General features: G+C 35.7%; 39 protein-coding genes, 1 rRNA gene and 1 pseudogene. 25 read left to right on the top strand and 16 right to left on the bottom strand.

Translation table 11 applies throughout. From position 1 onward, the window contains the following. Positions 1-259: 259 nt before the first annotated feature. The 5 genes from ACNF4Z_RS06295 to ACNF4Z_RS06315 all read left to right on the top strand — a co-directional run bounded on the left by ACNF4Z_RS06295 (position 260) and on the right by ACNF4Z_RS06315 (position 3807). On the top strand, positions 260-928 hold the full coding sequence (locus ACNF4Z_RS06295; RefSeq protein WP_458328392.1) for a hypothetical protein: 669 nt from the start codon (positions 260-262) through the stop codon (positions 926-928). A 294-nt stretch (positions 929-1222) separates the two neighbouring features. After that, positions 1223-1555 carry a hypothetical protein gene (locus ACNF4Z_RS06300; protein WP_458328393.1) on the top strand — a complete coding sequence of 111 codons (333 nt, stop codon included), beginning with the start codon at positions 1223-1225 and terminating at the stop codon, positions 1553-1555. Positions 1556-1592: 37 nt separating this feature from the next. Beyond that, positions 1593-2141, top strand: coding sequence for a class I SAM-dependent methyltransferase (locus ACNF4Z_RS06305; protein ID WP_458328394.1), 549 nt, complete (start codon positions 1593-1595; stop codon positions 2139-2141). A 57-nt stretch (positions 2142-2198) separates the two neighbouring features. Then, positions 2199-3059 carry a ribose-phosphate diphosphokinase gene (locus tag ACNF4Z_RS06310; protein WP_458328395.1) on the top strand — a complete coding sequence of 287 codons (861 nt, stop codon included), beginning with the start codon at positions 2199-2201 and terminating at the stop codon, positions 3057-3059. Continuing rightward, a complete protein-coding gene (locus ACNF4Z_RS06315) occupies positions 3052-3807 on the top strand; it encodes an RNA 2'-phosphotransferase (protein ID WP_458328396.1) in 756 nt (251 codons plus the stop codon). The genes ACNF4Z_RS06310 and ACNF4Z_RS06315 overlap by 8 nt, the downstream gene beginning before the upstream one ends. Here ACNF4Z_RS06315 and ACNF4Z_RS06320 read toward each other — a convergent pair. Then, positions 3797-5434 (bottom strand): oxidoreductase, encoded by a 1638-nt coding sequence (locus tag ACNF4Z_RS06320; protein WP_458328397.1) that lies wholly within the window; start codon positions 5432-5434, stop codon positions 3797-3799. The genes ACNF4Z_RS06315 and ACNF4Z_RS06320 overlap by 11 nt on opposite strands. Before the next feature lie 90 nt (positions 5435-5524). On the opposite strand from ACNF4Z_RS06320, the gene ACNF4Z_RS06325 reads away from it, so the two are divergent. From ACNF4Z_RS06325 to ACNF4Z_RS06350, 6 genes are all read left to right on the top strand, one after another. Further along, positions 5525-6760 carry an Nre family DNA repair protein gene (locus ACNF4Z_RS06325; RefSeq protein WP_458328398.1) on the top strand — a complete coding sequence of 412 codons (1236 nt, stop codon included), beginning with the start codon at positions 5525-5527 and terminating at the stop codon, positions 6758-6760. Then, the gene (locus ACNF4Z_RS06330) at positions 6757-7602 is read left to right on the top strand and encodes a radical SAM protein (RefSeq protein ID WP_458328399.1); all 846 of its coding nucleotides are present in this window, start codon (positions 6757-6759) and stop codon (positions 7600-7602) included. Before ACNF4Z_RS06325 ends, ACNF4Z_RS06330 begins: the two co-directional genes overlap by 4 nt. A gap of 2 nt (positions 7603-7604) precedes the next feature. Further along, complete coding sequence (locus ACNF4Z_RS06335) at positions 7605-8141, top strand: hypothetical protein (RefSeq protein ID WP_458328400.1); 537 nt, start codon at positions 7605-7607, stop codon at positions 8139-8141. Positions 8142-8217: 76 nt separating this feature from the next. Then, positions 8218-9273 (top strand): hydroxymethylglutaryl-CoA synthase, encoded by a 1056-nt coding sequence (locus ACNF4Z_RS06340; RefSeq protein WP_458328401.1) that lies wholly within the window; start codon positions 8218-8220, stop codon positions 9271-9273. Beyond that, positions 9260-10426 carry a thiolase domain-containing protein gene (locus ACNF4Z_RS06345; RefSeq protein ID WP_458328402.1) on the top strand — a complete coding sequence of 389 codons (1167 nt, stop codon included), beginning with the start codon at positions 9260-9262 and terminating at the stop codon, positions 10424-10426. Before ACNF4Z_RS06340 ends, ACNF4Z_RS06345 begins: the two co-directional genes overlap by 14 nt. Before the next feature lie 2 nt (positions 10427-10428). Further along, positions 10429-10833 carry a Zn-ribbon domain-containing OB-fold protein gene (locus ACNF4Z_RS06350; protein ID WP_458328403.1) on the top strand — a complete coding sequence of 135 codons (405 nt, stop codon included), beginning with the start codon at positions 10429-10431 and terminating at the stop codon, positions 10831-10833. On the opposite strand, the gene ACNF4Z_RS06355 is transcribed toward ACNF4Z_RS06350, so the two are convergent. The 7 genes from ACNF4Z_RS06355 to ACNF4Z_RS06385 all read right to left on the bottom strand — a co-directional run bounded on the left by ACNF4Z_RS06355 (position 10830) and on the right by ACNF4Z_RS06385 (position 18039). After that, positions 10830-11294, bottom strand: coding sequence for a peroxiredoxin (locus tag ACNF4Z_RS06355; protein WP_458328404.1), 465 nt, complete (start codon positions 11292-11294; stop codon positions 10830-10832). The two genes, ACNF4Z_RS06350 and ACNF4Z_RS06355, sit on opposite strands and share 4 nt — an antisense overlap. Positions 11295-11344: 50 nt before the next feature. Then, a complete protein-coding gene (locus ACNF4Z_RS06360) occupies positions 11345-11794 on the bottom strand; it encodes a DUF1947 domain-containing protein (protein ID WP_458328405.1) in 450 nt (149 codons plus the stop codon). 6 nt (positions 11795-11800) lie between these two features. Continuing rightward, entirely contained in the window at positions 11801-13192 is a 1392-nt protein-coding gene (locus tag ACNF4Z_RS06365; RefSeq protein WP_458328406.1) for a hypothetical protein, read from the bottom strand. A gap of 1 nt (position 13193) precedes the next feature. Further along, positions 13194-14069, bottom strand: coding sequence for a transcription elongation factor Spt5 (locus tag ACNF4Z_RS06370; RefSeq protein WP_458328407.1), 876 nt, complete (start codon positions 14067-14069; stop codon positions 13194-13196). Positions 14070-14079: 10 nt separating this feature from the next. Further along, positions 14080-14295: a protein translocase SEC61 complex subunit gamma gene (locus ACNF4Z_RS06375; protein WP_458328408.1), complete on the bottom strand. Its 216-nt coding sequence runs from the start codon at positions 14293-14295 to the stop codon at positions 14080-14082. A gap of 90 nt (positions 14296-14385) precedes the next feature. Continuing rightward, a 16S ribosomal RNA gene (locus tag ACNF4Z_RS06380) occupies positions 14386-15854 on the bottom strand. A gap of 232 nt (positions 15855-16086) precedes the next feature. Further along, a complete protein-coding gene (locus ACNF4Z_RS06385; RefSeq protein WP_458328409.1) occupies positions 16087-18039 on the bottom strand; it encodes an APC family permease in 1953 nt (650 codons plus the stop codon). Positions 18040-18459: 420 nt separating this feature from the next. On the opposite strand from ACNF4Z_RS06385, the gene ACNF4Z_RS06390 reads away from it, so the two are divergent. From ACNF4Z_RS06390 to ACNF4Z_RS06425, 8 genes are read left to right on the top strand one after another with little or no spacing between them, the layout of a single operon-like run. Next, on the top strand, positions 18460-19986 hold the full coding sequence (locus ACNF4Z_RS06390; protein WP_458328410.1) for a DUF5591 domain-containing protein: 1527 nt from the start codon (positions 18460-18462) through the stop codon (positions 19984-19986). Between the two features lie 51 nt (positions 19987-20037). Continuing rightward, a complete protein-coding gene (locus ACNF4Z_RS06395; protein WP_458328411.1) occupies positions 20038-23004 on the top strand; it encodes a carboxypeptidase-like regulatory domain-containing protein in 2967 nt (988 codons plus the stop codon). 2 nt (positions 23005-23006) lie between these two features. Beyond that, a complete protein-coding gene (locus ACNF4Z_RS06400; protein WP_458328412.1) occupies positions 23007-23591 on the top strand; it encodes a hypothetical protein in 585 nt (194 codons plus the stop codon). After that, entirely contained in the window at positions 23591-24100 is a 510-nt protein-coding gene (locus ACNF4Z_RS06405) for a hypothetical protein (protein WP_458328413.1), read from the top strand. The genes ACNF4Z_RS06400 and ACNF4Z_RS06405 overlap by 1 nt, the downstream gene beginning before the upstream one ends. Before the next feature lie 6 nt (positions 24101-24106). Next, positions 24107-25066: an AAA family ATPase gene (locus tag ACNF4Z_RS06410; RefSeq protein ID WP_458328414.1), complete on the top strand. Its 960-nt coding sequence runs from the start codon at positions 24107-24109 to the stop codon at positions 25064-25066. Continuing rightward, entirely contained in the window at positions 25063-26391 is a 1329-nt protein-coding gene (locus ACNF4Z_RS06415; protein WP_458328415.1) for a DUF58 domain-containing protein, read from the top strand. Before ACNF4Z_RS06410 ends, ACNF4Z_RS06415 begins: the two co-directional genes overlap by 4 nt. Beyond that, positions 26388-27236: a hypothetical protein gene (locus ACNF4Z_RS06420; RefSeq protein WP_458328416.1), complete on the top strand. Its 849-nt coding sequence runs from the start codon at positions 26388-26390 to the stop codon at positions 27234-27236. Before ACNF4Z_RS06415 ends, ACNF4Z_RS06420 begins: the two co-directional genes overlap by 4 nt. Continuing rightward, positions 27229-28500 (top strand): amidohydrolase family protein, encoded by a 1272-nt coding sequence (locus ACNF4Z_RS06425; protein ID WP_458328417.1) that lies wholly within the window; start codon positions 27229-27231, stop codon positions 28498-28500. The genes ACNF4Z_RS06420 and ACNF4Z_RS06425 overlap by 8 nt, the downstream gene beginning before the upstream one ends. On the opposite strand, the gene pheS is transcribed toward ACNF4Z_RS06425, so the two are convergent. Beyond that, the gene (gene pheS / locus ACNF4Z_RS06430; RefSeq protein WP_458328418.1) at positions 28490-29953 is read right to left on the bottom strand and encodes a phenylalanine--tRNA ligase subunit alpha; all 1464 of its coding nucleotides are present in this window, start codon (positions 29951-29953) and stop codon (positions 28490-28492) included. The genes ACNF4Z_RS06425 and pheS overlap by 11 nt on opposite strands. A gap of 83 nt (positions 29954-30036) precedes the next feature. On the opposite strand from pheS, the gene ACNF4Z_RS06435 reads away from it, so the two are divergent. Beyond that, the gene (locus ACNF4Z_RS06435) at positions 30037-30813 is read left to right on the top strand and encodes a metallophosphoesterase (RefSeq protein ID WP_458328419.1); all 777 of its coding nucleotides are present in this window, start codon (positions 30037-30039) and stop codon (positions 30811-30813) included. Between the two features lie 10 nt (positions 30814-30823). Here the strand turns inward: ACNF4Z_RS06435 and hemA are convergent. From hemA to ACNF4Z_RS06460, 5 genes and pseudogenes are all read right to left on the bottom strand, one after another. Then, positions 30824-31996, bottom strand: a pseudogene (gene hemA / locus ACNF4Z_RS06440) (glutamyl-tRNA reductase); the annotation flags it as partial. A 61-nt stretch (positions 31997-32057) separates the two neighbouring features. Beyond that, positions 32058-33503, bottom strand: a complete 1446-nt coding sequence (locus tag ACNF4Z_RS06445) for an FAD-dependent thymidylate synthase (protein WP_458328420.1) — start codon at positions 33501-33503, stop codon at positions 32058-32060. 9 nt (positions 33504-33512) lie between these two features. Continuing rightward, a complete protein-coding gene (locus ACNF4Z_RS06450) occupies positions 33513-33998 on the bottom strand; it encodes a Zn-ribbon domain-containing OB-fold protein (protein WP_458328421.1) in 486 nt (161 codons plus the stop codon). Then, positions 33995-35260 carry a thiolase domain-containing protein gene (locus tag ACNF4Z_RS06455; RefSeq protein WP_458328422.1) on the bottom strand — a complete coding sequence of 422 codons (1266 nt, stop codon included), beginning with the start codon at positions 35258-35260 and terminating at the stop codon, positions 33995-33997. The genes ACNF4Z_RS06450 and ACNF4Z_RS06455 overlap by 4 nt, the downstream gene beginning before the upstream one ends. A gap of 51 nt (positions 35261-35311) precedes the next feature. Beyond that, a complete protein-coding gene (locus ACNF4Z_RS06460; RefSeq protein WP_458328423.1) occupies positions 35312-36496 on the bottom strand; it encodes an MFS transporter in 1185 nt (394 codons plus the stop codon). 161 nt (positions 36497-36657) lie between these two features. Between ACNF4Z_RS06460 and ACNF4Z_RS06465 the strand changes: the two genes are divergently transcribed. The 4 genes from ACNF4Z_RS06465 (at position 36658) to ACNF4Z_RS06480 (ending at position 40270) form a co-directional block, all read left to right on the top strand. Then, complete coding sequence (locus ACNF4Z_RS06465; protein WP_458328424.1) at positions 36658-37635, top strand: sodium:calcium antiporter; 978 nt, start codon at positions 36658-36660, stop codon at positions 37633-37635. A 123-nt stretch (positions 37636-37758) separates the two neighbouring features. After that, positions 37759-38565, top strand: coding sequence for a hypothetical protein (locus tag ACNF4Z_RS06470; RefSeq protein ID WP_458328425.1), 807 nt, complete (start codon positions 37759-37761; stop codon positions 38563-38565). Then, positions 38565-39398, top strand: coding sequence for an ABC transporter permease (locus tag ACNF4Z_RS06475; protein WP_458328426.1), 834 nt, complete (start codon positions 38565-38567; stop codon positions 39396-39398). The genes ACNF4Z_RS06470 and ACNF4Z_RS06475 overlap by 1 nt, the downstream gene beginning before the upstream one ends. Continuing rightward, positions 39395-40270, top strand: a complete 876-nt coding sequence (locus ACNF4Z_RS06480) for an ATP-binding cassette domain-containing protein (RefSeq protein WP_458328427.1) — start codon at positions 39395-39397, stop codon at positions 40268-40270. The genes ACNF4Z_RS06475 and ACNF4Z_RS06480 overlap by 4 nt, the downstream gene beginning before the upstream one ends. On the opposite strand, the gene ACNF4Z_RS06485 is transcribed toward ACNF4Z_RS06480, so the two are convergent. After that, a complete protein-coding gene (locus tag ACNF4Z_RS06485) occupies positions 40267-41502 on the bottom strand; it encodes a hypothetical protein (RefSeq protein ID WP_458328428.1) in 1236 nt (411 codons plus the stop codon). The genes ACNF4Z_RS06480 and ACNF4Z_RS06485 overlap by 4 nt on opposite strands. A 228-nt stretch (positions 41503-41730) precedes the next feature. Next, positions 41731-41994: a hypothetical protein gene (locus ACNF4Z_RS06490; RefSeq protein WP_458328429.1), complete on the bottom strand. Its 264-nt coding sequence runs from the start codon at positions 41992-41994 to the stop codon at positions 41731-41733. Positions 41995-42780: 786 nt separating this feature from the next. On the opposite strand from ACNF4Z_RS06490, the gene ACNF4Z_RS06495 reads away from it, so the two are divergent. Continuing rightward, the gene (locus ACNF4Z_RS06495) at positions 42781-42984 is read left to right on the top strand and encodes a hypothetical protein (RefSeq protein WP_458328430.1); all 204 of its coding nucleotides are present in this window, start codon (positions 42781-42783) and stop codon (positions 42982-42984) included. Positions 42985-43987: the final 1003 nt, after the last annotated feature.

The raw sequence follows: 43987 nt of genomic DNA on the forward strand, positions 1-43987 counted from the left end.
ATATCTTTTTATCAAACTCTTCCATTATTCATTGCCTCCTTGGGTTGTTCTTAGGAGGCATCCTTTTATGTTTCATGAAATTTATCCATTGTTGATGGAGTTATTTCATTTGTTCTTACACAAAATTCGGGATACTATCATATAAAATTCAAATTACTTTAAAGAGTAGATAGTTACATTTATTTAAGTAATAATTATAAAGTAATAGTGAGTAATTTTGAGTAAAACTATTAAAAATAAATGGTCTAGAACATATGATATGGATACTTGGGAGTGTGGTTACAGTAATGCAGAGGAGATTGCTAAAGAAAGCAATCCAGATTACCATTGTAATATGGGTCTTGAATTATCAAAATTACATAAATATAGAGAAGCCATAATTCAGTATGAAATTGCCATTTGGTTGAATCCATTAGAGCCAAAATATCATTTTCTCAAGGGACTCACATTAAAAATATTAAAACGTTATGAAGAGGCCAATGAGGAATTTAATATTGCAATCATTTTAGATCATTCAAATCCAGAATTTCATAAAGCAAAGGCAGAAGCATTATTAAAGTTACGTCATCACAAAGAAACCACAAATGAGTACAAAGCTGCAATGGAAAAATTGCTGAAGGAAATTTTATTGGTAATAAACCCATATTTATCATTAAGGGATCCTAATCGCATGCTCAATTATGCAAAGATTATGTTAAGCTTTGACGAAGAATTTGTAGGGAGAGAAAGAATCAATGAAGCTCTAACTAAGAGTGGCATTAATAAAGAAGAACTTTTAAAATTAGTGGATTCAGAAATTACTAATGTAATTTCAGAAAAAGAAAAAAATTTATTATTACAGATAAAAGAACTAATTGAATTTGAAATTGAATTTGAAACTGATCCTTTTTCTTTTCGTTTAAAATTATTTAAAAATTTAGATAAATAAAAATCACTTTTACAACATCTAATCCAAGAACAAAACCATTTCAAAAATTTTTATTTATCTGGTAAAAACAGTAATTTTAAATTAGAATTTTCAACATTATAATATTATATTTTGAAGATGTGAATTCATTAATATAATTTTAAAGTAATTTTTATATTTCATTCAATTTTTCATTATATTATTAGAGAAATTTTTTGTTTGGGATTATTTATTAATTGTCAGCATAGAATCAAGAAAATTTAACATTTATCCTCCTTCACAAAAATTTTAAACACAATAATAATTAAGAGTACAATGTCCTCCAGAGTTCCAGAGCGAGTACTAACTTTTTATGGTCCAAACGGAATGCAGGAAACTTTTTTTACATACCCACAGATTATAGGGAGGGATTTCTTCAGAAAATTTTATTCAAACGTTCCGGAATTAAATTTCATATCCAGGGAACAGATAATTATAAGCTACGAGGATGGAAAATATTTCGTGGAAGAGGTTCCAAATGCTAAGAATGGTAGCTGGATCATAACAGGTAAGAAGGTGTTGAAGTTGGAACCTGGAAAAAAAACGGAAATTCCCTCAGAATGTGACATCAATGTAGCAAGATATTTTGTGTTGAAGCTGAAATACTGACAGATTAGCATATTAATATTAATTTGATTCTCTTTTAATGGTAAATGATAGATACATACCAAATTTTGTTTTGAGCTCACCACTTCGAGGAATTTCAAAATTTCCCCTAAATATTATCAATGAATACATTATCAAAGGAGCCAAAATCGCTGATATTGGTTCTGGGCCTGGGTATTATTCAATAAGGCTGGCAGCTAAACATCCGGAATCAACAATTTATGCAATAGATCCAAATAAAAAGGCCATTGACTTTCTGAATGAAGCAATTACAAAAAAAGGCATAAAGAACATAATAACATTATGTGAACCTGGAAATAAAATTGCATCAATAGAGTCGGGCACTATTGATTTTGTACTATCTCATCTTATGATATGTTGTATGACGGATCATGAGGGTGCAATGAAAGAGGTTATAAGAATATTAAAGCCCTCTGGGTTCGCATTCATAAGTGTGAATAAATCATCATCACAAAATGATATGAGAAGTGTTACCAGGGATGAGTGGGAGGAAATGAAGAAAAAATATGGATTTATAAAGGAAGGTCAAACATTCATTTCCAGATGGTTCATTATGAAAAAGGATTGAATCAATCTCATTGGTTGATAAGATTACATATTTATAAATATTTAACATAATCTTCATATGTATTTGGTTTCCACAAAGGGAACGGAGGATTTTGCATCATCTTTATCTGAAAAAAGTGGGAATAAATTAATAAGAACTGAAGTGAAGAGATTCCCAGACGGGGAGATGTATGTAAGGGTTGAAGAAGATCTCACTGATAAAGACGTTATGGTCGTGGCCAATTTACGGGGAGACTCTCAAATAATAGAGGCATTTTTTCTTCTGGATGCATGCAGGGAGATGAAATGCAGAAAATTATACTCATTAATACCTTATTTTGGTTATTCCCGCCAGCACATGGCATATAAGAGAGGGGAGGCCGTATCCGCAAGGGTCATGATGAAAAACATCTCGGAAAAATCGGATCATATTTTCACTGTTGACATACACGATAAATCATCATTTTCATACAGTTCAAAAATCGTAGACGATTTCAGTGCATCTGGACCAATATCAAGGCACTTCAGTGGGAATGACATTGATATTGTGATTTCCCCCGATGATGGTGCATTTGAGAGAGCAAAAAAGGTATCGGAAAATCTTAAATGCAGAGCAGATTACATGGAAAAGAAGAGGATCAGCTCCAGTGAGGTTGAGCATAAAGTGAAAAGTCTTGATGTTCAGGGTAAAAACGTTCTTCTTGTAGATGACATAATATCAACAGGAAACACAATAATTGATGCTGCTAAAATAATCCGGAATCAGGGGGCAAATAAAATTTTTGTATCTGCTACACATGGGCTATTTCTCAACAACTCCTCTGAAAGAATAATCAAGGAGGTTAATGGTCTTGCAGTAACAAATACCCTAAAAGGGGAGTACAGCAGAATTGATATCACTGGGGATCTTTCAAGGTTTATGGGTGATAAAATTGAATGATGACAACGCTTTATTACAGTGCAGAGAACATGGTTATTTCAGGGCCTTGAAGTGCCCTGTATGTTCAAGGGATGGTAAGATACTGATGTATCCTGATGAGGTCGTATCATTCGGTAGGATTCTTACAGGCATACTCAGACATTTTCCCGAAAGGTATGGTATAAGGCTCAACAGACATGGCTATGTGAAAATTTACGTCCTTGTTCCAGCAATAAAGGGTCAGCATAGAAAATATTCCTGGCTAACCCCTGTTCATATTGAAGCTTTTGCAAGGACAGATCCAAGAGGGAGATATGAGGTGGAAGGAAACGAAATCAGGGCAACCTACGATCACACAATACCTGTTGATCTTTCCGATCTTCCAAAGGACAACATTCCTGAGATACTTTTTTTCCTCACAAGCGAAGAGGAAAAGGATATGATAAAGGAATCAGGAATTCTTCCATCTGACAGAACTTACATCCACCTTTCAGGTACATACAGAAAGGCAAAAGTTTCAGGACTTTTTCACAGTCCAACCCCATATATAATTGGCATAAAGTCAGATGAGGTATTATCATCAGGTCATAACATTTACAGGGCAAGTAATGATGTCTTCCTGACAGATTACATACCTTCAAAGGCCATTGTGGATATTGAACAGGAACCAGTTGAGCTTACGGAAGAGGAAAAAGAGGAGATCTCAAATTTCAACGAAAGAAAAAAGAGATTTGAAAAGAGTGAGAAAAAGGAAAATATCAATGATTGAACTGGGCAAATTTCATTGCTTCAGATATACCTTTTTTTGCAGCCTGGAAAATGTCGTATTGGCCGTTAACAATAAAACTTTCAGAGAATCTATGATCTCTCTCCTTTACAAAAACAATACCTTTTTTCTCCCCTATCTTTCTGTATGAACTAGCCCTGTCTCTGTCCAGTGAACTTAGGCTTCTTTCTGTCATGAACACCTTGGAATTTTCTGCCAGGGCAAGTGCCTGATCCTGATGTTTATATATATTTGAATCCACAAAGATCTCATCGCCCTTTTTCAGATCAGGATAGGGATCATTGCCCGTAAGCATTATGTCGCACTCATCAACAGATAATCTGCTGTTTCCAATGAATCTAATACCCCTTCTTTTAATCTCAGAAGAGAAGTATTCCAGCAATCTATGAAATTCCTGCCTCTTGTATACATCAATGATGCTGTTCAGCACCCCTCCTATTTTATCATTGATATCATGTATCTCAACTTTAAATCCCAAATCTGAGAGAAATATGGAAGCATAGAGTCCTGAAATGCCAGCTCCCGCTATTACAACCTTACCACTTCCACCTCTTATATTCATATATTTTTCAAATCCCGTAAAAGGATTTACTGTACACCTCACTTCACCATATGACAGATCCCTGCATGCCTGGTTACACCTTATGCATGGTATATAAGGCATTTTTCTTCTCCACTTCTCTGGGATGTATGGATCTGCAAGGGCAGCTCTTCCCAGTGCCACCACATCACATATTTCCAGTGCTTCCTCTGCTGTTTGCATATCATTTATGGACCCTACAAGAATGGTTGGAATCTGAAACCGGTCTTTGATTTTTCTACCTATATGCATTTTTGGCCAGTAAAATGAAGCACTTGAACCAGGAGGGGCATTTCTTCCTGCGGAAACATGAACGAAGCTGAATCCCTTCAATCTATTTACAATCTCTTTTCCATAATTCTCATCATAACCGTCTGGGTCATCCTCATACAGAGAAATTCTGATACCTACTGGAAATCTAAATTCTTCCCTTATCCTCTTTAATATTTCATGAGCAAGTTTGGTTCCACTTTCATTTTTAATCCCATAATCATCCTCTCTTTTGTTCAGGGAAGGTGAATAAAACTCCTGTACAAGATAGCCATGTGCCCCGTGAATCTCAACACCATCAAAATTTGAAAGGTATGCAGTACCAGCAGCAAATGCAAAATCTTCAATTATCCCATTGATATCGGCTTCAGACAATTCTCTTGGTATCCTTCCCATATAATCAACTGCAGATGGGGCAACTCTGCCATCTGACATGGCCTTTCCTCCAGCATGAACTAACTGTGCAAATATCTTTGCTCCGTGCATGTGTACCCTTTCAGTTAGTCTCCTTAGTTTTGGAATATAATCTCTGTTATGGAATCCCATCTGATTTCTTGATCCTCTTGCGTTGACTCCATTCACAAAAGAATACTCAGTAAAAAGAAGACCAAAACACCCCTTACTTCTCTCTTCCAGATATGATATCTGTGCTTCTGATGGGCTGCCATCCGGATTGGCAAGATTTGAGATCATAGGAGCCATGGCAATCCTGTTTTTCAATTCTACACCCTCTATTTCAAATGGTTCAAACAGTTTCATCCTATGGCTAATCTCTGCATTCTAAAATAATTATATGGTATTTTTAAGAATTGTAAAGCCTCATATATATCCAAAATATGCTATAAGGTAATGAAGACAAAGCTCTCAATACCTGCATCACTGTGCGTAAGATGCAGAGGAGGCAGGTTCCTTTGTGGACTTTCATTCTGTCCAATACAGGTTAAATTAAACATAAAATCAAAAATCAGCATAGTGAATGGTTCAAGATTTAGTGGATCATCTCCCCCTGGTATTTTTGTTGGACATTATGGATATCCAAAGCTTGGTGTTTACCCTGTATCATCCATAGAGCATGGTGATACTTCATTTTATGAAGATCCCAAAAGATGGTTATCTATGAAGTATGGTCAATTTATAGAAGAGAGGTCATCTATGATAAGAGGTAAGATCATAAAAGATGCTTCAGTTGCTTCAGACCCTGATTATTTATTTCAGGAAATACAGATAATGTCTCTATCCGACAGATCTATAGAGGTGGAGATGGATTTTGATGGAAATATAAGGGAGGATTTTGAACTGGATGAACATTCCCCTCCAATGGGACCTGCTGCACCATTAAGAAAATTCAGTGCTGAAAATTCAAGTGTGGGGAAAAGGGCAGAAAAAGTATATTATGATACGGATCTCAAGGCGGAATCCAGCATAATTCAGTTATATAATGATGGTGTGGACGTGTGGAATATATCAAAGATTATGAGCATTGGTGCAATGGGTGTTAAACGAAGAAGAAAACTGGTACCAACAAGGTGGGCAATAACATCCGTTGACAGCACACTTTCAGATTATTTTGTTGAGAAAATCAAGGATTTTGAAACCATTGATAATTATGAGGTATATATCAGGAAGGTAGATGGAAACCTCTTCATTTCCATCTTGCTTCCGGAAAAATGGATCTTTGAATGGGGTGAAGCTTGGTTTCCTGGAAGTTCATGGAACTATTTCGGTCAGACGCCATATGTTGAAATAGATGGGGAAGGATACAATGGAAGGAATGAGTATCCTGAAATAGGTGGATGCTACTATTCATCAAGACTTGCCACTTCTGAATTTCTAATTAAGAGAAAGAGACAGTCCGGTGCCATAACATGGAGAGAAATTTATCCTTCATTTTCATTGCCACTGGGTGTCTGGTTTGTTAGGGAAAATATGAGAAAAATTTATGAAGAAAAGCCAATGTTATTTAATGATCTTAAAGATGCTTTCAATTACATATCTGGTTTCATGTCAACTGATATAAGGCAGTGGAAGGAGAAGTCTCCAGTATTCAACACTTTGAGGAATAACCTGGACAGGTTTTTCAGATGACAATGAAAGTATTTGAAACAAAAGCTTCAACTGCACTTGGAAAATCCTCAATGAAGGAGTTAAAATATGCCTTTAATCCTTACATAGGATGTTTTCACGGTTGTAAATATTGTTATGCAATGGACTACACATCAAAGCAGGATGCCATAGATAGATGGGGTGAGGTAATTTATGCCAGGACTAACATATTAGAAATCCTGAAAATGGAAATCATTAAAAAACCAAGGGGAATCGTGGGCATGTCAACCATCACAGATCCCTACCAGCCTTCCGAAATGAAGTACCATCTTTCTGGAAGGGGGGCGGAGATTCTTTTAAATTCTGGTTTTCACGTATCAATACAAACGAAGTCTCCCCTAATATTGAAGGATATTGGAATTTATGAAAGGTTTCCATCTGATGTGGATATTGGAATAACTCTAAATTCATTAAGACTGAGTACTTCAAGGGTCATAGAACCTAATGCACCCTCTCCAAAATCAAGAATGAATGCTTTGAAAGAAATTTCAGGCAAGGTTAAGGATGTATGGATATATCTTGGGCCCTTAATACATGGTATTAATGATGATAAGGATGGAATTAGGGATGTATTGGATTTTGCCGAAGAGATTGGAGTAAGGATCATATATGATTTCTATTCTTCTTACCGCTATTCCGATAAGATGCTTAGTGATATAATGAAACTAGGTGAAGGCAATTCAAAAGTTCTTATTGATCCAAATTGGATTAATGAAATGGAAGATTTTTTCAGAAAAGTAAGAAGAGAATATAAAATTGATATAATCTCGCAGAAAAGTGAATGGCTCTACGAAAGGATTAAATATTATGGCAATATAATGTAAGAATGATTATATACACAAATTTAACCTCTACAACAGGTCAACCATCTGCACAAAACATATATGTGCTGGTTGTTTTTGTTGCCATATTTTCCCTTTTAATATTAAGAAGATTATCCAGATATGTAAAAGGTACCGTCCTCAGGCCTTCAGGTGTAATAATGAGGACTTTCATCTATGGTCTGATTACAGCAGTTTCATTCTTTCTCCCATCACTTGGTGGGATATACATAGTTATGGAAATTTCACTTCTCATTATTGGAACATTAATTGGATTTTTGCTGGGTGATGCAACTCAGGTTTACATGTCAGATAACAGGATGATGTACAAAAGATCAATTATTATCACAGCATTGTGGTTAATCTCTTATGTCACCAGGCTAATTATAGAGCTGGAATTTCCTTTTAATCTACTTTTCAGCACAGTATTCAATATTGTTCTGGCATTCACATTCGGTCTAATTTTGGGTGAAGCTTTCCAGATATTCAGAAAAAGGAGAGAAATTCTCAATGAAAAATCACAACAAAATATGAGTTTGTGAGTTAAAATAATAAACTTCGACATTTGATGAATACACTCACATCACATTTTAAATATCAAGGCAAATTGAGCATTTTATGGCAGGGATAGTTTCCTGGGGATCCTATATACCTAGATACAGGATTAAACCAGATGAAATAGCAAGAATATGGGGAGAGGATGCCGAGAAGATAAAGAACGGCATATATATTATGAGCAAATCTGTCCCCTCACCAGATGAGGATGTTGCAACAATAGCCGTTGAGGCGGCAAGGAATGCATTAGTAAGAGGCAATATTAAGGGAAGTCTCATAGAATCAATATATGTGGGTTCAGAGAGTCATCCTTATGCGGTCAAGCCAACAGCAACAATAGTTGCAGCCGCAATAGGTTCAAATTTTTCCACGTTCGCAGCTGATTATGAATTTGCTTGTAAGGCGGGAACTGCAGGTATGCAGAACGTTCTTGGTATGGTAAACTCAGGAATGATAAGGTATGGAATGGCCATAGGTTCCGACACCTCTCAGGGAGCTCCCGGAGATGTGTTGGAATACTCAGCATCTGCAGGAGGAACTGCGATGATCATCGGGAAAGAGGGAGTTGCAGCGGAGATAATATCTACACTTTCAGTCACATCAGACACTCCTGATTTCTGGAGAAGGGAGGGACAGCCATATCCAACTCATGGAGAGAGGTTTACGGGGGAACCAGCATATTTCAGGCATGTTGTTTCAGCCTCACAGATGATGATGGAGCGAATGAAAACAAAGCCTGAGGATTATGACTACTGTGTTTTCCATCAGCCAAATGGAAAATTTCCCATGAGAGCTGCCTCCCTTCTTGGTTTTGAGGAAAAACAGTACAAGGATGGTTTGTTAACACCGTTCATCGGCAATACATATTCAGGTTCCATGATGACAGGATTATCTGCCATACTTGATATTGCAAAGCCTGGTCAGAGAATACTTGCCACCTCATTTGGTTCAGGGGCAGGTTCAGATTCTTTCCATATAGAGATAACAGATGAAATATCTGAAAAACAGAAATCAAAGGCAGATACAATAAAGAAAATGATGGAAAATACAATTTTTATAGATTATGGAATGTATGCAAAGTTCAAGAAGAAACTTGTTGTAGGTGATGAAATTGAGTGATGTTTATGTTATAGGCGCTGGCGAATCCAAATATGGAGAACTGTGGGACAGGTCATTAAGGGACATAACTGTTGAGGCAGGATTGAAGGCTGTTGAATCAGCAGGACTAAGGACAAAAGACCTGGACATAATATATGCAGGTAATAGCCTGGGGGGAATAATAAGCAAACAGGAACATTTGGGGGCCCTGATTGCGGATCACGCAGGACTTTCAAGTGAAGATATACCTGCAATAAAGATTGAAGCATCAACCGCTTCCGGGGCCGCTGCCATTCATCAGGCATATATGGCACTTAAGTCCGGAGAGATAGATGTGGCAATGGTTATCGGAGCAGAGAAGATGACTGAACTTTATGGAAATGAGATGATTGACATAACATCATCAATACTGGACAGAGAGTGGGAATCCTTCGTTGGAGGAACTCCTGCTGCAATTGCAGCTCTGTCTGCCAGATTATACATGGAAACATTTAAGGTAGAGAGGGAAGATCTTGCAAAGATATCAATAAATGATCATGAAAATGCTTCAATGAATCCAGTTTCTCATTTCAGAAACAAACTTTCCATGAAAGCAGCGTTAAACAGTGTATGGATATCTGAACCCCTTGGTCTTATGGATTGTGCCCCAATGAGTGACGGTGCATCAGGAATCATAATGGCATCAGAGAATTTTGTTAAAAAAGAGAAGAAAGATGGAATAAAAATTCTCTCATCAGAAATGTCCCAGGGTTCATTTTCAATCCAGTCCAGGGAAGAAATTTATACCATAGATACAGCAAGAAAGGCATCTGAAAAAGCTTTCAAAAAAGCAGGATTAACAAGGAGCAAGATAAATCATCTGGAGCTTCATAATTCTTACAGCATATACGGACTGATGCAGATCGAGGACCTAGGGTTTGCTGAAAAAGGGAAGGCAAAGGAAATCGTTGAAAGTGGAATAGGTATTAATGGCCATTTACCAATCAATTCATCGGGAGGATTGAAGGCAAAAGGTTATCCATTTGGGGCAGTTGGAGTGGGCCAGATGGTGGAATCCTATCTTCAGTTAATGGGAAAAGCAGGACAGAGACAGATAAAAGGTGTAGAGCACTCCCTTGTTTATAGCATGGCAGGTTCAGGTTCCGCTTCTGTTGTTCACATCACGGGGGTATAAAAATGGGTGAGTTATCAAGAATATGGAGAGAGACAGAAAACAGATACAGGCTAACAGGTAGAAAATGCGGTAATTGTGAGAGGATATTCTTTCCCCCAAGGGACGTGTGTCCATTCTGCCATAGGGAATCACTTGGAAGAATGGAACCTGTTGAACTGAGCGGAGAAGGCACAATCGTATCCTTCACAGTTGTACACGAAGTATCACCGGCATTTATAAGGCAGAGACCCTATGTTCTCGCACTAATAAAATCTGTTGAGGGCCCAGTTATTCTTGGCCAAATTGTGGATTGCGATGAGAAGGATCTAAAAATAGGAAGGAAGGTGAAAAAAGTCTTCAGGAAGTTGGGCCAGGATGGTTCCAGTGGAATTATACACTATGGCTATAAATTTATTATAGTGGATTAATCCACCATTTCCAATTCCTTCATCTTTTCATAAACCTGCATGGAATGTCCCTTTGGACTGACCGATTTAAAAACGTATTTTATTTTTCCATCAGGTCCAACTATGAAGGTTGTTCTTTTTGCAGTTTTATCATTCAAAACCCCAAACTTTTTTGAAATTTCCTTTTCTTTGTCTACCAACAACCTGAAGTTGAGTCCATACTTTTCCTGAAATTTTTTATGTGACTCTTTGGAATCTGTACTCACTCCATATACATCCACACCCTTATCCTTAAACATATTCATGTTGTCCCTGAACTCGCAAGCCTCAGTTGTGCACCCAGGGGTGTTATCCTTCGGGTAAAAGTATATAACTGAAGGTTTCCCAACAATGTTTTTGCTATTTATATTATTTCCATCCTGATCCACTGTTTCAAACTCAGGAAGTTCATCTCCCGCATTCAAAATACTTTCTTCGTCCATGTTAATTAGAATAAAATCAATTTAATTAATTTATCTTAAAACTATTTTAATCAATCTTCTTTTTTTATTGTGAGCGTTCTTACGGCGGTTCCACCTCCTCTTTTCATCATTTCTTCTGGATCCATCTCTGCTATTCCTGTTCCAATAAATCTGTTATTCTGATCCTTTATGAAGACCATATCGCCCTTTTTAAAATCACCGGAAACCCAAACCACACCTTTTGAAAACACATTTGACCCGTTTTCAATATGTGGTACTGCCCCGTCATCCACTGAAATCATATGATTCTCTGGTTTAGCTGCATTTACAAGGGATACTGAAGGAATGAAACCGTCTTTTTCCATTCCAATTAAAACTCCGGATACGGAGAAATAATTTGTTTTCTTTACTTCCTCAACTTCAATTTTCCAGTTTTCCATAGTATCTCTCCATAAACCTATGCTTTGAAGCATGGTTTTTAATCTCTTCTTGTCTTTGTTTGAAAGTACGTGACGAGCCATATCTACCTACCTTAGAATATATTTTATCTCATAAAACGGAGTAATATCGGAATAATTGCTTTCTGCAATTTTTTTCAATGAATTCAATACTATTTCTCCCCTTATTTTTGTTTCATCATCATAAGCGTTTGAGCTTTTCAATCCGTAATAATGTTCAAACGCATATTCAACTGCCTCATTTTCCTTTGATTTTCTGCCTTCACTGTGAATGAGGGATGATAACCTATCCATATTCCCAAGATATGCAGTGTATATACAATCTCTGTAAAACCTGGAACTCTCTGACCAGGTTTCCAATTTTATTTTTTCATTAACACCGTTCCAGTCATCCTTCCATTTTAACTTTTCAATTATCTCATAGGGCATTCCTTTTTGATTTTCTATTTCCTTTATTGGGATTTTTGGAAATAATCTCTTAAGTATCTCCAAACCTTTCTCAGGCCATATATATTCAAGAAATTTTCCTTTGCTGGGTGTTTCCAGAATTATTCCTTCATCCTTTTTCCAGATTTCACTTATTATGGCTCTTAAATTTTCTTCAATTCCTATATGTTTCATCAGATCATCAAGTGAATTGTATGGAATTCCATTACAAATGAATCTGCCGTTTTTTGCACCATTTTCAATTCTTATTTTAACAATACTATCAATATAATCTGAGTCGGAAATTTCTCCTCGAAAATACTTTGAAGTGTAATCGATTTCAAGATTGCTATAAAACTCCTCAAGGTAATCCACTCTCAGAGAAACAAACTTTTCAGGATTTTTAACAAATATGTGTTTCAAAAGCATGGAAAGAGAGTTCTTTCTGCTGGAAGTTCCAGTTTCAATTATTTTTCTTCCCATGAGATTTATGCTCAGGCTTATCTTTCCATCACCTGCTTTTATGTAATTATCAATCAGATGATCTCTTTGAAATTCTCTATTTTTTAACTCCTCAGTAAATTCATTCTCTGGAGGATTAAACTTACAGGACGCTTTGAAATAATTACCTGCAGAGTATATTATTGCTCTGTTTCCATTCACAATACGTGAAAAAGAAAGCATTCTGAAAATATCATTTTCCCAGTTTTGTATCCCTGCGAGAACATACTGGTCTGAATCCCCTTTCCTGAAAAAATTTGCAATTCCAAATTGTGTTTTGATCTGACCTGAGTATCTGAGATCCGAATTTACTGCCCTTGAAGTCTCAGCAAGTGCCCTTAAAAATTCATCCCCTGATTTATCAAATATTGAAAGGTCCACATTTTTATATAGTTTTTTTCTGTAATTATTAAAAGGACAAAGGAACCCACCATCTATACATTCGGGAACTGTCAATAATGGATTTTCTAAAATTTTTTTAATTTCTTCTCTGAAAATTTTGGTTTCGTTCTCTGAGGCCCTTTTTGCTCTCATCTTAATTTCCAGATTCGATAAGTCTCAGATCCTCTGCCCTTACCTTCACAGGTATTAGCATTGCAGATTCTATGAACTGTACTGTTACTTCTTCCTTTTCTTTGTCTACATTTAATATTTTTGCCTTTTCTCCTTTAAATGGGCCTTTTACCAGTTCCACAAATGAACCTGGATCCAATCCAGACACAGCTGGCTTTGGTGTAAGCTTATCTGCTATATCATTAATGGATATTATGCCGTTCACAACACCCTTAAAATTTCTTATTTTCCTGGCAATATATGGAATCCTGTCAGGATGCATGGTCTCAAGGTAAAAGTAACCCTTCAATTCAAAAGGGGCCATTATGGCCATTATTTCCCTTTTCGCCTCAGGATTTATTGCTCTCCTTTCCTCAGTATCCTTTTCATCCTCATTTACAATGCTTCTAGCAACCTCAAACTCTTTTCCTACATTGGTCTTTACAGCAACAATTACTGATGTCAGTTTCAATTCAAATTCCTCTGACGAAGAATTTACACCATCTTCAGATCTAACAGAAATTTTACACTTCAGAGTGTCATCCTGAAAACCACCCTTTGGTGTTATTATTGATAAAACTAATTCTTTTTGTAAATTTCCATCAATTTCTAATTTTATTTCCCTCTCATTTTTTTCATTTTCGTTAATAAGTTCAGGCTCTTCATCCCCTGCCTTATATGACCAGGATATACTCGGATCCCTAACATAAAATTGAAAATCAAATTTAATTGTAAATTTCCTTTTTCCCCTTTGTATATTTTTAATTGTTAGAAGAAAGCTCTCAGTTTTACCGCAATATGTTTCCCCTTCAGTGATTCTACTGAAGTCATACCATCTGTATTCCTCAATGGTTCCCATCATTATCACTTCAAAGATGAAAAGGGTTCATCATTATATAAATGAGGAATCCAATTCCTCCTAAAATTATCAATCCAACACCAGTAATCGCAAGAACCTTTACATATTCATTCTGATCTGGTTTCTTTGCCAATCTAATTATCCTTGCGTATTTTCCCTTCCCTAGTGAGCCAATCTTACGTTCAACTTTCTTTTGTACTTCAATTAGGTCCTCTTCAACTGTCATATCATCTACACCATACTCATGAAAAATCAATATAAAAAATTTTCATAAACACAGCCAAAGTCGATGGTTTTCCTGCCAGGTAAATAACTTAGGAGGTGATCCATCCGCAGGTTCCCCTACGGATACCTTGTTATGACTTAACCCTCCTCACTGACATCAGATTCGACTTTACCCTTTCGAACAAAGCCTCATCCAACACCAGCTCGGATGGTTTGACAGGCGGTGTGTGCAAGGAGCAGGGGCATATTCACCGCGGGATGTTGACCCGCGATTACTACGGAATCCAGATTCATGAGGGCGAGTTACAGCCCTCAATCCTGACTACGAATAGGTTTCGAGATTAGCTTCCCCTTTCGAGGTTGCAACTCATTGTCCTATCCTTTGTAGCGCGCGTGTAGCCCGGAAGATTTGGGGCGTACTGACCTGCCGTCGACCTCTCCTTCCTCCAACTCTGCGCTGGCGGTCCCATTAAAGTGCATATATCCTCACGAATATATTGGCAATTAATGGTGGGGGTCTCGCTCGTTATCACACTTAAGTGAACGCCCTACGGTACGAGCTGACGACGGCCATGCACCACCTCTCCTGCTATCGAGCAAGCTCATCAGGTTGGCTCTCATACACAGGTCGCCTCCGGTGAGTTTTCCGGCGTTGAATCCAATTAAACCGCACGCTACTCCCGTTGCGGTGCTCCCCCGCCAATTCCTTTAAGTTTCAGCCTTGCGACCATACTCCCCAAGCGGCCCACTTAACACCTTCGCTCCGGCACTGCACCCCTTTACCAAAGATGCAACACCAAGTGGGCAGAGTTTACAGCTAGGACTACCCGGGTATCTAATCCGGTTTGCTCCCCTAGCCTTCGTTCCTCACCGTCGGATCCGTTCTAGTTGAACGCCTTCGCCACCGGTCGTCCTTCTAGGATTACAGGATTTTACCCCTACCCCAGAAGTACATTCAACCTCACCCGGTCCCTAGATTTGCAGTCTCTCCAGAATTTCTCATGTTGAGCACGAGTATTTTCCTAGAGATTTACAAATCCGGCTACGAACGCTTTAGGCTCAATAAAAGTGACTACCACTCGAGCCGCGGGTGTTACCGCGGCGGCTGGCACCCGTCTTACCCAGCTCTTATTCCTTAAGCTTTTTAGGCTTAAGAAAAGCTCTAACTAAGTTAGAGCACTCAGGCTCCCCGTGTCGCGCTTTCGCGCATTGCACAGGTTTCGCGCCTGCTGCGCCCCGTAGGGCCTGGACTAGTGTCTCAGAGTCCATCTCCGGGCTCCCTCTTTCAAGGCCCGTACCCGTCTTAGGCTATGTGGTCCTTTACACCACATACTACCTGATAGGCCACAGACTCATCCTCAGGCGATAAATCTTTCATCGCTCAAGCATTCCAGCATAGAGCAATTATGGGGAATTAACCTCAGTTTCCCGAGGATATGCCCCACCTGGGGGTAGATTGTCCGCGTGTTACTGAGCAGTACGCCAGTATCTTACGACCTTTGACTCGCATGGCTTAGTCGGAACCTGATAGCAGTAGCCGCCGGCAGGATCAACCGGAGTTAATCCAATACCGAACAAAACTTATTGAATTGACAGGAATTTACCATCAACAATCAGTTATGAAGCCACTCATAACCTCATATTTTGCCAGCATTGGAACAAATAGATCATACGGAACAAAAGTCCATCACTATTTTCGCTTACACTGGCTCTTATTGGCTGTGCGTAATGTCAAGTATAACAATGCAATATATAACGATTTTGAAAAATGAAAAATGGTGTTTTAAAAATTTTAAGATTCTTGTGTTTCAAAACTTCTTAATGGTACTCCTTCCTCTGCCAGTATTGAGTGTATGTCATCTTCGTCATAACCTGATCTTATGGCATAATAGAAGAATCCTAGTGTCACTATTATTACAAGAATTGAATCGTAAGGAAAAGCCAGTAAAGGTGAATATGGGAAGGAAACTGTGCTTCCATAGAGTGGTGAAACATATGGTCCAAATGCACCAAGGTAAGACATGAGTAGCATGAACAGCATGTAAAATACAAGCCATACTCCTGATTTGATCTCCTTCTTGGTCTCATCAGAAGCCCAGCTTAACAATAATGCTGTAACGATAAGAGAAGAAGCAGCAACCATCACATAAAATATTCCGAAGTATGTGAAGATTGACCCCGGGGCCGGGATTCCAAGTGAAATGTTTGTTATTGCAGGTGTGATTATGTAGTAGTATGAAATGTAAAATGCCAAAGCTATAATTATCCAGTAAATCACAGAGATGGTAACCAGGTTAGATCTCTTAATTTTCAATTTCTCAGGTCCGTAAATCAGCATATAAACAGGTATCCCTGCAAATATCAAAAGCAAGAGTATGGTTAGTGTTATATAACCTGACCAGTAAACTATAAGGGATGCTCCAACGAAGGCTGCTGGTGCTATGTATCTGCTGTAGCTCAATCTGAATGGCCTTTCAATATCTGTAACTTTCTTTCTGAATATTCTCAGTCCAACTCCTCCCATTATGTATGTGAAAACAGTTGCTGATGATATGAAACCCACAAGTTCATACCATGAAGGGAATGGTGCTATGAATATTGAACCTATTACCAATGAAAGTATCAATGGAATGAATGGAATTCCATTCTTTTTGTTAACTTCCATGAACTTCTTAGGATAATATCCGTCAGTTGAAAGACCATAGATAACCCTTGTGCTAGTACCAAGGTATATCCATCCAGTTCCTGAGGGTGAAATAACTGCATCGATAAGAAGAATTGTGGCCCAAGCACCGAAGAACGCTATGCTGGTATGAGTAAACACTGTATATATGGGTGATGCAGAGTAATTTGATAAATTGCTTGATAGTGCAGTCCAGGAAAAGGGAACAAGACCAGACACTGACTGTCTAATTGATCCAATATAGGCGACCTGAAGAATTGTGTAAACAAAAACTGCTATAATAATGGATAGTATAAGCGCCCTTGGTATATCTTTCTGAGGATTTTTTGCCTCTCCTCCGAATTCAAGGGCCTGCCTGAACCCAAGATATGAGAAAACTATTCCTGCACTTGGAATTGCTGTGAAAACAAAAGGCAAGCCAACAGGATTGAAACCTCCACCTACTGAGGTGAAGTTAGTTCCTCTAAACAGGAAAAACAGGAATATGAACGTAAGGGTAGGAATTATTAATTTCCAATAGACAAAATATTCATTCCATCTTCCTAGGAATTTAATACCAAAATAGTTGAGAAAGAAAAATCCGATCATTAGAAGAACTGCAATCAGTATACCTGGATCCGTAAGTAATGTTGTAGGCCCAAAAATCGTTGTTTCACCATAGCTCAAAAATGAAAGTCCGTGCAGAGATGATAGATATGTGACGGCCCCAACTGCTTCAATAGATGGGACAGTAATTGCAGAGAGCAAATAAGCCCATCCCAAAATATAACCTGTGTAACTTCCATGGGTATAGTGTGGATACCTAACAACTCCTCCACTTCTTGGTATCATTGCCGAGAGCTCTGCATAGGTAAGGGCTATTATTAAAACTATAATCCCTCCTATAATCCAGGATATGAAAACTATGGGCCCAGCTGTGGCAGCTGCATCATTTACCCCAAAAAGCCACCCTGAACCTATAATCCCTCCTATGCTAAGGAATAATAGCTGAACAAAGGATAGCTCCTTCTTCAACTTCTTATCCTCGTTAACAACGGTGATATTTTCATCACTACTTTCCATAAGAATGTTATAATTTTTCATGGTAATAAATTTTTTCCATTATTAATGTTAAAAAATGATTAAGCTATAACGAAACATGCTAATACTAAAATTATTACCAGTAAAATTTTATTATTAATTTAATAAATCAGGAAGAAATGTGATCAAAAAAATAAACCACAATCAATTAATAAAAAAAATTATTGTTATGGATGTCAATTAGTTGAAAAAATTTGCGTGATTTCGAAATATTATAATATTTGTACTACTTTTTCTACATAATGTGATTAAAAAATCCTCAATTTACTTTGATTAAATTGAAAAATTAAATTCCATCAGAAATCATTTTAAAAAATAAATCAATTAAAGATTTATTCAAAAGAAAAATAACCTTACGTGATAATTAACGAAAAATTTTTTGGGTTGACACGAACAGGAAAATTGATTTTAAAAGATGACGCTTCATATAACTTACCTCTTATCATAACTCCCGAATCAGTAAAATCAACATTTAATTCCTTTGAAATTTTGGAAGAAAAATGTTTTTTAAGGGAGGTTCAACTTTCTTCTGGTAAAATTCAACTTTATGAATCTGATCATTTTATAATTCCAAAAATAGATCCTTCTTTCATCATAAAATCAAGAAGATTTGTAAGAACTTTATTAGAATTAAAGATAAATATTGGATATTCAAAACTACTCTATGTCCCCGGCATATCTGATCCTTATCTTTTGCCCGTTGAATTTCTTATGGGCGTAGATTGCTTTGACACACTTATGTCAGATTATGAATCTGCATTGGGAATTGAATATTCAATGTTTGGTAGAATAAACAGAAAGGAAAAGTTAAACATTGAAACAAACAGGAATTTTTTGAAAAAGGAAATAGATTTACTCTCTAATTCAATTTCAACAGGTAAATTGATTGAGATCGTTGAAAAATGGTCAATATCAAATAGGTCAGTGGAAGCTTTGAGAATCATTGAAAACGAATATGGACATATATATGAGAAATTTTTTCCAAGAAGGACAAATTCTATTTTATCAACAGATCTCATATCACTTGGGAGACCAGATATAGTTAGATATAGAAAATTCATATCTGAAGATTACAGAAAACCAAAAGATTTGAAAATCTGCCTTTTTATTCCGTGTAGTGCAAAAAAACCTTATTCCTCATCTAAAACACATAAAGCTCTTATCCAATCACTTGGGAATAGAAGATATCACATTCATGAAGTAATCTTAACATCACCCGTGGGAGTAGTTCCTAGGGATTTGGAAGAAACATATCCTGCAGGTTTTTACGACATTCCAGTTACCGGGCAGTGGTTCATGGATGAGATGAACATGCTAGAAAACCTTATTTCCAAATATCTGGAAAATAATAAATATGATGAAATAGTATTCTTTGTTGATGATTCACTCTTATTTCTCGAAAAGAAATTTGGTAAAAATGGAAAATTCATTAAATGGGATAAAAAAGATTCTGAATCATTCAATGTTTTGAATAATTATCTTGATAGCATAATAAAAGAAGGCCATAAGGTAAGAAAAAGAAATTTTTTACAAGAAAAACTTATTTCAACAGCAAAATACCAATTTGGTGAGTGGATTTTGAAATATATTGAAAATCTTGAGTTGAAAAAAATGTTCAATCAATTCATGCTTGTGGAAAAAAATAACCCGTATTTTATTTACAGAGAAGATATGGGAAAATTAACAATAAACAAAAACGCATCAAACATTTTCATAAAGGAAAATAAATTTATTGTTGAAATTGATGATTTTTATCCCACAGCAAATATTTATTCAGTGGGCATTAAAAACTGCACTGAAGATATAAGACAAGAAGATGAGGTTGTTATAACTCATAATGGAGAGGCAAGGGGAGTTGGTGTGGCAAAGATGCCTAGCCTGGCAATGATGACTACAGAAAAAGGTGTGGCAGTAAAAATGCGCAATTGATATTAAATTGTATCACAAAATTATTAATAATGCAAGTTATTGATTGATATAATGCCTAATTTAAAGCTAGTTGGAGCTCTGGCAGTTGCCGCAATACTGCTTGGTTCTTCAATTTTTTTGTTTCACGAAAATTATGATGCAAAACCTTACATCAAGGTAAAGATCCCCCAGCTTTATGCAGGTGAGCAGAGGATGTTCAGTTTTTCAACACTTGGAACATCCATTGGGCCAGATAATAATGGAACTTATATTCTGGAAGGTTACGTATACAATGAAAATGGAAAGCCACTGATTAATACTAACATTACCATCTTCGATTTCCCTTGGGACGTGCAAACAATCACAAACTCCACAGGTGGATATAAGGTGGAGGTTCTGCTATTTGGAACGTTCACGATGGGGATAACATCGAAGGGATATTCTCAATCACTTTTCACATTCACAAATTTAAATGGAAGGAATGTATGGGAAAACGTAACTTTGAAAAAGGCCTATCTTTATTCAGTTACAGGTTACGCATATACATTGCAGAATGGAAACAATAGCTCGAAGGTAAAAGTCCCGGATGTTAACATATTTTTCAGAAATTTTTACTCAACATATAACACATTATCAAATAATACGGGTAATTTCTCCGTAAAGCTTCAGAATTCAAACTATCTCATATATGTTGAAAAGTCAGGTTTTTCCGCTAACGTCACACCAGAATTTTTAAACGTGTCAGGGAAAAACATAACAAATCTAAAATTGGAACTTAAGTTACCGAATAATATATTATTCACAATCAACGGTACGGTTTTTAATAAATTGAATCAGCCCATATCAACTGGCATAGATGTTGAAGATGTTTTCGACGGAAGGGTTGTAAGTAATTCTACAACACTCCCAGATGGTTCTTATTCTATAAGTGTACCAGAAGGATACAATGAGCTTTATTTCAAAGGCACAGGGTTCAACCTAAATCAAACAGGTGAAATATTTGTTAATTCAAGTATAAATAATCTAAATATGAGCCTCACTGCATGGGATCCTTTCAACGGTCAACCCTTGAATTCTCAACAAAAAGGCCTTGGTTTTCTGCCATCATTTTTGAAGAGTGAAGCTGAAAATTATCTGAAATCCACTTCCTCTATAAATTACAAGCAGAACGAAAAAGTATTTTCAAAAATACAAATTTCTAATTCCTTTTACTCTGAATACCCTCAGAACATATCTTTTGAAAACAAATTCTATGGTGTTATTGCAGGTAATTTCAACGGCACAATATACTACGACTCCGTGTTACTAAATAGGAGTGCAATCACAGAATTGGAAACGGATTTCCCTGGTATCTATAACATAATATTGTACATACCTGGTTTTTCTTTGATATCACTTAGTGCAGATAATGGAATTCATTCCAATATATATTATGAGAATGCTGTTCCATTAAGCGGACAAACTTTCAACCTGACAGGCAGTGGAATAAATTCTGTAAATGGAAACCCTCTTTATTATTCAAACTATACTCTTTTTGAAAATGGAATACCGGTTTCATCTGAGGATTACGTAACAGATGGTTCTTATAGATTTGAGGTTTTTGTTGATACTCATCAGTCATACACATTGAATTTCACTGTTGATTTACAAGAAAACGGATTCATATCACAAAACTATAGTATAATTGTAAACAGCACCAAAACATCAAATCCAGGTATATTCAAAATGGGTGATCTTGGGTTAATACCAGTTAAATCAATAGGTGAGGGTTTTACAGAAAATGTAATCCCAGTTGCTTGTTATGAGTTATCTTCACTGGAAAAGAACCTTACAGAAAACTACACAACTAATCATCAAAGTTCATCATTGAGCGGAAATCTTTTTGCTTTTTACCACAGTAATTCGTTATTGGGTTCCACCTCAATGTATGCCCTTGTCTATCTTAACGGGGTCATTTATGGCAAGGTATTCAACACATCAACAACTGGATTTTTAGATGTGGAGTTAAATCTTTCTGTATCTGGATATATAAGCTTTTATTCACAATATTATAAATCAATAAATAATAGATTCACTGCTCTTCCAGGAAATCAATCTTTTGAAAAAATAAATATGAATGATCGAAACATCACAACATTTAACATAGATATACTTAATACTCTTTATAAATACGAGGTTGAAAACAAACTAAATTTAAATTATGAAACACTTCCTGCAAATATTTACAGCTTCAATTCCCTTATTTATTTTAAAAATTCAACATCAGAAATTACACCGGAATTCAGAAATTTCACATTTGAGATACCGAGGGGTAATTTTGTCTTCAGGTATGGAAATTATTCCTCGATTGTAATGAATCAAACAACAGTAAATACCGCATCCTCAAAAACAATAACAGTTGAGATGAATGTTTCTGAATACTCATCTCTTATATTTTTGAATTCAACAATCCCTGTTGATATTTACATTCAAACTATGAAAGGGAATTCAGTAAACAATTATTTGATTGGAACTTTCAAGAATGCTGTCCTTACAAATGTTACAATGAACCAGACTTATTATAAAGTCAGGTACTATTTCAAAGCCGGGGGGACTGTTTTTGAGTCCAGATATTTTGCAGGAAATTATACGCACCCTCTATACAGGATATCATTGGATATATCCAATTCAACCGAAATTATACAGTTAAATGGAATTTATTCAAATTCAAAATACAATATAATTTATAGTAATGATACTTTCAATTTCCTGCCGGGGTCTGTACTTCTTTATAACATTTCACTTTATAGGTATGATAGCACAATTGAATATGTGATGCCAAACGGAACCTATTTCGTTCTTGACGGGTCTCAATTTTATATGAATAATTCATATTTCTCAGATATCAATATGAATATAACGGGATTGACAGGGAAAAATTCATTAACTTTTTATGCGGATTATTCAGTTAATGAACTTTCTTCTGCTACAATTCTCATTTCTTGCCATCTTGATCAATTAACTTTAAATTATAATAATCATTATAATGTGGGTGAGTAAAAATGGAAGCAAAAGGCGATGACATAACAAAAAAAGAAAATCAAACGAATGCCAGTGGAAATGCTATAAATACATCTCCAAAGAAAAAACAACCCTTCTGGAGAAGAAAAAAAGTTCAGGCCGAGGTCATCTACAAATACAAGACAGTAGCAGATGTCCCTCCTGTTCTGGCATTAAAAAGGGCATTTGATAATGGTGAAGTTGTTAAGGGGATCTCAACTTGTCTTTCATATATGACAAACGATCTGAAGCGTTTTTACGGTATAAAGTTCATCAACAATCTTACACCTTCAGAGAATATTTACCTCTATTTGAAATCAATAGATAAGAATTTTCCGGAGGATTTCATAGTTAAGAGTGACGAGTCACTTATTGACATAGACAGACTATTACTTAACGGGAAGAGTGGGGACGAATTCAAATTTGGCGCAATAAAAAAATACATAACTTTCTACAAAGAAGGTTTTCAAAAAATTATGTATAGGAAGGAAAGTGAGTTGAACAAAGATGATATAGAAAATATAGTGAAAGATTTCTATAGTTATATGGACATAAAAAAACTATATTTTTCAGAGGTTGGTGAATAATGGCAGTTTTGAGCGGATTTAAGTTTATGAGTTTAACCCAGATTATTCAGAACTATGAAAAAAATCCGCTCATAATGTTGAATTTTCTCATACCTGTACTTGTAATATTGCTGTTTTTTTTGGCCGTTAGAATAAGGGCTTCATTAGCCAAACAGGACAGTATACCCGACATTGATAGCAAAATGGAGAGTTTTGAGACTCCAGATAAAAATTTTGAAGAGGAGATGAATTTCGTGATGAAGAAGGATTATGATCATTTTGAAAAAATTGAGGATTCCGCGCAGAAAAAAATTTTTTTCCTTGTAAAGGAAATGAGGAAATCAATCCGGAAATACAACAGAATTAATTACAGGTTGAACCTTGCCATATCAGATAAAAAAATTCAGAACTTAAAAAAGAGAAAGGAAAGCGAAATGGAGAAAATTGTGAAAATACATGCTAAAATTCAGACCAATCTTGATACAATAGACAGGGAGTTGATCTCTCAAATTAGAGAAAATGGAGAATGATAATTTATGGAAAATATGCTTGATTATTTAAACGTGAAGTCTCTTGTTTCAAAGGTAAGCGAAGAGATTGGAAGAAAGGTTATTGGTTCACGCATAACGGTAAAGATGATGTTCATTTCGCTCATAAGCAATAATCATATACTTCTGGAGGGTGTGCCTGGTCTTGCAAAGACAATGCTGGCTAGCGAATTTTCATCCCACCTTCAAATGCAGTTCAAAAGGATACAGTTTACCCCAGATATGCTGCCATCTGATATAACCGGAAATATGATTTTCAATCTTGAAACCAAGAAGTTCGAATTCAGACAGGGTCCTATATTCACAAACATACTACTTGCCGATGAGATAAACAGAACACCTGCAAAGGTTCAGTCTGCCCTTTTAGAATCCATGGAAGAGAAGCATGTTTCTGCTGGTGGTAATATTTACTGGCTTCCAAACCCATTCTTTGTAATAGCAACACAAAATCCAATAGAACAGGAAGGAACATTTCCACTTGCTGAGGCCCTCATGGATCGTTTCATCTTCAGATTGATACTGACATACCCTTCAAGGGAAGAGGAAATCAATATACTTTCCAGAAGCTTCAGTGAAAAAGGTAGGGGCACCCTTATAAATCCTGAATTGATAGATAGCATGAGAGCATCATTGAACGATGTTTACGTTTCCCAACAAATCAAAGAATATATGGTGGATTTAATGAGGAAAACAAGGGAGGATTCAAGAATATATGTTGGTGCAAGTCCAAGAACCACTGCAAAACTGATGCAGGCTGCAAGAGCTTGTGCAATGATTGAAGGGAGAAATTATGTGATCCCTGAAGATGTTTATTTCCTGGCTAAACCTCTTCTTAATCACAGACTCATCCTAAGACCTGAAGCGTTAATGAATGAAATGGATTCAGGGGTTGAAGCATCTTACAGAATAATTGAAGATATACTGGAAAAAATAGGGTTCACCCAATGATCAACAAAAAAACTTACGTATTGTACTCAGCATTCATATTTGGTTTACTCGAGTCCTTTTTTTATGATCTCTATGGATATTATGAGCTCTCTTTCTTCTTTATTGCTGTCATACTTATAATGAGTTTTGACATTATTTACCAGAACTCTGGAAAATTTAAAAAAATAAGGCATTCAATAGCGGTTGGTAGAAAAATACTTAAAAAAGAGGTAAAAAAAGGGGATAAAATAGAGATACAATTGGTTTTCAAAAATAATTCTGGCACAACTCTCGAATTAAAATACTTTGACAATGTTAGTGATGCTTTTCTGGTATCAGGGCCTATTTCCGGACTGTTGAAGATAAGAGGTGGTGAAGTAAAAACAATCACCTATTCCATTGAACCTCAGATAATAGGGACATATGAGATTGGCCCACTTGAAATAATATCATATGATTCACTTGGACTTACATATAATGAATTCGAGGCAAAAATAATTGATAAGATAAATGTTGGTCCATCTGAGAAGGACGTCCATTCACAGAGGAGTGAGAGGACAAGCAATATCCTGTACACATCGGGATACCATTTCTCTAGAAAAGCAGGACAGGGATACGATTTTTATGGCATCAGAGCTTATGACAACTCTGATGATGTGAGAGTGATTGCATGGGGTAGGTATAACATCTCTGGTACAGATGATCTATATACAAAATTATGGGAAGAGCAGAGGCAGATCGATGTTGTTTTTGTGATAGATTATAGTTCAGGATCCAATCTGGGTTATTCATACAGCAGACTTTTCGATTTTTACATAACAGTGGTTTTGAACTGTGCCTATCTTGTACTTAAGAACCAGGACAGGGTTGGATTCATTGTCTATTCTTCAGAAACAAAAATTGCAATAAAGCCCTCCTCAAGAAAAGATTCCATAACAGATCTTGAGAAACAGGTGAGCAGAATAAGGCCATCTGGAACATTTGACCTCAAGGAGTGCATGGATTTTGCATATAGGGAAATGAACAGAAAACCTGTTTTCTTTGTATTTCAATCGCCATATTCAACCAAGATGGCAAAAAAGTGGGATTTGATTAACACAAGAAACAGGGAAAACATATTCATCTATACAGTAAATCCAGGGGATTTTTACAATCTTGATAACATAGAGTACCAGGTCAGACTTTACGGTCAAACAGTTACAAACAAGGAAATGAAGGAACTAAGGGCCAATATAAAATTTTTGAGAAGTTTTGGAATTAAATCAGTTCTTTCTAACAAGGAAAGGGTATTCATTAACGCCATGGTAGATTACTCTGTGGCAAGGAATCAGGGGAGGGGAGCATGAGTAGAAATTTTCAGGAGTACGTTGCTAACTTTTTAATTCTCCTTCCAACCACTGTTTCTTTCTTTTACGTTCTTCCTCAGGTTTTCCCATATTGGAACTCAATATGGTACCTTATTATTGCCCTTCCATTGTTAAAATTCTTCATGCCATCGTCAATAAAGGAAAACTATTACAAAATTGTAATTTCACTGATTATGCTTTACATACTCATCTCTCTTGCCCTTAAATATTTTAATCTTCAAAATCCAATCTTCAATTTTAACGTAACATATTTCTTATCAACGGAAACGGAGTTTACAATTTATTCATCAATATCTTTCATTTTCATAATAGAGGGTATCAGGGCAAAGAAAACAAAATCAGCGGTTTCCCTAAACATTGCAGGCACAATAACCTCAGTTTATTCACTGCTTGTAAGTACTGTTGCTGCCATTTCAGACACCACATTTTTGACAGCCTTTTATTACTCTGGTATTTTAATCATTTATAACATATACCTTTTATTCACCCAGGGTTATGAATTTCTAACATTAATAATCAAACCTCAGTTAACTGTAACAATAATTCTCGGATTTACTTTCCTTCTCTCAATATTTGGAACTTTCTGGAGCCTTCATATGTCATCAGAAAAAAAGGAGAAGAGGGTTTCATTTGAGGATCTTTCATATCCAATAATTTATGGATCAATAGGCGCATTCATATTTTCCCTTCTTCTTTATTATCTTACAATAACTTTCTATTCATTCCTTGTTACTGTAGTTGTAATAATGGGAATAATCATCTATGCTTTGAGGAAAGATAAAAAGGAAAAATACGACGTGACAATATGGAAGGAAGATGAATGAAGAGATTTTGATTGAAGACCATTTTTTCATAGATTCGAGGGGAAAACTTGGATACGGAGATATCATCATATCCAGGGGTAAGATTGCAAAAATAACAGATAAAGAACCCCCCAATGTAATTAACAGTGATATTGTTATTCCTGGTTTTGCAAACACACATACACATGTTGCCATGGGTCGTTTCAGAGGTCTTCTTGACGATTTAAGTCTTGAAAAATTTTTAGATAAAACATTCTCACTTGACAACAACAGACGAAAGGATGATATATACAGTTCTTCAACCATATCAATTTGTGACATGTTAATGTCAGGAACAACATTGTTCGCAGATCTTTATTATTCTGAGGACATAATATTTGAAGCGGCAGATAAACTTGGAATCAGGGCTCTGTTATCATGGGTCACTCTTGACAGGGAACTTTCAACTCAAAAAGGCGATCCAGTGGAAAACTGTGAAAATTTCATCAAAGAATACAGAGGAAGAAATGATAGAATTATCCCAGCAGCTGGAATCCAGGGAGTATATGTTGCTTCAGATGATACAATTGAGGGTGCGAGAGACATTGCAAAAAAATACGGAACTCAGTTGCACATGCACGTAAGTGAAACAAGAAAAGAGGTGTATGATTTTCTAGATAAGAGAGGAAAAAGGGTGGTGGAATATCTTGATGATCTTGGTGTTCTCTCCCAAAACTTTTTAGCTGCCCATTGTCTGTGGCTTAATGGAAGGGAAATATCATTACTTGGCAAGAACAGATGCACAGTATCATGGAATGGTGTGAGCAATTCCAAACTGGGGCATGGGGGACATCTTGCATATGAGGAACTTAAAAATGCAGGTGCAAACATAAGCTTTGGAACTGACAGTGTAGGTAGCAACAATTCCCAGAACGTGCTTGAAAATGCAAAATTTTCCTCACTTGATTTCAAGAACTCAAGATGGGACGGTTCAATGATGAACTCCCTTGAAATATTCAGGGCTCTTACACTGAATGGTTATCTTGCTGCAGGTATAAAAAATGGTGGTCTTATTGAGGAGGGTTATCTTGCAGATCTCAATATTATAGATCACAGAAACAGTTCTCTGGTACCTCTAAGAAAAAATAATGTGATATCATCAATAGTTTACAGCATGGACAGAGACGCAATAACTGATGTTATAATTAATGGGGAATATGTAAAGAAAAATGGAAAACTTAATGATGCTCAGAGAAACCAGTTCAATATGGCTCTTAAAAATATCAAGGAATCATTCACAACATGAACTTTCCATTAGTTAGCCATCTGAGATCACTGTTGTAAAGCTCCCTGATGTCTGTGAGGCCTGAATACAGCATGGCAAGTCTTTCCAGACCAAGGCCCCAGGCAATAACACGGTATTTCAATCCAAGAATTTTGCAAACCTCTGGCCTTATAAGACCTGAACCACCCATTTCCATTTCCTTTCCATTCACATTTACCACCACGTCAAGACTAGGTTCTGTATAAGGGTAGTAGGAAGGTACAAGCTTGATCTGATCAAATCCAAGTTGTTTATAAAATTTTTTGAGAAGCCATTTAAGATTTCCAATGCTTGCATTTTTCATATGTACCGCCCCTTCCACCTGATGAAACTCTGCAAGATGTTTCCAGTCAACACTTTCATGCCTGAAAACCCTGTCCACAGAAAAGACTGCCCTTTCCCTGTCTGGCATCTTCCAGAGTGCCCTCATTGTGCTTGATGTAGTGTGTGTCCTGAGAATTGGTTCCATTGCCCTTTCCAGCTTCCATTCTGTACCGTAGCCAGAATATTTCCCAATACCTTTCCTCTGTATTTGGCCAGCTCTCTGAAAAAGTTTAATCTCATTTTCTTCCACTTTTCTCATATTGCCTTTAAGATAGAATGTGTCCTGCATATCCCTGGCCGGATGATCCTGTGGTATGAAAAGTGCATCCATGTTCCAGCCTGTGATCTCAACGTAATCATCCTTTAGTTCCTCAAAACCCATCTGTAGAAATATTTCTCTTATTTTTTCTATGAAATCACCAAGGGGGTGGGATGTGTTTCTCACTATTGTTTCCCCAGGCATGTTGAGGTCATAGGAAACAAATCTGTGTATTTCAGGATTATAGTTTCTTATAATTTCCGAGGTCACCTCTGTGATATTTCCATCATCCTTGTTTTCAAGAAGTGCATTTATTCCTGACTGGTTTATTTTCACAATTCTTCTTGTCCTTTCTTTCCTTTCAAAAAGGCCAGCGCGCTTTATTAATTCCTCATTTTCATCATTCATCTGTATGTCTGTATCAGGCATAATACTTTCAAGAAGGTTCTGTCTCTTCAGAATTTTTTCATAAACTTCGTGATTTAAAATTTTGAAGGCACCATTTTCAGGTCTGATTCCCAGCTTGGCCAGCTGAGCAGCAGCAATTTTAAATTGAATATCACCGAGAATTTTCGATGCCTCAGATACAGATATCTCTTTATTTTTCCTTATGAGTTCAATAAGTTTGAGTTCTGGGAGCCCATCTTTGGAATATTTGACACCTTCCTGACTCATTCTGTAAACATTTTCATCCAATTTTTTAACATCTATGAGTCCCTTTTTTTCTAGCCAGGATAGTGCGCCTCTCACGATTTCTCTCGAAATGCCATCAGCCTCAATTTTTTCTTCATAAACCTCTGACTTATCCTTAAGAAATTCAAGTATCTTCCTTTCTACCGGGTTTATCTCCACGGATGTGTATCTGATAATATTTAAAAAAGATTGCACAGTTATTTTATTTAAAGTATTATAAGCTAAAAAATTATAATGATCTGTTGAGAGAAATTGAGGTTGAGGATCAGGTCTTTGCAACAGACCTTTACTGTTTTTACCTAGCAGACATAAATGCGGCGGTCATTTCTGATCTGCATCTGGGCTTTGAGGAAGAGATGGGTTTGAAGGGTCTTACACTTCCAAAACTTCAGCGAAATCATGTGGAGGGGATTGTAGATCGCATAATTGAAAGATATGAGCCTGCAAAGATTATAATAAATGGTGATTTTAAACAGGAATTCAGTAAAAATCTACCTCAGGAGTGGGAGGACGTAAAACACTTTATAGATAACTTTAGAACGAAAACGGAGCTGGTTTTCATAAGGGGTAACCACGACAATTATCTTCAATCAATTCTTTCAAGTAGAGATATTGTTCAACTTGATTACTATGAGGATTCAAGATACTTTATATATCATGGTGACAGGGATCTGAAATTAAGAAAAATAACTCTACTGGGACATGAGCATCCTGCTATGGTACTCAGAGACAGGGTTGGGGGTGTTTACAAAATTCCAGCATTCGTCTACAATCAAAAGGAACACGTGGGAATAACACCAGCAATGAGCTTCTTTTCTTCGGGAACTGATGTTTCAGAATCACTCATAGGTGAAGACCATTTCACTCCAGTATTGAAAAGTGTAAAAAAGGAAAATTTCAGGGTGTTTGGGATAACCGATGATTTTGGCCTTGTTGATTTTGGGAATTTACTGGATCTTCAGAATCAGAATCGAAAAGATACTCATCAATCTCATCCTTTTTATCAAAAGACTCAATGAATTCCCTTAGGCCGTCCCATTTCTTCTCTCTTATCATCCTCTTGAGGGTTTCAGTTTCAGGTGCAAGTAATTTGTTCACAACGGAGTTCACGAAATCCTCAATTATTCTATCCTCATTTTCGGATTTTTTCATCTCTCTCTGAAGTTTCAAATATTCTTCCATAACTATTTTTTTTCCTCTTATGTAAAGGGAGGAGATGTAATTTTCAATATCTTCCTCGGCAATTTTGGAGAGTGCCTTTTTGATCTCCTGTTCAATTATATTTTCCGATTTGATTATCTCCTGCTCTTTTTTAATCCTGTTTTCGTCCATTATTTTTGTTGCCATATCCAGGTTTATTATCTCCACATTGGGGTTAATGTAATTATCTTCCACATTCTTTGGATTTGCAATATCTACTATTAGGATTTTCTTATCAACTGCTTCAATCTGGGCCCTGCTAAGCAAGGGTATTTTGGAGCTTGTTGCTGTGATCACCACATCATTTTCATAAAGTATCTGCTGGAAATCCAGCGTTCTCTTAAAATTCACTCCAAAGAGTTCTGAAAGTTCCTTTCCTGCCTCCTCATTTCTTCCATAAAGGGTAATTTTTGCCACATCGGTTTTCTGAAGATATTTGGTGATGGTGGCAGCCATCTTTCCAGTACCTACAATTCCTATTGACTTCCCCTTTAAAAGTTTCCTTTTTTCTATCTCATCTATCATAATCGATGGTATTGAAACCTTTCCGCGGGATATGTTTGTATGTTCCCTCACATACTTACCCACTTTAATTGCCCTCAAGAATATGGTTGACAAAAATTTGTTTGACCTGTTATCCTTTATGGCAGCCTCGTAAGCTTCTTTTATCTGCCTTATAATTTCATTCTCACCTACGGATAGTGATTCCAGTCCTGAGGAAACCCTGAACAGATGTCTTATTGCATCTTCACCACAGATCCATGTGTGATTTGGAAATTCTTCATTTGAAAATCTTACATTTATATCATAATAGATTTCAAGTCTGTTGCATGTTCTTAATAGAATGTATTTATCAACACCCCTGTTTCTTAAAATTTCCCTTATTTTTTCATCATCTGTTTGAAGTATCTTCTCAAAAAGGTTGTTTTCAAGACGGAAATCCCATCGTATAACATTAAGTTCATTTGTCAATAATTCGCCTCCTGACAAAACATAGGACAAAAAGGGTATTGTTTATTTGAAATTAAGGTTTTAGGTTACATTTCTGACATCTTATTTATTTTCACATATCTTTGAGTTTTTTCTCCTTTCTGTACTCCTGTGAGAATCTTCCTAGTGGATAATTATTCCAGTCAACATTTACAAAAAGGTTATTATATTCCTGTCTTACATCAATAATTTTTTTAACCATTTCCTGTGCAACCCTCCTTATTACGGGATGAGCCTGTGGAGTTGTTCTTAACTCTGAGAAATATACAAGTTCCCTGAGATTTGTTCCCACCACAACTCTGTACATTGTTCCAAGTGGAAGAACGTATTGTGCCTCATCCTCTCCATTCTCCTTGCATATTTTTTCATACAAAGTCTTCATGTCATTCAATATGGATTCATATTCAGGCTTTTTATCAGTAAGGCAAAAAAGTTCAGGAACATGATAGCCAGAATTTATGTCAACTCTTCCTCTTATTATGTTGAAAAACCTGTGTCTTTGAAATTCCCTGAAAGTTCCATAATCCATAACAACTGAAAAAACTGCAGTTACCATTTCCATAGATCGTGGTAACTTTGCACGTCTGTCTATTCCACTTTCCCTTGAAACATCAGGTTTTAAACCCTCTATGCTTGGCAATTTATCGAATGGTGAATGCAGATCAAGCAATTTCACATCCACTTCCCTTTCCCTCCATCCATAATCCTCAGTCTCTGGTGCCAATCTTGTTTTTTTCATTTTCTCTATTATTGATTTGCCTCTTTCTGTATGAATGAAAGAAAGTACCGGGCCGCATTCATTTTCAAGCTCGCTGTAAAGCATATCTGCTATGCTCTTCAGTTCCTTCATTTCAGATGAATATAGCCTCATAATCATATAGGAGAGAGCACGTGCATTCCCGTTTATTCCCAAATTTGTCAATGTTCCTATTGGCAATATCTCTCTTGCATCATCCAAAGCCCTGCTCCTTATGGCTGTTCTCATCGCCTTTATTGCATTTTCATCATTCATTTCAAAAATCATATCTTTTCCATATTTTTCATCAAGTTTGCTTTCAAAAGTATTGAGAACTGAGGAGTAAAATTCAAAGGCTGAGTTCATTACCCTTTCATACTCGTCCCTGAATCTCTCAGATATTCCTGTTTTTTCAATTGGAATATAAAGGTATCTCCCTTCAAATTTACGGTCGTATCTTACATATCTGGATGATTTTTCCAGATATGATAATCCAATTCTTGATTCCTCTATCCATTTTGTGCTTATATTGGATAAATTCTGAAGTCCAATCTGGAAATTCATAAGCTCTGCGATAGATTCATCTCCATATTCGAGAAAAACCCTTTTGTAGAAGTCCTTACCCCTGTCAGGATTCTTTGCAAATTCAGTTTCATAAAGATCCCTGAGATCAATTGATGCTGTTCTGCTGTATCTTGACATGAGGGCTCCTCTGTCTATTTGCCTGTTCAATGAAATCAGGAAAATATCCCTGTTGGTATTTGAAAAATTATTTTCTTTCAATACTAACACCTACTTTGGTACAAAGTAAACATCCGTGACATTCATCTTCATCATCCTTCTGAATCTTGCCCTTACCTCCATTCCTATGTAAATATCCTCAAAGTCTGCCCCTATAAGCCTGGAAAAGAAAAGTGAGTTTACTCCATCAAATTCAACAAGGATTAAATGATAAGGTGGTTTCCATTGAATCTGCTCGCTTCCAAAGTAACAGGTTGTGAAAGAATGTATTCTACCCTCAAGTGGAATATCTACCCATTCAGTTTCTTCTCCACAAAACATGCAATGCTTCCTTGGTGTTGCATATGTGTATTTGCAACTATTGCATCTGCTTCCTATTAATTTGCCCTTACCCAAATTTTTGAAGAATTCAGAGTCCTGTCCATAGCTGTGATAGTATTCAATGTCATAATTCATCTTGATTATGAGTGGGTCTATTTTCAGGACCTCTGTTCCTTCATTATCATCCTCAAGTTTTGCATTTCTGTTTATTGTCATTTTTCCACCTCCATCACAGTTACCGTTACAGTTGTTCCCGTACCTCCATGGGTGTCCACAACACCTTTTTTTGCATTGGGAACCTGGGCAGATTCATTTCCAAAATGCTTTCCAGCCTTTCCCTGAAGCTGCCAGAATAGAAACACTGACTGCATTATGCCCGTGGCACCTATTGCGTGTCCAGCACCTATCAACCCACCGGATACGTTAACAGGGAGTTTTCCTCCAAAGAAGGGTTTTTTCTCTCTCACAAATGCACCTCCCTCTCCTATATTGCAAAAACCAAGGTCCTCATAGGTCTGAAGCTCAGCTGATGTATAAGAATCATAAAGTTCTGCAACGTCTATCTCATTCACAGGATCGGATATTCCTGCCATCTCATAAGCCTTTATTGCCGCGTATCTTCCTGCTCTGAATGAGTGGACTCCGGGATATTTCAATGATCTGTAGTTCTCTCTTGATTCATTAGGTAAAAGAGGCACCTCTCCGAAGGGCCTGTCCGCAAGCCTCATGGTGTCTGCACCAGCTCCTACACCACTTATGAGTATTGGTTTTTTACAAATTTCATAAGCAACCTTTTCAGATGCAAGAATTGCAACTGCAGCACCATCAGACATGTTGCTAATATCGAGCCTTGTTAAGGGATATGCAACCATTGGACTTTTCCTCACATCTTCAACAGTAAGTTTCATTGGGCTCTGTGCAAATCTGTTTTTCATTGCATTTCCATGATTTTTTACCGAGATCATGGCATAATCCTCAACTGTTGTGCCAAATTCATGCATGTGACGTACAGCCATCATGGCATAATAACCAGTGAAGAATCCACCGTTTGGATAATCAAAATTCAGATCACTTGCAAGTGCTATGAATTCGTTTCCTTTCCATGTGCCTACACGGGACATGGATTCAAAACCAAAGGCAACACATATGTCCATTCTCCCGGAGGCAATTTCTTCATATGCTGTCTGAAGTGCAAGTCCTCCTGTTGCACCCCCACCCTCAACCCTTTTGTTTGGCTTTGGTGATAGGCCAATGTAATCATGTGCCATAACCCCTGCCATTGCCTGTCCCTGAAAGTGATCTGAAAAATATGCTGCCACAGACCCATCAATTTTATCTTTTTCCAGTTGAATATCATTTATTGCATAATCGAAAGCCTCTTTAACTCTCAGCCTGAAATCCTTCTCAGGGACTGCTTTTCTGAATTTGGTTACTCCTCCTGAAACCATATAAACTCTGTTTCTTTCCTTACCTGACATGCGTAATGAAAATATGAGAATCATATTAATGTTTTCAGAATATTTTTGGAATCATTTTCTTTTTCCAAAGTATTTGTAATAGATAAATCCTGCGAATGCCTGGATCAGCCCCCCTGCAATTTCAGGCAGAGGAAGATATAAATCCATCAGATATCCTGTGGCTCCCGTTGTACTCTGTGAAACCCTCATTGCAGTGGCCTGCAGTCCACTGCCTGCTCCATAATCTCTGCTTTCAATTCCACTCACATTAATCTGATTCCTCATGGGCAGACCTACACCTGCTATGCCCATCCTCACAACATAAATTGCACCTGCAAATACAAAAAAGGGCATCAGGGCCATTAAAACCAGAAGTGCTCCCTGGAATATTCTTGAATAGGAACCAATAATACCTGAATGCGTTCTTCCATATTTCCACCTTGATGCTATGAAAGAACCAAGACCTGTGGCAATATATGAAATTGTTAAAACCAAACCTATTTTGAAACTGGAAACATTATACATCTCTGAGAACCAGAGGGATAGCAGAGGCATGGACAGCCCAATTCCTGCGCCATTGAACACATTGGTAATTATAACCTTTGATACGTGTGATGCGGATTTTTTTGAAATGAACCCTCGTTTTTTCCCCTCCATTTTTCTTTCTCTGAGAAATAAGAGTGAAATCATGGAGATTGTAACAAATATAAGGCAAAGCATGAAAAATTCTCTGTATAATGAAAGATCCTTTGAAGGATTTACAATACCAAAGAGAACAACAAGCAAACCTCCAAAGGTTGAAAAAAATGAACCAACGGAGGTTACATACCCTATTTTCATGACTCTACTCTCCGGATCTGGCCAGTTGTTGGCCACATAGGCTGTTGTACCAGGTGAAAACGCTCCCCTTGCCCCCCCTGGGCCACCTGCAATTCCTCCAACAACAGACAGGTAAAGCAGTGGGCCAGAAGAGACAAATGATAGAATAATAAGGGATATTATTGGAAAGATTTCACCCAGTACCATGGAATATTTGTAACCTATACGATCCCCAAGAGTGCCCAGTATGATGACCTGTAAAACGGTGAATGCAATTACAAAAAAACTAAGTCCCCCTATCAGTACATTGTTAAACTTTAAAGCCTCAAGATAAAGTGGATACTCAATTGCTGAAAAACTCAGAGCTATGCTCCTGGTAGCTCTAGATATGAGAAGAAAATTGAATCTGAAATTATCAGGAACATTGCCATTCTCCATTTTTCTGTATCCTTTTTAGGAAAAAATACTTTTTTCCTTAAAACTTATATCGGTAAAATTTTAATTGATTATTTAAAAATTCATTTATTTATTTTGATTATAATAATAAATTCAAACTAACACATATAATTTATATTCCAATAAAGAAATAGGGTGATGCTGTGATTTCAATTTTACCTGAAATAGTAGGAATACCTCTTATAATAATCTCATCATTTCTTTACACCAATTCCATAGATTATATACAGGATATTTTAAATCTCTCTGACAATATTGTTGGAGAACTTATCACACCCTTATTTTCCTCCTTTCCTGAACTTGTGATATTTGTCATTGCCTTTTTTTACTTTAATGGTGGCAACAATGGCCTTTCCCTTGGGGTCATCATAGGCCAGCCTTTTTTTGTTCTCACAGTTGGTATGGCAATTTGTGTATTCATCTTATTTTACATAAAGAAAAGAGGTAGTGAGAATGAAATGAGGATTTCAAAGTCTCTTCTTTACCCCTTCATTCCTGTGATCCTTTTTTTTCCACTCATATTTTTAAAAAAATATACAGATATTCTTGAAAATTACATTATAGGGATAATTCTGATAGTCTCAATGTTTCTTTATTTTTTTCTTATTAAGAATATTGAGTATGAATACGAACCTGAGTTACATGAAAAACCATACCTTTCAAAATATTTAGGAAGCAAAAATGCTTCTATTATACAGATATCTATCTCTATAGTTCTCATTCTATTTGGTTCTTATCTGTTTGTGGGATTTGTTAATTCACTCAGTGCTTTTTATAATTTATCCGAACTAACAATTTCAATATTGATTTTACCAATAGCTGGAGTTCTGCCAGAGATTTTGATATCTTTAAGATGGGCAATGAATGGAGAAATTACAAAATCAATTGGATCCCTTGTTGGTGAAAGTCCCATTTACTGTACAATTTATCTTGGTTTATCATTTATATTTTTAAGCACACCCATAAATCAAACTGCTTCCATTTCAATAATATTGAGTATTATACTTTCGTTATTCTTTATTATCACAATATGGAAGAAAAACATTTTAGGTATTAAATCAATTTTGATACCACTTGCTGCCTTTACGATTTTTCTTTACTTTTCCGTGGTTTTCTTTTAAAAACAAGCCATGATAGTAAAGGAATTTCAAACATTTTTATTCATAAGGGCTAAAAGTTTATGATTTACTTTTGACACCAATTTTTACAGGTTAACTTTATAAATGTATTAAGGATAAATTTGCATGGGAAAATGGAGATGGTTTCAGAGGTTTCTTCCTGTGATAGTTATACTCATTATCATTTTTCCCTTAACTGTTTCACTTTACTCACAAAATCAAGGAATCGCTGAAAAGTCCAATCCCTTAAATTTAATTCCTTATGATGCTAAATTCATAGGATTTGTGAAAAATTCATTCACAAATCTGCTTTTTTTCAGATATGAAAATTTATCTGGTGTAGTTATGATTGTAAAAGCCTTTAACATTTCTTATGTATCGCCACCACTGATTAATTACAGTTCCTCAGGTAAATTGACTATTGATACTTATTTTCAAAACATACCAATATTTAAAGCTAAACTTAATGAAAGCCATTACAGTGGGGGTATAAAAAAGATAATTTACGATTATTTTCAAACATCTTCAAACATTACATATTTTGCCTCTCCTGATCCTGGAACCTTTGTTCTTGGGAGCCTGCCCTCAATAATATGTTCTCTAAACTCACAAACAAAAGGAATCGGTAATCCTCTTATTGATTACTTAAATTTCTCTGATCAGATATCATTCGTATATACCAATTTGTCTTCAAAAATAATACACATATCAGGAAATTCAACAGATGGAATAATGTCAGTATGTATTGTTACAAGCAGCATAAGGAATGCAGTTTATCTTTCTGCATTGCTTCAATACTCTTTGGGGCCCGCATTTCTGGTACTTCCAGAACTGGACACAGTGTTCGTATTAACATCATTGAAAAACGGTTTTATTTTTCTTCAATACAATGTTTTGATTTCATTTCTGAAACTGGAGGGATTAACATTTTGATGTTCAGGTTTTTTAATTCAGTTTTATTCTACATTAAAAATACTTTCAGGTCAAAAGCTTTCTTTTTTATAGCTTCCATCAATTGTATAATTTCAGTATTGATGGTTTTTTTAATAGGTTCTTCCAACCTGCTTCTGAAGGATTTTGTACCTGGGAATTTGACATTTAATAACATTCCATCTGATTTAAAAGAAAATTTATTCAATTTTCAATGGGCAAATATATTGATTTATATTCCAGTTCTTACCTCCGCATTCTTTGGATCCACGGCCCTTCCATATGAATATGAAAGGTCAACAATAAACCTCATATTTTCACTTCCGGTTGAAAAGTTTAATGTAATTTTTTCCAGAATAATGGGGGCGACCATTGTAAGTTTTCTAACTTCAATGATCATAGTGTTTTTTCAATTTATTGCATACGCTTTTGAATTTAAAGATCTTCCAAACATCTCTTTTATTGAATATATTTTACTGCTTTTCCTTGTAACATTATCTGATGTTGCATTTGCAGTCGCAGTGAGTACTTTTTTCAGAAATTCAGGCCATTCAGCAATATCCTTTTTAATTTTATATCTTGTAATACTGAATATATTCTCTCTTATTGCCTCCGGATCTGGAATAATAAATCCTGTATTTATAAAAACTAATGCAGACAGAATACTTTACAGGATATTCTTAAATTCTGATCAGTATTTTCTGAATTATTCTTTTTCATTGTCAAGTATAAATTTTTCAAACACTTTATTCATATGTGAAATAATAATTTGCTACACACTTGTGTGCGTTTTAATAGCATACATTTCTTTCATTTTAAGGGGGTCAAAAACATGACTCTGATCAAAATTTCTGATTTAAAATACAGAGTGGGTGGTAAAAATATCCTTACAATCAATAATCTTGAAATCAAATCACCCACAGTTCTAGCAATAATAGGTCCAAACGGTTCAGGGAAATCAACATTTCTAAAGTTAATTTCAGGAATAATTGAAACTGGGGAAGGCAGTATTGATATTTTTTTCGAGGACGGAAAATCTGATTTTATACAAAGGAAGATGAGAATCGGTTCATTGATTGAGAATCCACCATTTTATCCTTATATTACACCAGAACAGTTCATAAAATTCACAATTGAGATGAGAAATGGAAAAGTAATGAAAAATGATTCAATGATATCTGATATACTTCAAATTATAGGTATGAGTGAAAAAGGTGATAAAAAAATGGGCACATTCTCCACAGGCGAGCTGAAAAGAATTGGTATCGGACTTGCCATTTGTGCATCACCATATATTATTCTACTTGATGAACCAACTGAAAATCTTGATCCACTTGGAAAGCAGATGGTTGCAGATGTCATCTCATCTATTAAGAGTGAGAAGAAGGACAAAATTGTTATATTGACATCACACGATTTGGAGTTTGCCGGAAAAGTATGCAATGAGGCAATATTTTTGAAAAAAGGGGAAATAGTAAGAAGAATTAATATAGATAAATCAAAGGAATATGAATTGAAATTTGAAAGTGAAGAGGAGATTGAAAGGTTTTCTAAATTTAATGGGGTAAGAAAAAAAGGAAACTCATTATTAGTAAAAGGAGAAATTGATGAGATTATGGGATTTGCCAATGAAAACTCTATAAAAATAAAGGATATTGAAAAAAAAGATATTTTACAAAATTTGTATTTTGAAATTTATAAAAATTAGATGAGAGAACTCTCATCACTTAGTATTGACTGAACAAGCGCATTGTTTGTTGCTGATTTTGTGAGAACTATTTCAAATATCAGCAGATAGTTTCCATTTATTGCTAAAACTAATGAAGAATTATATCCTGGGACTGATGATGAACTATTTATATATGTCCATCCAGAATAAGTTTGTTCACTAACTGAAGAATTCACTGCAATTGCATCAAATAGAGTTTTATCTGCGGATGATGATGAGAATTTAACCAATGCGAGTCCTGTCATATTTGATCCATTAGTCATATATTTGGCGTAGACGTTTGATATCTGACCAATTGTATTGTTTAGCAAAGTGCGGTTCTCATTTGAAATTGAGGAAGAACCTCCTGTTATTTCAATATATTCATTGAGAAGCTTTGTTGTGTTCTGAAGGCTTACTGAGATATCCGATTGCGTCTTGAAATTCACACCTGTTGCTGATGAAACCTGAGAGGCACTCACAAGATCTTGTGGAGCATTTCCAGAAATTCCGGATTTAAGTTCAGATACCTGAGATGAAAGTATTTGTGTGAATGCAGAAACACTTGTGTTGGCTGGTGAATAATAGATTATGAGAATGTTGTAATCGGAGTAGTTTGCAATTAATCCTTGAAGATACCAGTTTTTGATTCCATATACTCCATATGTTGATTCATAAACATAGTTGCTTCCACTTATGGTTCCATTTGCAATATGGATACTTGCATTATTGTTATTGCTTCCATTATAGCTGCTATGCAACTCAGTGTTCAAAGAACTAACAACATAACCTGCATATGATGCGTTGATTGCACTTCCAATATTAATTAAGGCAAAGCCATTACCAGGTGGAACAAATATCCCTATCTGAAAATATCCATACGTTGCGTTGCTTGCCACTTTTGTTAATGAAAATGGACTCACATATGAATATGGAGTTGCAACATAGTAAGGATTATAGGATGATAATACAGTGTGAGAAGAACCAGAAACAAAAGAAGCAACATTCAATGAAGTTCCTGATGCACCACTCGCCAGTGTATAGGAACTGCCAAATGCCTTCGATACAACAGTGGAACTAACCACATTTGGTGCTTCCTGTTGAGGAGCAGATGTCACAGTTGTTTTGTTGTTAAACAAACCAGACAAAAGACCCGAACTGTAAATGGAGAATACAGCAACCACAACCACTACTAACAATACTACTATAATGACACTGGATTTTTTTGTCATAACTAATTATAATTTATTTATATTAAAATATTGCTAATGTGGCATGTAAGAAAATGGAATTAAAAAATGATAAAATAAGTCCAAATCTTATTTAATTCAAGGAATTTCCATATTGAAAGCTACAATTATATTCAAAAAATATTTTTATATAAACAAACTTTTGATTATATATTATTTATCATCATTAATAAAAGAATTTTTAGAAAATATGTTGATCTGGAAAAATTATTAAGTCTTTTGCAACACATATTCCCTCATCCTATTGAGTAGTTCTACTTCCTTTTCCTTTGATGGGGCCTTTATATGTCCAAGCTCAATTCTTTCATCTAGAAAATCAGCATATAATTTATCAAAATCGGTATGAAAATGTAGCACTCCTTTTCCCTTAAAATAGAAATGGCCATATGCTTTTTCTTTTATCCCAACAAGCATTCTTATATTATTTAATAGTTCATTTATTTCTATAAGGTCTTGTGGCTTTGAATGTTTCATTTTAGAAATCATGTATCCAATATTAATATAGATTTCTCACATCATACTAGTTATAAAAATATAAGAGAAATTTAAAAGTTAACATATAATGGTTTTCAAAATTCTAAAATTTTAAGCATCACGGGCAAAATTTTCTTTTGAAAATATGATGGTAAATTTCAAACCAACTCAGTCTATCGTAATAATTCCTGATTTGATGTGGTATAACTCGATTCGCATCTGCCATCTGACATTTTAAGCAAAATTATTTGGCATGAAGATAAAAAAGATGCAATAAAAAGTTGTTAGTACTTTGGCATCTCTCTATATTCTAATTCATCACTAATGATAGAAAAAAAGCTAAATGCCCTTCATATAGAAAATGAAACTCTGATGGTTAAGATGACATTCCATGATGATGGCTTCTCACAACCCTAAAAAAGCAAATAAAATGTAAGAGATCCCTGATCCCTTAGATTTGTTCTTTATAAAATATGAGGAAACTCAAAAATGAATAAAGAGTGATAGATCACTGGAAAAATATGATTTTTCATCAGACAAAGTATGTATTTAAGACTCCTGAAAAGCCAATCAGATACATCCAAGACAATTTTATGAAAGATATTATATGGAAAAAAATTAAGATATACAAAAAATTAAGATATGCTTATGTGTCAATAAAAATATTTGAAGGAACATTGAAGCAATTGGAGATGTGCAATATTTCTTTTTTCTGTCAATATTGCTGAGAAAATAATCATCTAAGGCAAAGATATAATACAATATACTCATAGATATGGGATATTCTTGAAATCTTCTATTTTTTTGTGGAGATGCAGTGAGATCACAAAAGAGGCAAAGAAAAAGGATCTTTACAATGAACCAAGAGAAAGGATGAACAACGTGGAACTCAAACCTAGAGGTTTTATTCTGAATATATCTTACTCACTGCTTCACAGAAACAGCAAATTAGATGCAGGGAGGGAAATAATTAAGAAAATTTTAGGATAGGTGAAAAATTAATAGGAAAATAGATCACACTTCCAGATAATTACATCACATTATTTTCCTGCTGGATCATTGCATTTCATTTCAATATTTTTCCCCCAATTGATTTCTAGAAAGGCATGATCAAATGCATAGGGAATAAACTTATCTGAGGAGATAACAATATTTTGTTGTCTTCACTCTTAAAACAGAACTTGATGAAAAGATAAATCTCATTTACACAGAACCATAATTCTATACTGATGCTTATTTTTCTTACAAAAATCAAATTGATCATAAAGAAGTGGAAAAGTAAACTTCAATAATGCAGTAAAGAGCATACAATGATGTTATCAGAACAGGATATCTCTGTGTTCTTGTAAATGATTTATTTCTAAACAATGAGTATGGAAAGAGGGTGAGCGGCCTTCCTGTTACTCAGTCCTATTATATATTTATCAAGAAGATAACAAGAAGAATGAAAGGCCTTTTCACTTCAATTCAAAAGGTAGAGTCTTATAAATTAATAAAAGGGAATTTCAGAGAAGGAATATATCCCCTGAGATAAAATGCCATTATTGTGCCCTTGAGACACTCACATCTTTCTTTGTGTTTCTTTCACATGTCACAAGTGAAAATGCAGTGGAAATATGCAAGCATATACACATGGATGAAATACAGAAGGATCCGAATCAATAATGAGAAATTCATATTAAGGCATGAATTGGAAACACTCTATGAAAAGACTGTAACTCCATTCTGAAAAGGTTGATGTTCCAAGGAATAAGCAAATTGATTTATGTCGTATTGCTAAAGGATTAGGTATTTATGTCATAGTAAAGGAAACGACAAAAAAATATTAAACCCTCTGTGTATAACTATTAAATGAGGATTTCGAATAACCACCCTAATTCTGCTATCTTCGTTCTGTAGTTCGTGATTTTCATTGCAATATGAACAATAACAGCATTTTCAAGTTCTATTTATCCAGATTTCCCTTGTATTTCATGTAAATCTTCATAGCTAC

Source organism: Caldiplasma sukawensis, from assembly GCF_052315375.1.
In the GTDB taxonomy this organism is placed as follows: Archaea; Thermoplasmatota; Thermoplasmata; order Thermoplasmatales; family Thermoplasmataceae; genus Cuniculiplasma.

What these genes read in the sequence shown, in the direction of transcription:
- ACNF4Z_RS06295 (WP_458328392.1), top strand. Translation starts at nt 260, where the DNA reads ATGGATACTTGGGAGTGTGGTTACAGTAATGCAGAGGAGATTGCTAAA.
- ACNF4Z_RS06300 (WP_458328393.1), top strand. Translation starts at nt 1,223, where the DNA reads ATGTCCTCCAGAGTTCCAGAGCGAGTACTAACTTTTTATGGTCCAAAC.
- ACNF4Z_RS06305 (WP_458328394.1), top strand. Translation starts at nt 1,593, where the DNA reads ATGGTAAATGATAGATACATACCAAATTTTGTTTTGAGCTCACCACTT.
- ACNF4Z_RS06310 (WP_458328395.1), top strand. Translation starts at nt 2,199, where the DNA reads ATGTATTTGGTTTCCACAAAGGGAACGGAGGATTTTGCATCATCTTTA.
- ACNF4Z_RS06320 (WP_458328397.1), bottom strand. Translation starts at nt 5,434, where the DNA reads ATGAAACTGTTTGAACCATTTGAAATAGAGGGTGTAGAATTGAAAAAC.
- ACNF4Z_RS06325 (WP_458328398.1), top strand. Translation starts at nt 5,525, where the DNA reads ATGAAGACAAAGCTCTCAATACCTGCATCACTGTGCGTAAGATGCAGA.
- ACNF4Z_RS06330 (WP_458328399.1), top strand. Translation starts at nt 6,757, where the DNA reads ATGACAATGAAAGTATTTGAAACAAAAGCTTCAACTGCACTTGGAAAA.
- ACNF4Z_RS06335 (WP_458328400.1), top strand. Translation starts at nt 7,605, where the DNA reads ATGATTATATACACAAATTTAACCTCTACAACAGGTCAACCATCTGCA.
- ACNF4Z_RS06340 (WP_458328401.1), top strand. Translation starts at nt 8,218, where the DNA reads ATGGCAGGGATAGTTTCCTGGGGATCCTATATACCTAGATACAGGATT.
- ACNF4Z_RS06345 (WP_458328402.1), top strand. Translation starts at nt 9,260, where the DNA reads ATGAAATTGAGTGATGTTTATGTTATAGGCGCTGGCGAATCCAAATAT.
- ACNF4Z_RS06350 (WP_458328403.1), top strand. Translation starts at nt 10,429, where the DNA reads ATGGGTGAGTTATCAAGAATATGGAGAGAGACAGAAAACAGATACAGG.
- ACNF4Z_RS06355 (WP_458328404.1), bottom strand. Translation starts at nt 11,294, where the DNA reads ATGGACGAAGAAAGTATTTTGAATGCGGGAGATGAACTTCCTGAGTTT.
- ACNF4Z_RS06360 (WP_458328405.1), bottom strand. Translation starts at nt 11,794, where the DNA reads ATGGCTCGTCACGTACTTTCAAACAAAGACAAGAAGAGATTAAAAACC.
- ACNF4Z_RS06365 (WP_458328406.1), bottom strand. Translation starts at nt 13,192, where the DNA reads ATGAGAGCAAAAAGGGCCTCAGAGAACGAAACCAAAATTTTCAGAGAA.
- ACNF4Z_RS06370 (WP_458328407.1), bottom strand. Translation starts at nt 14,069, where the DNA reads ATGGGAACCATTGAGGAATACAGATGGTATGACTTCAGTAGAATCACT.
- ACNF4Z_RS06375 (WP_458328408.1), bottom strand. Translation starts at nt 14,295, where the DNA reads ATGACAGTTGAAGAGGACCTAATTGAAGTACAAAAGAAAGTTGAACGT.
- ACNF4Z_RS06385 (WP_458328409.1), bottom strand. Translation starts at nt 18,039, where the DNA reads ATGGAAAGTAGTGATGAAAATATCACCGTTGTTAACGAGGATAAGAAG.
- ACNF4Z_RS06395 (WP_458328411.1), top strand. Translation starts at nt 20,038, where the DNA reads ATGCCTAATTTAAAGCTAGTTGGAGCTCTGGCAGTTGCCGCAATACTG.
- ACNF4Z_RS06400 (WP_458328412.1), top strand. Translation starts at nt 23,007, where the DNA reads ATGGAAGCAAAAGGCGATGACATAACAAAAAAAGAAAATCAAACGAAT.
- ACNF4Z_RS06405 (WP_458328413.1), top strand. Translation starts at nt 23,591, where the DNA reads ATGGCAGTTTTGAGCGGATTTAAGTTTATGAGTTTAACCCAGATTATT.
- ACNF4Z_RS06410 (WP_458328414.1), top strand. Translation starts at nt 24,107, where the DNA reads ATGGAAAATATGCTTGATTATTTAAACGTGAAGTCTCTTGTTTCAAAG.
- ACNF4Z_RS06415 (WP_458328415.1), top strand. Translation starts at nt 25,063, where the DNA reads ATGATCAACAAAAAAACTTACGTATTGTACTCAGCATTCATATTTGGT.
- ACNF4Z_RS06420 (WP_458328416.1), top strand. Translation starts at nt 26,388, where the DNA reads ATGAGTAGAAATTTTCAGGAGTACGTTGCTAACTTTTTAATTCTCCTT.
- ACNF4Z_RS06425 (WP_458328417.1), top strand. Translation starts at nt 27,229, where the DNA reads ATGAATGAAGAGATTTTGATTGAAGACCATTTTTTCATAGATTCGAGG.
- ACNF4Z_RS06450 (WP_458328421.1), bottom strand. Translation starts at nt 33,998, where the DNA reads ATGACAATAAACAGAAATGCAAAACTTGAGGATGATAATGAAGGAACA.
- ACNF4Z_RS06455 (WP_458328422.1), bottom strand. Translation starts at nt 35,260, where the DNA reads ATGTCAGGTAAGGAAAGAAACAGAGTTTATATGGTTTCAGGAGGAGTA.
- ACNF4Z_RS06460 (WP_458328423.1), bottom strand. Translation starts at nt 36,496, where the DNA reads ATGGAGAATGGCAATGTTCCTGATAATTTCAGATTCAATTTTCTTCTC.
- ACNF4Z_RS06470 (WP_458328425.1), top strand. Translation starts at nt 37,759, where the DNA reads ATGGGAAAATGGAGATGGTTTCAGAGGTTTCTTCCTGTGATAGTTATA.
- ACNF4Z_RS06475 (WP_458328426.1), top strand. Translation starts at nt 38,565, where the DNA reads ATGTTCAGGTTTTTTAATTCAGTTTTATTCTACATTAAAAATACTTTC.
- ACNF4Z_RS06480 (WP_458328427.1), top strand. Translation starts at nt 39,395, where the DNA reads ATGACTCTGATCAAAATTTCTGATTTAAAATACAGAGTGGGTGGTAAA.
- ACNF4Z_RS06485 (WP_458328428.1), bottom strand. Translation starts at nt 41,502, where the DNA reads ATGACAAAAAAATCCAGTGTCATTATAGTAGTATTGTTAGTAGTGGTT.
- ACNF4Z_RS06490 (WP_458328429.1), bottom strand. Translation starts at nt 41,994, where the DNA reads ATGAAACATTCAAAGCCACAAGACCTTATAGAAATAAATGAACTATTA.